This is a genomic window from Lentzea sp. NPDC036949 (assembly GCF_055608075.1).
Genome location: NZ_JBVJRA010000023.1, coordinates 1 through 56162 on the forward strand (window position 1 = coordinate 1; position 56162 = coordinate 56162).

The following is a 56162-nucleotide window of genomic DNA, read 5'->3' on the forward strand; positions in this document are numbered from 1 at the left end:
GTCGTCGCCTTGGTAGGCCATTACCCCACCAACAAGCTGATAGGCCGCGGGTCCATCCCATACCGCCGGAACTTTCCACCAAGAATCATGCGATTTTTGGTCGTATCCGGTATTAGACCTCGTTTCCAAGGCTTATCCCAGAGTACAGGGCAGGTTACCCACGTGTTACTCACCCGTTCGCCGCTCGTGTACCCCGAAGGGCCTTACCGCTCGACTTGCATGTGTTAAGCACGCCGCCAGCGTTCGTCCTGAGCCAGGATCAAACTCTCCAATAAGGATTGTGTTGATCGCTCCAGACGGAATATGTCTGGCAATCTGGTCTAGCTACTCAAAGGAATACTCCTGACGAGGAGTATTCATATTACTGGCTGTGTTATCGGCACGCTGTTGAGTTCTCAAAGAACACGCGCTCACCGCAGCTCATCTCCGAGGAGAGTCACTTCCGGGGCTGTGTCAGGCTTAGAAGTCTTTCGCCACGCTCCGTTCCGGTGTTTCCCGGCCCGTTCCGCGCTGGCAGAGAGAAATTTACACGGCGGCCTCCCAACATCCAAATCGGGGGTCCACCACTACGTCTGCGCAGGTCAGGCCCCGCACGGACGGCCTAAACACCCCAAGATCGACGCACAGTGTGACCGGGGCCACGTCGAAGATCTTGCATCCAGCCTCACTGAGGTGCGCTGGGCAGGTGCACGGTCACCGACAGACCACCCGCCGGCACGGCCACTGCCTGCACAAACCCGCCGTGCGCGGCCACGGCGGCGCGCACGATCGACAGTCCGAGGCCAGTGCCGGACTGGCTGGTCCGGTCCTTGACCCCGCGGCGGAACGGCTCGAACAGCTCCTCGACGCGGTCCGGGGCGATGAGCTGACCTGACGACGACACCCGCAGCACCGACCACTGCGGGCCGGTCTCGACTGTTGTCTCGATCCAGCCGTTGACGTGGTTGTGCCGGACGGCGTTCTCCAGCAGGTTGCCCGCGATGCGCTCCAGCAGTGCCGGGTCGCCGACGGCGAGTGCGGGCGCACAGCGGAAGACGGTGCGCAGATGGCGTGCCTCGGCCTCCGCGCGCACGGCCCTCCACGCCGACTCGACCAACGCCGACAGGTCGACGGGTTCGCGGACCGCGAGTCCGATGCCGTCCGTGCGCGCGAGCAACAGCAGCGCGGACACCAGTTGTTCGGCCCGCTCCCCCGCCGCGCGCACGACGCCGGCCATGCGCCGCAGCTCTTCGACGTCGGCGTCCGGGTCGGACAGGGTCACGTCCAGCTCGGTGCGCACCACGGACAGGGGGGTGCGCAGTTCGTGCGACGCGTTCGCGACGAACCGGCGCTGGGAGTCGAAGGCGGCTTCGAGGCGGTCGAGCATCGCGTCGAAGGTGTCCGCGAGCTCCGCGACCTCGTCGCGCGGCCCCTCCAGACGCAACCGCGAGCCGAGCGACTCGGCGGACAGGCGTTGTGCGGCTCCGGTGACGTCGTGCAGGGGCTTGAGCACCCGGCCGGTGAACGTCCACGCCAGCACGGCCGCGGCCAGCACCATGCACGCGAACGCCACCAGCCCCGCCCGCACGAGGTCCTGGCGAGCTGCGGTGGTCAACGCCTCCGTCAACACCGTCACGTCGACGTTGACGCCGTCAACGTTGACTTGACTGCCTGCGGGGAACGACGGTGACGAGTCGAAGACGCGGCCGACCAGCACCCACCCGAGCGCGAGCAGCACAGCACTCACCACCGCGACCAGCGCGGTGGTGAGGAGCGTGATCCGGAGCCTCAGCCCCGGCCCGCGCCGTCGCACGTGTCAGACCTCTGCAGACCCGATCGAGGCACTGGGCACCCGGTAACCGGAACCCACCACGGTGTCGATGATGCCCGGCTCGCCCAGCTTCTTGCGCAACGTCATCACGGTGACGCGCACGGTCGTGGTGAACGGGTCGGCGTTCTCGTCCCAGACGCGTTCGAGCAGCTCCTCGCTGCTGACGACGGAGCCCTTGGCGGCGAGGAGGACCTCGAGCACGCCGAACTCCTTGCGGGTCAGCTCGATCGGCGTCCCGCCGCGGGACACGGTCCGCCGTGCGGGGTCGAGCTCGACGTCCTGCGCCGAGAGCACGGGCGGCGTCGCCGGCGTCGCGCGGCGGGCCAGTGCGCGCACGCGTGCGACGAGCTCGGGGAACGCGAAGGGCTTGGCGAGGTAGTCGTCGGCGCCCAGCGAGAGCCCGGACACGCGGTCCTCGATCGACCCGCTGGCGGTCAGCATCATGACCCTGGTCAGCGCGCCAGAGCTGAGGATCTCCTTGCACAGCTCGTCACCGGACATGCCGGGCAGGTCCCGGTCGAGGACGACGACGTCGTACCTGGTGACCGTCGACTTCTCGTGCCCGGTCTCGCCGTCGTAGGCGACGTCCACGGCCATGCCCTCGCGCCTCAGGCCGCGAGCGATCGCGTCGGCCAGCGGCACCTCGTCCTCGACTACCAATATCCGCACGCCACAAAGGTGCCACAAACACCTGAGAAGGCGCTTAACGGCACCTTCACAGGCCCTGTCGGATCTGCTCCTCCGTGCGGGCGGCCGCGGTCCGCAGGAACCGCAGCACCGCGGCCAGCTCGGTCTCGTCGAACGAGCCGAGGTCGGCCAGGTGCCGTTCGTTCAGCGAGTCGTAGAGCCCGCCGACCCGGCGCACCGCGTCGTCGTCGGGTTCGATGACGACCTTGCGCCGGTCGTGCGGGTCCGGCACTCGGCGCACGTACCCGGCCCGGACGAGCCGCTCGATCATCCGCGAGGCGGAGCCGCTGGTCAGGTTGACCCGCTTGGCGAGCTCGCCCGGAGTGGCCGGGCCGTCGTTGGCCAGCACGAACAGCGCCTGGAGGTCTGTCCAGTTCATGCCGAGGCGCTCGGCGAGCATCCCGTTGAACTGGATCACCGGGATCTGCCACCTGGCCACGGCACGCAGGACCTCGTCCAGCAGCTGCGTCATGGTCGCGAGCATACGAGCGCCGCACAATCACTGCGCAACGCAGCTACTGTGCGATACAGTCACTGCGTGATGCAGCAAATCTGGTACGACCACCCCGTCTGGATCGTCACCGAACCCGGCCTGGCGAAGGAGGTGCTCAACGACAGCCGGTTCGCCAAGGACACCGCGCTCGCGCCGAAGCACTGGGACGCCGCGACAGCGGGCCTCGAACCGACAGCCGGACAACAGCTCGCGATCACCACGCTCGACGGTGAGCCGCACGCGGAGCTGCGCAAGGCCTTCGCGCCGCTGTTCAACGCCGCGAAGCTGCGCGCGTTCTACCCCCGTGTGCGATATATCGCGGAGCAGCTGCTCGGTGAGCTGCCCGACGAGGTCGACCTCGTCGAGGACTTCACGCCGCGGTACCCGCTGGCGGTGCTGTGCGAGCTGCTCGGCATCCCCGCGCACCACGTCGAGACGGCGATGACGTCGTGCCGCCTGATGCTGGTCGACTACCCGGCGCACGTCCCCGCCGTCATGGCCGGTTTCGCACGGCTGTCGGCGGAGGCGACCGCGGAGCTCCGCATGCCGCCCGGCACGACCGAGCAGGACCTGCACTACCAGGTGTTCACGATCCTGTTCGCCGGGCAGATCACCACCGACCTCGCGGCCGGCTCGCTCGTCGCCCGCCTGCTCACTACCGACGAGCCGCCGGACGTGCTGGTGCGGGAGTCGTTGCGGGAGCACCCACCGGCGCCGTACACGCTGTGGCGCTTCACCACGGCCGAGGTGGACCTCGGCGGCACGAGGGTGCCCGCGGGCTCGCCCGTGCTGGTCGACCTGACCCGCGTCCCGGACCTGGTGTTCGGGCACGGCCCGCACTACTGCATCGGCGCGCAGCTGGCCCAGCTGGAGCTGCGCGCCCTCGCGGAGACGTTCCGGACCGCCTACCCGAACGCGCGGCTGACCGCCGTCCCCACCCGCACCGAACCGGTCGGGATCATGGGCGGCCGGCTGCGCTCGTTGCCGGTCAGGCTCGCCTAGGCCGGTCCACGACGACGGTCGACGCCGCCTGCAACGCCCGCAGCTCCAGCAGCGCCGGGTGCTCCTCGGCCAGCCGGGCGGCGTTCAGCAACGACCGCAGCGCCGCGGTCTCCCCGCGCGCCCGTTCCAGCGCGGCCCGTCCCTCCGCGGCCGCGACCAGCTCGGCCAGCGCCGCACGGCGCAGCTCACCGGGCATCACGACGTCGCGCACGGCCACCTCGGCAACGGAGATGCCCAGCTCTTCGGCACGTGCGGCGACACCGGCGGCGACCTCGGCCGCGATGGCCTCGCGCTCGGGGTCCACCGCCGAATGTGCGCGCGTGAGCACCGAACCGCGCAACGCCAGCTGCACGGCCGTGTACAGCTCAGCTTCGGGAGACGCTGACTCGACGATGAACCTCGTCGGCGACGACACCGCCCACCGCACCACGACGGTCACGCGCACCAGCACACCGTCGGAGGTGGGCACGTCCTGCGCCGCCGGGGTCATCGTGCACGGGCGGACGTCGACGCGGTGCAGCGCGGCCCGCCACGGCAGGCGGTGCCGGCCGGGACCGACCTCGCCCACCAGCACACCGCGATCGAACCGGACACCCCGCTCCCACGGGTACAGCGTGTGCTTCACCATCTCTCCCCCCTCGGTCCGGGTACACCACGACCCCGGCCGGCGGGACGGCGGGCGGGCGTCCACAAGGGACGCGCAGGGCCCGACGTCCCCGTGTGCGACCGGGGTCGTGGTTCCAGGATTCGAACCTGGTGCTTTTAAGGCACCCAGTGCCCGCTTCGATCGTGGAACCCGGGCGAGGAAGACCTGCCGGGCCACCGGGGAGCGGGCGCGAGGAGGAGGCTAGCCGACCTGCTTGTCCGCCCGCGCGTCGATTTCCACCGGCAGGCACTCCAGGCGGGCCGCCCACTCGGTGACGCGGCGCGCCACGTCCTGCGCGGTGATGCCGCACAGCGACAGCACCTCGCCGCGCGAGCCGTGGTCGTGGAACTGCTGCGGCAGGGCGATGTCGCGCAACGGCACCTCGACGTCGGCGTCGCGCAGCGCGGCTGCGAACGCCGAACCGAAGCCGCCGTGGCGGCCGCCGTCCTCGACTGTCACGACGAGCTTGTGCGCCGCGGCCAGCTCCACGAGGTCACCCGACATCGGGTAGATCCACCTCGGGTCGACGACCGTCACGCCGATGCCCTGGTCCTCAAGCCGTTGCGCGGCTTCCAGCCCCAGCTCGCCCAGCGCGCCGACCGTGACCAGCAGCACGTCGTTGCCGGAGCGGCGGAGCACGTCGACCGAGCCCACGCGTTCCACCGCGGGCAGGTCCTTGCCCACGGACGCCTTCGGGTAGCGGATGACGGTGGGCGCGTCGGAGATGTCCACGGCCTCGCGCAGCTCCTCGACCAGCGAGGCGGCGTCGCGCGGCGCCGCCACGTGGACGCCGGGGATCACGCCGAGGATCGACATGTCCCACATGCCGTGGTGCGACGCGCCGTCCGGGCCGGTGACGCCCGCGCGGTCGAGCACGACCGTGACGCCCTGCCGGTGCAGCGCGACGTCCATGAGCAGCTGGTCGAACGCCCGGTTGAGGAACGTGGCGTAGACGGCGACGACCGGGTGCAGGCCGCCGATGGCGAGGCCGGCGGCGGAGGTCAGCGCGTGCTGCTCGGCGATGCCGACGTCGAAGAAGCGCTCCGGGAACGCCTTGGCGAACGGGTCGAGGCCGGTGGGCCCCTGCATCGCGGCGGTGATCGCCACGACGTCGGAGCGCTCGCGGCCGACGTCGACGAGCGCGTCGGAGAACACGTGCGTCCAGGTCCGGCCGGCCGGCTTCACGTCCTCGCCGGTGATCGGGTCGATGATCCCGGTGGCGTGCATCTGGTCGGCCTCGTGGTTCTCGGCCGGCGCGAAGCCCATGCCCTTGCGGGTGACCGCGTGCACGATCACCGGGCCGCCGAACGACTTCGCGCGCTGCAACGCGGACTCGAGCGTCGCCTGGTCGTGGCCGTCGACCGGGCCGATGTACTTGAGGCCGAGGTCCTCGAACATCGCCTGCGGCGCCAGCGCGTCCTTGATGCCGCGCTTGGCGGCGTGCAGGGCGGCGTAGAGCGGCTTGCCGAAGAACGGCGTCTGCTGCAGGGCGCTCTTGCCCTTCTCCAGCACGCGCTCGTAGCCGGGGCGCAGCCGCAGCGACGACAGGTGGTCGGCGAGACCACCGATCGTCGGCGAGTACGAGCGGCCGTTGTCGTTGACCACGATCACGACCGGGCGCGTCTTGTCCGCCGCGATGTTGTTCAGCGCCTCCCAGCACATGCCGCCGGTCAGCGCGCCGTCGCCGACGACGGCGACCACGTGACCGCCGCTGCCGTTGATCTGCTTCGCCTTGGCCAGGCCGTCCGCGTAGGACAGCGCCGTCGAGGCGTGCGAGCTCTCCTGCACGTCGTGCTCGGACTCCGACCGCGACGGGTAGCCCGACATGCCGCCCTGCTGGCGCAGCCGGTCGAAACCGTCGCGCCGGCCGGTGACGATCTTGTGGACGTACGACTGGTGCCCGGTGTCGAACACGATCGGGTCCTGCGGCGAGTCGAACACCCGGTGCAGTGCCACGGTCAGCTCGACGACACCCAGGTTCGGGCCGAGGTGCCCGCCCGTCTTGGACACCTTGTCGACCAGGAAACGCCGGATCTCCTCGCACAGCTGCGTCAGCTGCGCCTCGTCCATCCGTTTCAGATCAGCCGGTCCGTGCACGGACTCCAGCAGGGTCACCACGCCACCTCACTCCTGAAGACTTCGGCTCAGTCTACGGAGACGCGACTGAGACGCATGGTCAGCGCGTCTCAGGTACGAGCAGGGCGATGCACTCCACGTGGTGGGTCATCGGGAACGCGTCGAAGGCCCGCAGCTGGTCGAGCCGGTACCCCTGAACTGTGAATTCGGCCAGGTCACGTGCCAGTGCGGCGGGGTCGCAGGCCACGTAGACCACCCGCTGCGGACGGCGCCGTGCGACTTCAGCCACAACGACCTTGCCCGCCCCCTTGCGCGGTGGGTCGAGGACCACGACCTGCGGGTCCTCCACCGGCAGCGGACGGGTCACCAGGCGTTCGACCTTGCCCACGACCCACTCGACCTGGGGCATGCGCCGCAGGTTGCGCCTGCCGTCCTCGACCGCGCCCGGGAAGGACTCCACGACCAGCACGGACCCGGTGTCGCCGACCTGGCGGCCGAGCACCGACGCGAACAGCCCGGCGCCGCCGTAGAGGTCCCACGCGCGCTGGCCGGGCTCGGCCGCGGCCCACTGCCCCACGACGGTCGCGAACGTGTCCGCCGCCGCCGGGTGGACCTGCCAGAAGCCGTCGGCGGAAATTCGCCACTTTCGGCTGGCGGCCGTCTCGACGGCCGTACCGGTTCCGGCGCGTCGCACGGTGTGTCGGCCACGCACCTCACCCACATGGCGGTTGCCGTCACCGTCTTGGACGATCGTCAGCTCCTGCGCCCGCCACCTGCGGTCGGTCACGGCCTCGACCATGCCCGGCCGGCTGATCACACAGTGGTCGACCGGGATCACATCGTGGGAACGGGTGCCGCGGAAACCGGGTCGCCCGTCACCGTCGACGGCCATCCGGATGCGGGTCCGCCACTCCAGCGGCCCGCCCGGCAGCGCCTCCACGACCACGTCCCGCTCGATCTTGCCGAGACGGCTCAGCTGCTCGCGGACGACCTGCGCCTTCAGCTCCCGTTGCGCGTCCCACGCCACGTGCTGGAAGTCGCAGCCGCCGCACAGCCCCGGCCCGCTGAACGGACACGGGGCCTCGACGCGGTCCGGTGACGCCTGGAGGACCTCCACGGCGTCCGCACGGCAGAACGACCCGCCGTTGTCCTCGTACACGGAGGCGACAACGCGCTCACCGGGCAATGCGTGGCGCACGAACAGAACACGGCCCTCGTGCCGTGCGACGAAGTGCCCGCCGTGCGCGACGGGCCCCACCTCTACCTCGAAACGTCGTCCTACCCAGCTCACCGGTCGTCAAGTCCCCTCCGGACAGCGCCGGGCGCGATGACGTCCTTGTCGCGGACCTTGGCCGCCGACGTGAGCTGCCAGGGCACGCTCGTCACCATCACTCCCGGCTGGAAAAGCAGCCTTCCCTTGAGCCGCAACGCGCTCTGGTTGTGCAGCAGCTGCTCCCACCAGTGGCCGACCACGTACTCGGGGATGAACACCGTAACGACATCGCGCGGGTTGTCCGACCTGACCCGCTTCACGTAGTCGAGGACGGGCTTGGTGATCTCGCGGTACGGCGACTCGATGACCTTCAGCGGGACCTTGAAGTTCTCCCGCTCCCAGTCCGCGACGAGCTTGCGGGTGTCGCCGTCGTCGACGTTGACCGTGACGGCCTCCAGCACGTCCGGGCGGGTGGCCTTCGCGTAGGACAGCGCGCGCAGCGTCGGCATGTGCAGTTTGGACACCAGGACCATCGCGTGGTTGCGGGCCGGCAGCGTGCGGACCCGCTCCTGCTGGCGCAGCTCCTCGGCGACGGTGTCGTAGTGCTTGCGGATCGCGGTCATCAACGCGTAGATGGCCGCCATCGCCGCGATGGCGATCCACGCGCCCTTCGTGAACTTCGTGATGAGCACGATGATCAGCACGGTCGCGGTCAGCGCCAGGCCGAAGGTGTTGATCATCTGGGAGCGGCGCATCCTGGTGCGTGCCTGGGCGTCGGTCTCGGTCCTGAGCAGCCGCTGCCAGTGCTTGATCATGCCGAGCTGGCTGAGCGTGAACGACACGAACACGCCCACGATGTAGAGCTGGATCAGCCGGGTGACCTCGGCGTCGAACGCGATCACCAGCACGACCGCGAAGCCGGCGAGGAACAGGATGCCGTTGGAGAACGCCAGCCGGTCGCCGCGGGTGTGCAGCTGGCGGGGCAGGTAGCGGTCCTGGGCGAGGATCGAGCCGAGCACCGGGAAGCCGTTGAACGCGGTGTTCGCGGCGAGCACCAGGATGAGCGCGGTGACGCCGGCGATGAAGTAGAAGCCGGGCGGGAAGCTGTCGAACACGGCGTGCGCGATCTGCGCCACCATCGTCTTCTGCTCGTAGCCCTCAGGGGCGTTGGTGATCTGCTGCGCGGGCGACTCGGCCATCCGCACGTCGGTGAGCTGGGCGAGGATGATCAGGCCCATCAGCATGACGACCGAGATGCCGCCCATCAGCAACAACGTCGTCGCGGCGTTGCGCGACTTCGGCTTGCGGAACGCGGGCACGCCGTTGCTGATCGCCTCGACACCGGTCAAAGCGGCGCAACCGGACGAAAAAGCCCGCAGCACCAGGAACACGAACGCCAGTCCCATCAGGTGGTCCGACTCGGCGTGGATCTCCAGGCCCGAGCTCTCCGCACGCATCTCGTCGCCCAGGACGAAGCCGCGGAACAGCCCGTAGCCGATCAGGCCGAACACGCCGATCATGAACGCGTAGACGGGGACGGCGAACGCGCTGCCGGACTCGCGGATGCCGCGCAGGTTCACCGCCGTCAGCAGCACGATGGCCGCGACCGCGAACTCGGCCTTGTGCGTGGCGACGAACGGGATCGCCGAGCCGATGTTCGCCATCGCCGCCGAGATCGACACCGCGACGGTGAGGATGTAGTCGACGAGCAGGGCGCTCGCCACCGTCAGCCCCGCCCTGCGGCCCAGGTTGACCGTCGCGACCTCGTAGTCACCGCCACCCGACGGGTAGGCGTGCACGTTCTGCCGGTAGCTGGCGACCACGGTCAGCATCACGACCACGACCGCCACCCCCACCCACGGTGCCATCGCATAGGCGCTCAAGCCCGCCACCGACAGCATCAGGAAGATCTCCTCCGGCGCGTACGCGACCGACGACATGGCGTCGGAGGCGAAGACCGGCAAGGCGATGCGCTTGGGCAGCAGGGTGTGAGCGAGGCGATCGCTGCGGAACGGCCGTCCGACCAGGAGGCGTTTGGCAGCGGTGGCGAGCTTGGACACGGCCAGAGCGTAAGGGGTCCGCTCACCGGGACGGGCTAATGCTCGGTAGGTTCTGCGCAGAGTTCGCCTGAGGAGGCATTCGGTGCACGTGGTGATCATGGGTTGCGGGCGGGTGGGGGCGTCCCTGGCCAAGGCCCTGGAACGGCTGGACCACCAGGTCGCCGTGATCGACAAGGACGCGCAGTCGTTCCGCAGGCTGGGCGGGGACTTCCACGGCCAGCAGGTCGTCGGGAACGGGTTCGACCGCAACGTGCTGATCGAGGCGGGTGTCGAGCGCGCCGGCGCGTTCGCGGCGGTCTCCAGCGGCGACAACTCGAACATCATCTCGGCGCGGGTGGCGCGGGAGACGTTCGGCGTGGAGCACGTCGTCGCGCGCATCTACGACCACAAGCGGGCCGCGGTGTACGAGCGGCTGGGCATCCCGACGGTGGCGACGGTGCCGTGGAGCACCGACCGGTTCCTGCGCATGCTGCTGCCCGAGGGCGCAGCGACGGCGTGGCGCGACCCGTCCGGCACGGTGGCGGTGCTGCCGGTCGAGGTCGACGAGCGGTGGGTCGGCCGGCCGGTGTTCGAACTGGAGGCCGCGGTGGGGGCGCGGGTGGCGTTCCTCATGCGGTTCGGCACGGGCGTGCTGCCCGACGCGAAGACCACGGTGCAGGCGGACGACACCATCTACGTGGCGGCGCTGTCCGGCACGGTCACCGACGTCGCGGCCGCGGCGCTGCAGGCACCGGAGGAGAGCTGATGCGGATCGCGATCGCTGGTGCGGGTGCGGTGGGGCGGTCCATCGCGCAGGAGCTCGTCCAGGACGGGCACCAGGTCATGCTGATCGAACGGGACCGGGCGCACTTCGACCCGAACTCGGTGGAGCAGGCCGAGTGGGTGCAGGCCGACGCGTGCGAGCTGTCGTCCCTGGAGGACGCCGGCATGCAGCTGTGCGACGTGGTGATCGCCGCGACCGGTGACGACAAGGTCAACCTGGTGGTGTCGCTGCTCGCGAAGACCGAGTTCGCGGTGCGGCGCGTGGTGGCGCGGGTAAACGACCCGACGAACGAATGGCTCTTCACCGAGTCGTGGGGGGTCGACGTCGCCGTGTCGACGCCGCGGTTGCTCGCCGCGATGGTCGAGGAGTCGGTGACGATCGGCGACGTGGTGCGGCTGCTGACGCTGCGCCAGGGCCAGGCGAACCTGGTGGAGATCACGCTCGACGAGTCGACGCCGTTCGCCGGGCGCGCGGTGTCGGAGCTGACCCTGCCGCGTGACGCCGCGCTGGTGACGATCCTGCGGGGCGGGCGGGTCATCGTGCCGCAGCCGGACGACACCCTCGAAGGCGGCGACGAGCTGCTGTTCGTCACGACCGCCGCGGTCGAGCAGGACATCAAGTCCGCGCTCGGCTACTGATATACCGCATATCGGATACTGCATATCGGATATGGGCTCGGAGCTAGAGCTCATATCCGATATATAGCGTGCTGATGTACTGGATATCGGACATCAGGGTGCGTTCCAGTGCTGGTCGTCGCCGCCATGGCAGTCCCATAGCTGCACCGCGATGCCGTTAAACCGGTTGGGACCGGCGATCTCGACCGCTGCGCTGTGGCTGGTCGTTCCCGGCTTCAGGAGTGTCATGCGGCCCCGACGTCGGCATCGGACCGCATGACGCACCGATCGAGCGGTATCTGCGGAGCGCATCCGCGCACTTACCAGCTGTGAGCGATCAGTTGCCCCTGGTCGGGCGCGACGAAGCGCGGCGGGTCGAGGTCGCCCGCACGCGGGCGTCCGAGCTGTTCTTCGGTCTGGGAGACGAGGAAGCCGCTGTCGCCGTGCTGGACGAGCTGACAGCGGCGGCACTGCCCGCGGAGCTGGAACGCGCGGTCCTGCACACCGCGGCGGAGTTCGCGGTGGAGGCCGCACCAGTACCGGTGCTCCGGCTGGTCGGCGCGCTGCTGCTCGCCGAGGACGAACGGGCCGGCCGGCGGGTGCTCGCGGTCGCCGACCGGCTCAGCGGCCACCACGCCGACGCCATCGCGCGGGTCGAAGCCGATGACGAGGTCTGCACGGCGAGCCTTCTGCTCTCCGGTGACCTGGCGCCGGCCGAGGAACGTGCCACGCGGACGTTGGCTGAAGAAGGGCACCGCCCGGCATCCCAGGTGTCGTCGCGGGTGTTGTTGAGCCAGAGCGCGCGCATGCGCGGACAAGCGGCGGCGGCTGTGCGGATCAGCGCCGAAGGCCTTCCCGAGCCGAACGCACCGCTGACGCTGTGGGACGTCGTGCTGCTGGCCGAGTTCGCCACCGGAGCCGCACTGCGGGGGCAGACCGATCGCGCGCAACGCGCGCTGGCCGGTGCCGAGGCCGGGTTGCGACCGGCCTGGCGCGTGGCACGGTTCGCCGTCGGTGGCGCACGGTCGTGGGTGCTCGCGAGTGCGGGACGGGTCGATGAGGCCGTGCAGGCAGCATTGGACAACGCCGCCGCCGCATGGGCCCACGGCGCACATTCCGAGGAGATCGTGTCGCTGCACGACGCAGCACGGTTCGGTGCCGACACCTCACCGCGTCTGCTGGAACTGGCGAAGTCGCGCAAAGACCCGCTCACAACCGCATACGCCACCCACGCGCAGGCGCGCGCGTTGCGTGACCCGGCGGGGCTGGAGGAGGTGGCGGCGGCGTTCCTGGCGTGCGGTGCCACGTTGTTCGCCGCCGAGTCGATCGCCGAGGCCGGCCGCCTGTCCCGCCTGCACGACCGGCCCCGCGACGCGGACCGGTTGGAACGGCAGGCCGCCGCGCTCGCCGAGTCGTTCGACGGCGCGACCACACCGGGCCTGGCGGTCACGAGCACGCTCGTCGCCCTCACCCACCGCCAGCGGGAGATCGCGCGCCTGGCCGTGGCGGGGCTGACGAACACCGAGATCGCCGACCGCCTGGCCATCGCCAAGCGCACCGTCGACAACCACCTGCACACCACGTACGCGGCAGTCGGCGTCACCGGGCGGTGCGGGCTGCGCGCGCTCTTCGGCCAGTGCTAGCGAGCGGCCGGTACCGCGACGAGCCCCGTGTGGAACGGGACAGGGCCGGGCTTCCTCGCGGAGGCCCGGCCCTGTCCGTGTCGAAAGTGCGTCAGTCGCGGGACTTCTCGCGCGACTCCTGCTCGACGGTGCGCTTCAGCTCGTCCATGTCCGGGGTGAGCAGGTCGTCGGCCGTGCGGGCGAGGACCTCGTCGGTCTCCGCGGCGAGCTCGGCCTCCGCCTCCCGCTCGGCTGCTTCCTCCGCGGCCTTGAGGCGCTTGTCGGCGCGGCGGACGGCCCACACGGTGGCGACGAGGGCGATGGCCATCAGCGGGTAGCCCATGCCGAGGCGGGCGACGGCCAGCCAGCCGACCTGGTCCTCCTCGTAGAGCCAGCGCTGCACGACGAAGCGGGCGAAGAAGACGAGCGCCCACACGAAGGTGGCGATGTCGTAGTCGCGCAGCGAGGCCTTGTCGGAGCGCCAGGAGCGGTCCCTGCCGTTGAGGAAAGCCCAGATCACGCCGGCCAGCGGCCAGCGCACGAGGATCGACAGCAGGAACGCGCCGCCGTAGACGACGCTCTGCCAGATGCCGAACAGGAAGAAGCCCTTGGCCTCACCTGTCTTGTAGGCGATGAACGCGGCGATGCCGACGCCGAAGACGGCGGAGATGGCGGGCTGGATCGTGCCCTTGCGGACGGCGAGGACCACGCCGATCACGACGGCCGCCGCCAGGGCGCTGATGATCGCGGCCATGAGGTTCTTGGCGGCGAAGTTGACGATCACGAAGACGACGACGGGCAGCGAGGAGTAGAGCATTCCGCTCACTCCGCCCATCTGCTCGAGGACGGTGGGCTGCTTTTCTTCGGTCTTGGCTGAGGTCATGAAGCGATCTGCAACTCGTAATAGGGGTTGTAGAGCACCTTGCGCCCGTCGCGCACGGCGATGCGGCCACGGGCCTTGATCGTCCGACCAGGCTCGATGCCCGCGATGCGACGGCGGCCGAGCCAGACGAGGGTGACGCCCTCGGTGCCGTCGTAGAGCTCGGCTTCCAGGGTGGCGGCCGCGTCGCGGGGGCAGAGTTCCACGCTGCGGAGCCGGCCCAGGACGGTGACCTCCTCACCGGACTTGCAGTCGCAGGCCTTCACCGCGCCGACGGCCTCCGCTTTCCGCGACAGGTCGTCCGCGTCGAGCTCGGCGACGTCGCTGGTCAAGCGACGCACCAAGCGGTGCCAATAGCCGCCCATCCCCGACTCCTGCAGTGCCTTGGTGGCCCAGTGGTGTGGACCGTCTGACAGTGAGGGTACGCACGAGGGCGGACAATCTCGGCCGTGCCTGTCGAGACTGTCCTCCTGCTGCCCGGTACCGCCTCCGACGCCGTGTTTGTCCGTTCCGTCTTCACGGACCCGTTGTCGCAGGTCGGAGCAGTGATTGACGCTCCGCACGTCCGCACACTCAGTGAACGGTTGACGGCACTGGAACACGCCGCCGCAGAGCACCCGATCGTGGTGGGGGGCGTCTCGCTCGGCGCCCACGTCGCCGCGTCGTGGGCGGTCCGCAACCCGGACCGGTGCGCGGGGCTCGTGCTCGCGCTGCCCGCGTGGAACGGCAGCCCGGACGGCGCACCGGCCGCACTCGCGGCGAGGGCGAGCGCGCAAGTCGTTGCGGCACATGGGATCGACGCGGCGCTCGCCGGCACGTCCGGCTGGCTGCACGACGAGCTGCGGCGCGCCTGGCACGGCTACGGCGAGCTGCTCGTGCCGCACCTCGCCGAGGCGGCCGAGTCGGTCGCGCCGACCCTGGCGGAGCTGAGGTCCCTCGACGTGCCCGCGGGGATCGTCGGCTGCGTCGACGACCCGGTGCACCCGGTCGAGGTCGCACGGGCGTGGGCGGACGCACTGCCGCGCGCCGAGCTGGTGGAGACGACGCTGGACGCCTACCCGCACGCGCTGGGGCGTGCGGTGCAGGCGTGGCGTCGGGCGCAGGGGCGTTAGCCCTGCTGCTGCTGGATCTGCCGGGCGATCGCCTCCGGCAGCTCGACGGGCAGCGGGGTGCGGGGCGGCATCGGCTGCTCACCGCGCACGACCACGGTGCCGCGGATCATCTCGCGCAACGCCGCGGCGTTGTGCTCGAAGTGCTCCTCGGGACCGGCGGCGACACCGCGCAGCATCCAGCGCGGGCCGTCGATGCCGACGAAGAGGATCTGCACGCCCTGGTTGCGCGCGGTGATCTCCTCGCCCCACTCGCCGTTCTCCCGGTTGATGCGAGCGCCGTCCTCCTTGAGGCCCGCGATCAGCTCGGCGCCGACCTCCTTCCAGAGGCCACCGGACTTCGGCGCGGCGAACGCGCTCACCGTCAGCTGACCGACGGGCGTGAGGATGTGCACCGCGCGCACGGATGCGCTCTGCTGGTCCATCTCGACCTGCAGCTGGGCCTCGTCCGGCATGGGCAGCAGCACCGAACCCAGGTCGAGCCGCTGCACGTCGTCCTTCGGTGCGACGGTCGAGTCCCACGGGCCTTCCACGTCGTCGAAGACCTCGTCGTTCTCCAGGCCGGTGTCAACGCCCCCCGCGGAGTGACGACCGCGCTTGCGGCGCCTTCCGAACATCCCTTACCCCTCGGTCTCTGTGGTTGCCGTGCCGGCGAGCACCACGTGCCCGCCGGTCGAGCCGTAGCCCCCCGCACCGCGCTCCGTCTCCGGCAGCGCCGTGACCTCCCGGAACACCGCGTGCTCGACGCGTTGCACGACGAGCTGGGCGATCCGGTCGCCGCGCGAGAGGGCGATCGGCTCACGCAGATCATGGTTCACGAGGCAAACGCGGATCTCACCGCGGTAGCCCGAGTCGATCGTCCCCGGCGTGTTCACCACGCTCAACCCGACCCGCGCGGCCAGGCCGGAGCGGGGGTGCACGAAGCCCGCGAACCCGTCGGGGAGCGCGATCGCGACACCGGTGCCGACCACCGCGCGCTCGCCTGGTGGAATGACCACGTCCGACGTGGTGACCAGGTCGGCGCCCGCGTCGCCGGGACGGGCGTAGGCGGGCACGGGAACCCCCGGATCGAGCCGGGTCAGCAACACCTCGACGCTGGACACGGCGGCCGAGATTACCCTGACGACGTGAGTGAGACTGCCGTGACCGCCACTACGACCTTCCGCGAGCGCCTGTACGTGACGTGGTGGATCTGGCCGCTGCCGCTGCTGGCCGCCGCGCTGCTGGCCGCCGAGGTGCACATGGGGTTCCCCGGGGTGCGCTCCTGGCTGCCGTACGCGGTCCTGCTGCCGCTGACCGTCCTGCTGATCGTCCGGATGGGGTCGACGAAGGTCGAGGTGTCCGGCGGTGAGCTGCGCGTGGGCGAGGCGCACATCCCGCTGGAGCTGCTGGGCGAGGTGGAGGTCATCGCGCCGGAGGCCCGGCGCGCCGCCATGGGTCGTGAGCTCGACCCGGCGGCGTTCGTGCTGCACCGCGGCTGGGTCAAGCCGATGGTGCGCGTGCGGGTGACCGACCTGGAGGACCCGACGCCCTACTGGCTGGTCAGCACCCGCCACCCCGAGCGGCTCGCCGCCGCGCTGAAGGCCTGAGGTTTCCCCGAAAGGCTGAAGTTCGACGGTGCCGTCGAGGTCGGTCAAACACAACTGGGCGCCACCCGTGCGGGTGAGCGCCCAGTGCTGTTGAGGCCTGCGGATCAGGCGCAGTCGCGGCAGATGTACACGCCGCCGTTGTCCTCGGCGAGCCTGCTGCGGTGGTGCACCAGGAAGCACTTGGAGCACGTGAACTCGTCGGCCTGCTTGGGCAGGACCTTGAACGTGAGCTCCTCGCCGGACAGGTCGGCTCCGGGGAGCTCGAAGTTCTCCGCGCTCGCGTCCTCGTCGACGTCGACGACGCCGGACTGCGTCTCGTTCCGCCGGGCCTTCAACTCCTCGAGGGAGTCCTCAGCGAGTTCGTCCGCCTCGCTGCGACGCGGCGCGTCGTAGTCGGTCGCCATCTTCTTCACCCCTGCGGTCTACGGAGACTGTTCGTGTCGCTGGTTAACGCTCCAGCGCCCTCTTTTGTGCCCCACGTCAAGGTGACGTAGGTCTCTCGCACTCCGTGGCAAGCCAACCCCCTTGACGTGACCGTCGGCTTGATCGACATGTGTGCGGAGCGCGCAGAGGGTAGCTCACTGCCCGAATGACCCGACATCGGGTTACCCCTTACCGACCGGACGGGTGACACAACCTTTCTACGCTGGACCGATACCCTGTGCGGGAGCACCTTCGGCTCGGCGTGCAACCTCGCTCCGGGCAGGTACCGTCCTGACTGAGAGCGACCGGGCCGGTGCGGTGGGTCACGTGCGCCGCGGCGCACGCCGGCCGGGCAGGGCCTAGGCTGATCAGAGGGTTGGAACACGGGGAGGGCTTCGGACGTGGGACCCGCATCGGGAAGCTTGACGCCGTACAAGCGGCGCCGGCCGGTACCCGCGCTCATCCTGTTCACGGTACTGCTGGTCAGCTCCGTCTTCGTGTGGGTGGAGGTGCTCGGCAGCGCCAGTGACGTGGACGCGGCCATCAGGTGCAACCCGCCCGGCGGCACGACCACGAACGTGACGAGCGTGGTCGACCCGGCGGCGGCACCGGTCGCGCCGCCGCCCGCCCTGGGCACGGTGCTGGAGCACGACGCGCTGGACCGCACGAACCCGGTTCCGGTGGGTGACGTGAACTTCCGCGTGGTGAACGCCTCGACGCAGCGCAACCACGCGAAGGCCGTGGCGGTGATGCTCACCGAGCTCGGCATGAAGCAGGCGGCCGAACCCGGCAACGACCCGGTCTACCCCGCGGGGGACATGAACTGCCGCGGCCAGCTCCGCTTCGGTGCGCCCGGCGCCCAGGCGGCGCGGACGTTGTCGCTCGTCGAACCGTGCCTGGAGCTGGTGCGCGACGACCGCCAGGACGCGACCGTCGACGTGTCGGTGGGCAAGAAGTTCGACGAGGTCAAGCCGAACAGCGCCGCCCGCAAGGTCCTCGACCAGCTCAAGGAGTGGGCGGACCAGCAGCCGGAGCAGCAGGGCGGTCAGGTCGCCGAGCCGAACCCGCCGACGCTGAACGCCGACAACGTGGCCGCGGCCCGTGAAGTGACCTGCTGACCTCTCGTCCCGCTCCACCCGGCCGTGAGCCAGACGGCTCCAGCTGAGTCCAGGTTGACTGGACAGCGATCAGTCATCAGTTGACCGGATCAACCCACATGTTGATCCGGTCAACGTGCACGAGCCGCGTCAATCAGACCTTGCCGAAGCCCGACTCCACCAACGCCGTGTACATGGCGTCGGCGACACCGGGCGCGGCGGCGAACGTGGCGTCCTCCCCCAGCTCCGGCGACGTCCCCGGCAGCCGCACCACCGCACCCGCCTCGGCGGCGACCAGCGCGCCCGCCGCCCAGTCCCAGCGGCCCAGGCCGTGCTCGGCGTAGGCGTCGAGGCGACCGGCGGCCACCGAGCACAGGTCGAGCGAGGCGGCACCGGCACGGCGCATGTCCCGCACGCGGGTCGACATCGCTGCCCAGGTGTCGGCCTGGCGCTGACGGCGTTCGGCGCGGTATTCGAAGCCGTAGCCCAGCAGCGACAGCGACAGGTCCGTGGCCGCCGATACGCGCACCGGTTCGCCGTCGAGGAACGCGCCGTGCCCGCGCGCCGCCGTCCACATCCGGCCGGTCGCCGGCTCGAAGACCGCGCCGGCGACCGACTCGCCGTCGAGCTGCGCCGCGATCGACACCGAGTACCAGGGGATGCCGTAGAGGTAGTTGACGGTGCCGTCGATCGGGTCGACGACCCAGGTCAGGCCGGAGCCGACGGACCCGCCCTCCTCCTCGCCCAGCACCGGCTCACCGGGCCGGGCCTCGGACAGACGCGTCCGAACGAGTTGTTCCGAGGCGCGGTCGGCTTCCGTCACCACGTCGGTGGAGGTGCTCTTCGTGTCGAACGACACCACCGCGGACGCGCGCATGCGCTGGACGAGAGCACCTGCTTCCCGTCCGATGGCTGCGGCGATGTCGACGAGTGGCCGGGGATCAAGCACGACCGGTTCCCTCCTGCGTCACTAGCACGGGACTATCGGACAACGTCAGGCTAATGTCTGCGCACCACGGTTACTGAATCGAGTAGGAAGGACCACGGGGATGGGCATCACCCGCGGGTTCGGTGTGGACATCGGCGGCTCCGGCATCAAGGGCGGGCTGGTCGATCTCGAAACCGGCTCACTGGACGGCGAACGGATGCGGATCCCCACGCCCCAGCCCTCGACTCCCGACGCGGTGGCGGACGTCGTCGCCGAGATCGTCGAGAAGTTCCAGTGGGACGGACCGGTCGGCGTGACGCTGCCGTGCGTCGTCAAGCACGGCGTCGCGCACAGCGCCGCGAACGTGGACAAGGGCTGGATCGGCTGCGACGCGGCGTCGTTGTTCGCCGAACGCCTGGGCCGCAAGCCCGAGGACATCGTCGTGATGAACGACGCGGACGCCGCCGGCATCGCGGAGATGTCGTACGGCGCGGGTGTGGACAGGCTCGGGACCGTGGTGCTGCTGACGTTCGGCACGGGCATCGGCAGCGCGGTGTTCCTGGACGGCAAGCTCGTCCCGAACACCGAGTTCGGCCACCTCCAGGTCGACGGGCACGACGCGGAGAAGCGCGCGGCGGCGTCGGTCAAGGAGGAGAAGGAGCTGTCCTGGGAGGAGTGGACGCCCAGGGTCAGCCGGTACGTCAACGTGCTGGAGGACCTCATCTGGCCGGACCTCGTCATCGCGGGCGGCGGCGTGAGCAAGAAGGCGCACAAGTGGCTGCCGTTGCTCAAGGTGCGCACGGAGGTCGTCGCGGCCGCGCTGAAGAACGACGCGGGCATCGTCGGTGTCGCGTGGGCCGCGGCGCACGGCGCCCGGCCGTAGCGGGTAACCGACACCGAAACGTGTCCGTTCCTCTCGACTGGATCTAGCTGCGAGAACGCAGGTGGGAGCGCCTCGAACAGCCTCGGGGCGCAACACCGCGTCACGGACGTCGTTACAATGGAACGCACACCCGCCAGTCAAGATCGGCGGGGAGATCCCCTGAACTCTGGCGACCGAGGTTTCGCGCCCTCTGGTCAGCCTTGAACGACCGTCGCGAAAGGGCGTACGTGGCAGCCGCAGAAACCGCAACCCGACGCTCCAGCTCCGCCGCGAGCGCCGCCAAGACCACCAAGTCGACCGCGGCCGGCGAGGCCGAGGAGACGACGAAGCGCAAGACGACCGCTGCGGCAGCCAAGAAGCCCGCAGCCAAGGCCGCCGGCGCCAAGACCACCCGCGCTCCGCGCAAGGCAGGGGCCAAGGACGCCGCCGCCAAGGGCGGGCCGAAGAAGGCCGGCGAGGGCGACGAGCCGGAGGACGTGGAAGGCGCTCCCGGCGAAGGCGACCTGGAGGACGTCGAGCTGGTCGACGAGCCGATCGCCGACGAGCCGGAAGAGGCCGAGGACCCCAAGAGCGAGGGCGACTTCGTCTGGGACGAGGAGGAGTCCGAGGCCCTGCGCCAGGCGCGCAAGGACGCGGAGCTCACCGCCTCGGCCGACTCGGTCCGCGCCTACCTCAAGCAGATCGGCAAGGTCGCCCTCCTCAACGCCGAGGAGGAGGTCGAGCTGGCCAAGCGCATCGAGGCCGGTCTCTACGCCGCCGAACGCGTGCGCCGCTCCGAGGAGGAGGCCGAGAAGCTCACGCCGCAGCTGCGCCGCGACCTGCGCTGGATCGTCCGCGACGGCGAGCGCGCCAAGAACCACCTGCTCGAGGCGAACCTCCGCCTCGTCGTGTCGCTGGCCAAGCGCTACACCGGCCGCGGCATGGCGTTCCTGGACCTGATCCAGGAGGGCAACCTGGGCCTGATCCGCGCGGTCGAGAAGTTCGACTACACCAAGGGCTACAAGTTCTCCACGTACGCCACGTGGTGGATCCGCCAGGCGATCACCCGCGCGATGGCCGACCAGGCCCGCACCATCCGCATCCCGGTGCACATGGTCGAGGTCATCAACAAGCTGGGTCGCATCCAGCGCGAGCTGCTGCAGGACCTGGGCCGCGAGCCCACTCCCGAAGAGCTCGCCAAGGAAATGGACATCACGCCGGAGAAGGTGCTGGAGATCCAGCAGTACGCGCGTGAGCCCATCTCGCTGGACCAGACGATCGGTGACGAGGGCGACAGCCAGCTCGGTGACTTCATCGAGGACTCGGAAGCCGTCGTCGCCGTGGACGCCGTCTCGTTCACGTTGCTGCAGGACCAGCTGCAGTCCGTGCTCGCGACGCTGTCCGAGCGCGAGGCGGGCGTCGTCCGGCTGCGCTTCGGCCTCACCGACGGCCAGCCGCGCACGCTCGACGAGATCGGCCAGGTTTACGGCGTCACGCGGGAACGCATCCGGCAGATCGAGTCGAAGACGATGTCGAAGCTGCGGCACCCGTCGCGGTCGCAGGTCCTGCGCGACTACCTCGACTAGGACAGCGTCTTACAAAGACATACGCACGACGGCCCCGCACCGGTTCGGTGCGGGGCCGTCGTGCTTTCAAGTCAGGTGCTTGCGAGGGCGTTTTGATCACGGTTCCGCGTCCGAATCGTGGGACGTTCGTGACCTGTTCGCTGCGGGCGGACAAGAGCAACCAATATCACACTCCCGGTTGCACGCAACCGACCGAACGGCCCTGAAGGGCTGCTCCACCAGCACGTTTTCGGTTGCTGTGGGTACCTGTCAAGCCGGTGAACCGGTGGCAAACCCAGGTGTGAGCCTGCGTCAAGCGGGTAAATCCCGGAGTGACGCGAGTCGCCACGCACACGGGAACACTGACTATCGCCAAAACGTCTGTCAGAGTGGAGCCAGCGAGCACGCGCACCAAGCCAGGGGCGCTGTGGTCGCAGCTTGGTAAGAGGGCACCGGAACACAACGTTTCGTTGCTGGGACGGAGGGAGATTCATCATGACTGCAGCACTCACCCGCCCCGAGTTGACCGCTGCCGACCGCTGCGACCGCTGCGGGGCTGCTGCCCAGGTTCGCGCCTTGCTCCCGTCCGGGGGCGAGCTGCTGTTCTGCGGGCACCACGCTCGCGCGCACAGTGAGAAGTTGCGCGAACTCGCTGCTGAGATTCAGCAGGGCTGACTTCCACCCCACCTAGCCGCTCGGGCCGGAGATCCACTGGATCTCCGGCCCCTTCGCTTCCGCGGGTGGTCTCCCCCAGCGGTCAGATGGTGTCGAGCACCGGTTCGAAGGCCAGCTCCGCTGCGCCGACGAGCTTCGCGTCCCTGCCCAGCGGGGACGTGACGACCTGGGTGCCGCCGACGGCCCTGGAGACGAGGCTGCGCCGCTGCACGGCCGCGCTGACCCCGTCGACCACCGACGCCGGCAGCGCCGTGTAGAGGTCGCCCAGCACGACCATCTCCGGGCCGAGGACGTTGACGATGTTCGCGAGCCCCAGTGCGAGCCAGTCGGCGAACTCGTCGAGCACGGACGGGTCGTCGAGTGCCCGCAGCGCCGCGACGACAGCGCCGCGCGGGGCGTCGTCGGGCAGGCCGAGTGCCCGGCACAGCGCCGGTTCCCCGACCTCGGTCTCCCAGCAGCCGGTGCAGCCGCAGTAGCACTGCCGCCCGCGCGGGTTGACCACCATGTGCCCCAGCTCGCCGACGTAGCCGCCGGTGCCGCGCAACGGCTGCCCCGACAGGATCACGCCGCCGCCGACGCCCACGTCGGCGGAGATGTAGACCATGTCCGAGGACTGCTGCGCCGCGCCGCGCACGTGCTCCGCGAGCGCGCCGAGCTCCGCGTCGTTGCCGACCTGGACGGGCACCTTCAGCACCGCCTCCAGGCGTGTGCCGAGGGCCACGTCCGTCCAGTGCAGGTTCGGTGCCTCGTGCACGTGCCCGTCGGCACGCCGCACGACTCCGGGCACCGAGACGCCCACTCCGACGGCGGTGGCGTCGAGGTCGTCGGCCATGAGGCGCGCCGAGTCGACGATGTGCGTGATGACCTCACCCGGATCACGCGTCCGGTGCAGGTTCCAGCTGTCCCGCCCGAGGATCTCCCCACCGAGGCCGACGAACCCCATCGCCACGTGCTCCACGCGCACGTCGATCGCGATCACGACCGCCGCGTGCGGCTGGGGCAGGACGAGCAGGGACGGGCGGCCCGCTCCGCTGCGCAGAGCGGGCACGCGTTCGGCGACCACGCCGGCTTCGGCGAGACCGTCCACCAGTGCCTTGATCGTGCTGCGGTTGAGCCCGAGCTCGGCCGCGAGCGACGCCCTGGTGGACGGTCCGTCGACGTGCAGGCGGCGCAGCAGCGCCGTCCTGTTGTGCCTGCGGATCTCGTCGGGACGGGTGCCGGACGTGGGTCCAGTCACCGCGTCAGCGAGCCGAGTTCGCCGCTCGGCGTCGGGACAGGGCGTCGACGCTCGCGGCGAGCAGCAGGACCAGACCGGTCACGATGAACACGACCGCGGCGGGCTGCTTGAGCAGGCCCATGCCGTTCTGGATGATCGCGAGCACGGCGCCACCGATGACGGCGTCGCGCAGACGGCCCTTGCCACCGAACAGCGACGTGCCACCGATGACGGCCGCACCGACCGACAGCAGCAGCGTGTTGCCGCCACCGGCGTTCGGGTCGACCGAGCCGACCTTCGACGAGTACACGATCGCGCCGATCGCGGCGGCGGAGGAGGCGATCACGAAGACGCTCATCCGGATCCGCTCGACGTTGATGCCGGCACGGCGCGCGGCTTCCTTGTTGCCACCCACGGCGTAGACGTGGCGGCCGTAGGAGGTGCGGTCGAGCACGAAGGTGCCGATCACCAGCAGCACGAGCACCAGCGGCACCACGTACGGCACACCCTCGATGACGACGAGGTTGCTCGGCGCGCGGTTGAGCGAGAGCGCGTAGGTGATGACGGCGGCCAGCACCGCGAGGGCACCGATCTTGGCCAGCACCAGCGTGGTCGGCTGGGCCACGAGGCCCCGGCGCAGGCGGGAGAAGTGCCGGGTGAGCACGACCGCCGCGTAGCCGCCGACGGCGACGACGAACAGCACCCACGAGCCGACGAAGTTGAGGTTGCCGTTGGCGACGTTGAAGATCGTGTCGTCCCGCAGGCCGAGCGTGCCGCCCTGGCCGATGAGCTGCAGCACGACACCGCCCCACACGAGGAACAGCGCCAGGGTCACGACGAACGACGGGATGCCGACCTTCGCGACCAGGAAGCCGGTGATGCAGCCGATGGCCGCGCCGACGCAGACGGCGAGCAGCATCTCCAGCCAGGCGTTCGCGGGAACGCCGACGGCGGCGATCACCAGTGCGATGGCCGACAGCGCGGCGCCCGCCCAGATCTTCATCACCACGGCGAGCACGATCGCCAGCACCAGCAGGCCGCAGAACACGTAGAACACCGTGTCGCCCATGCCGCCGAGCAGGTTGCCGTTGTGGATCAGGTGCAGCGCCATCACCGCAGCGGTCACACCGGACGCGGTACCGGCCGACAGGTCGATCTCGCCGAGCAGCAGCACGAACACCAGGCCCATCGCGATGATGGTGATGCTGGCGCCCTGCTGGAGCAGGTTGGCGAGGTTGCCCAGGGTGAAGAACGTGTCGGACAGCGAGCTGAACACGATGAGCAGCACCACGAGCCCGAGGAGCGCGGGAAGCGAGCCGAGCTCGCCGCCGCGGACCCTGGCCCAGTAGTCGCGCACCGCTTCGCCGGTGGACATGGAGGTCGTGTCGATGCCGAAGTCGGAGATCGCGCCCTGCTGGGCGGTCTCCGCCTCGTGCGTTTCGGTGGTGTCGGTCATGCTGGCCTCTTCGGAACTCATCAGATCGTCGCCGCCTCGGGGCGGGCGATGCCCAGGTCACCGGAACGTCCGGCGGTGATCAGCTCGACCACCTGGCCGTGCGTGACGTCCTTGGACCCCACGACGGCGGCCATGCGGCCCAGGTACAGGCACGCGATGCGGTCGGCGACCTCGAAGACGTCGTTCATGTTGTGGCTGATCAGGACGACGCCCAGGCCCTGCTCGGCGAGCCGGCGGACCAGGTCGAGCACCTGGCGCGTCTGCGCGACGCCGAGTGCGGCGGTGGGCTCGTCGAGCAGCACGACCTTGCTGTTCCACAGCACGGCCTTGGCGATCGCCACGGTCTGGCGCTGACCACCGGACAGCGACGAGACCTGCGTGCGCACCGACTTCACCGTGCGCACCGACAGCGACGCCAGCGTCTTGCGCGCCGCCTGCTCCATGTCGGTCTCGTCGAGCAGACCGCCCTTGGTGCGCTCGCGGCCGAGGAACATGTTCTGGACGATGTCGAGGTTGTCGGCCAGCGCGAGGTCCTGGTAGACGACCTCGATTCCGAGCTCTGCGGCGTCGCGCGGGCCCTTGATGTGCACCGGTTCGCCGTTGAAAAGGACCTCACCCGAGTCCGTCGGGTGGATGCCCGCAATGCACTTGACCAGCGTCGACTTGCCCGCGCCGTTGTCGCCGACGAGGGCGGTGACCTCGCCGGGGTTCACGACGAGGTCGATGTCGTGCAGGACGTGCACGGGACCGAAGCTCTTGTTGATGCCGCGCAGCTCGAGAATCGGCTCGCTCACTGGGGGTTCCTCCGGAGTTACCACGCGCCGAGGCGGGGTGCGCAGTCCGCACCCCGCCTGGACGCAAGCGGTCCTACTACTTGATGCCGAGCTCGGTGCAGGCGGCCTGGGTGTCGGCCACGCAGATCTCCGAGGCCTTGACGAAGCCCGCGTCGACCACGGACTTGACCTTGTCCTTGGTGATCAGCTGAGCGGTGAGCAGCACGGACTTGACGTCGCGGTTGGCCTTGCCGTCCTTCGTCGTGCCGGTCGCGAGGGCGTCGGCGGCGGCCGTGTCGCCCTTGGCGAGGGCGGCGGCCAGCTTGGCGGCGGCCTCGGCCTCGTCCTTGATCGGCTTGAAGACGGTCATGTACTGGTCACCGCGGAGCACGGCCTGCAGACCGTCCGGGGTGGCGTCCTGACCGGTGACCGGGACCTTGCCGTTCAGGCCGACCTTCTTGAGGACCGTGATCACCGCGCCGGCGAGGCCGTCGTTCGCGGCGACGACGCCGTCCACCTTGCCGCCGTTGGAGGTCAGGATCTGCTCGAAGACCTGGCCACCCTTCTGGTTGTCCCAGTTGTCGATCGGCTGGGACTGCACGAGCTTGAGCTTGCCGGACTCGTAGAGCGGCTTGAGGACCTTCTGCTGCCCCTCGTGGAACAGGGTCGCGTTGTTGTCCGTCGGCGCGCCCTCGACCTCGATGACGTTCGCGCCCTGCGGCGCGGCCTTCAGCGCGTCCGCGAGGCCCTGGCCCTGCAGCTCGCCGACCTTCACGTTGTCGAACGACACGTAGTAGGACGAGGAGCCACCGGTGTTCAGGCGGTCGTAGTCGATGACCTGGATGCCCTGGGCCTGCGCCTTCTTGGCGACGGAGGCGCCGACCTCGCTGTTGGGCGTGGCGATGATCAGGACCTTGACGCCGGCGTTGATCATGCCGTCGGCGAGGGTGCTGAACTTCTGGACGTCGCCCTGGGCGTTCTGGATGTCGGGGACGAGCCCCTCCTTCTCCAGAGCGGCCTTGAGGAGCGGCTTGTCGAAGCCCTCCCAGCGTGCGGAGGAGGCGGTCTCAGGAAGGATCACGCCGACCTTCGCGCCACTGCCGCTGCCAGAGTTCGTTTCGGTGCTTCCCCCGGTGCCGGAGGACGTGTTGGCGCCGCACGCCGAAACCGCCAGGGCGAGGCCCGCGGTAACGGCGATGGAAGCGAGAGTCTTGCTGCGCATCCGCCATCCCTTTCACTGCGCTGTGTCACAGAGAATGTTGTGGCGCACAACGTATGCCCGACATACGCGTGACCGGAACCACACTGCATCGATTAAGTCGTCACGATGCGGTAACTCTGCCGCAATTTAGCTACCGAGCGTTGTGAGAGCGTTACCAAGGCACTACTGCAACCAGTACTGATATATCGGATATCAGTTGTCGGCAGGTGAATCGATGGCCGGTCGAACGACCCGTCGAACCAGCTGTCGAACGCTCTCCGCGTCCGGCCGCGCCTGCCGGTCGGCGAACAACAGGTGGGCGCTGCCGATGAGCATCGGCGCCAGGCCGTCGACCTCGACGTCGGCCTCGACCCGGCCGAGCCGCTGTTCCGCGGCGAGGTAGGCCGCGATCAACTCGACCGCCTCGGTCAGCACCGGCACCCCGGCGGGCCAGGTGTCGCGCAGCCGGGCGCGCAACTCGTCGCGGAAGGTGATCAGCGCGACCACCGACACGGCGACGGACGTGAAGACCGCCTCGACGGCCTCGGCCAGGTTGCCGACGACCGTCCCCTCACCCGCGGTCAGCTCCGCGAGCCGTCGTTCCGTCCTGGTCGCGCGGTCCACGACGAACGCGGCGAGGAACGCGTCGAAGTCCGCGAAGTGCCGGTGCAACACACCTTTGGCGACGCCTGCGGTCTCCGTGACCGCGCGGCTGGTCAACGCACTGGGACCGCCCTCGCGCAGCACTTGCTCGGCCGCGCCGAACAGCTGTTCCCGCACGTCACGCAGATGCACCCCGGTCGGCACGGCTCGCGCCTCCACCCTCGCTCGGTTCACAAGTGGGCGCATGCCCACTAGAGTGGGCACATGCCCACTCTAGCCGGGTGGTCGCAGAGCTTCGGCTCGGACGCCGACCGCTACGACCGCGCTCGCCCGCCCTACCCCGCCGAGATGGTCGACCGGATCGCCCGCATCGGACGCGGTCCTGACACGGGCTCCGGCCGGGGTCCTGCCATGAGCTTCGGCCGGAGTCCCAGCGCGGGCTCCGACACGGGCTCGGGCCGGGGTCTCGATACGGACTCGGGTCGGGGTTCCGCCGCGGGCTCCGGCCGGAGTTCCGGTGCGAGCTCCGACACGGGCTCGGGCCGGGTTCCCGACACGAGTTCCAGCCGCAGTTCCGCCATAGGCTCCAGCCGAGTTCCCGACACGGGCTCTGGCCGGAGCTCCGGTGCGAGCTCCGGCTGGGGTTCCGACACGGACTCCGGCGCAACCTCCGAACGCGGGCCCAACACAGACTCCGGCCTGGGCTACGCCACTGGCTCCGGCGCGAATCCCGACATGGGCTTTGGCCATGGCCCCGACACCGGCTCCGCCCCGGGCCTCGGCACCGGTCCGCGCGTGCTCGACGTCGGCTGCGGCACGGGCATCGCCGCCCGGCAACTGCGGGACGCGGGCTGCACCGTGCTCGGTGTCGAGCCCGACGAGCGGATGGCCGAGTTCGCCCGCGGCACCGGTGTGATCGTCGAGACGGCGGCGTTCGAGAGCTGGGACCCGGCCGGCCGCACGGTCGACGCCGTCGTCGCGGCCCAGTCGTGGCACTGGGTCGATCCCGCTGTCGGCCCCGCTCAGGTCGCGCGGGTGCTGCGGTCCGGTGGGTTGTTCGTCGCGCTGTGGCACGTGTTCACGCCGCCGGACCCGGTTGCTCAGGCCTTCGCCGATGCGTACCGGCGCGTCGTGCCCGACGCACCGTTCCAGCTCAGCACGACGGCCGAGCAGGCGCTGCAGAGCTACGCGACTGGCTGTGCCCGGACCGCCGACGCGTTCCTGGCCACCGGCGAGTTCAGCGGTGCCGAGCAGTGGCGTGCCGACTGGGAGCACAGCTACACGACCGGCAGCTACCTCGACCTCATGCTCACCACGGGCTCGCTCACGCCGCTCGCCCGCGACAAGGTCGATGTCGTCGTCGACGCCGTCAGCAACGCGATCGACGCCATGGGTGGTGGCTTCACCGCGAGCTACAGCACGCTCGCGGTCGCCGTCGTCCGAGCTTGAGCGATATATCGCATACGGGATATCGCATACTGGATACCGGATATGGCATATCGCCTGATCAGCGATGTGCCATATCCGATATATCGGCGCTCACCAGGAGCGGAGCGTCGCGATCCGCTCTTCGAGCTGCTCGATGCTCGCCATCGCCGTCACCGGGCCACCGCAGTACTCGCGCAGCTGGTTGTGGATCTTGCCGTGCGGCTTCTTCGTGCGGTGGTGGTGCATGGCGACGAGGGTGTTGAGCTCCTTGCGCAGTGAGGCGAGCCGTTCCTGGACGCTGGCCGTCCGCACCTCCCGCACCTGGGCTTCCGCCTTGGGGCGCTTGGCCGCTGACGCGAGCTGCTCCTCCTGGCGTTGCAACAGGAGCGTGCGCACCTGGTCGGGCTCCAGCAGCCCCGGCAGGCCGAGGTACTCCTGCTCCTCCTGCGAGCCCGCGAACGCCGCCGTGCCGAACGACGAACCGTCGTAGATGACCTGGTCGAGCTCGGCGGTGGTGCCCAGCGCGGTGAAGGCGCGTTCCTCCTCGCCGGGTTCGTCCTTGGTCTGGTTCGCGTCGGCGAGCAGCTCGTCGTCCCAGCCGTCCTTCTCCCGGTGCGGCTTGCCCAGGACGTGGTCGCGCTGGGCCTCCAGCTCGGCCGCGAGCTGCAGCAGGACCGGCACCGAGGGCAGGAACACCGACGCGGTCTCGCCGGGCTTGCGGGCGCGCACGAAGCGTCCGACGGCCTGCGCGAAGAACAGCGGGGTCGACGACGACGTGGCGTACACGCCGACCGCGAGCCGCGGGACGTCGACGCCTTCGGACACCATGCGGACGGCGATCATCCAGCGTTCGTTCGTCGCGGCGAACTCGGCGATCTTGCCCGAGGCCTTCGGGTCGTCGGAGAGGACGACGGTCGCGGTGTGGCCGGTCACGCGCAGGAGCACCTGCGCGTAGGCCTTCGCGGTCTCCTGGTCGGTCGCGATCACCAGGCCGGCGGCGTCGGGAATGCCGTTCTCGCGCTTCTGCGTGAGCCGCTGGTCGGCGGCGCGCAGCACGGAGGCCATCCAGTCGCCGGCCGGGTCCAGCGCGGTGCGCCAGGCCCGCGCGGTCTGCTCCTGGGTGAGCGGTTCGCCCAGCCGTGCCGTGAACTCCTCGCCCGCGCTGGTCCGCCACGACGCCTCACCCGAGTACGCCATGAAGAGCACGGGCCGGACGACGCCGTCGCGCAGCGCGTCGGAGTAGCCGTAGGTGTGGTCGGCCTTCGAGGTCTTGAACCCGCCCGCGCCCTCCTCGTACTGCACGAACGGGATCGGCGAGTCGTCGGAGCGGAACGGCGTGCCGGTCAGGCACAGCCGGCGCACGGCGGGCGTGAACGCCTCGCGGATCGCGTCACCCCACGACTTCGCGTCACCGCCGTGGTGGATCTCGTCGAGCAGCACGAGCGTCTTGCGGTTCTCCGTGCGCACCCGGTGCAGCGACGGGTGCGCGGCGACCTGGGCGTACGTGACCGCGACACCGTGGTAGTCGCGGGAGGTGATCGCGTTGGTGTTGCGGAAGTTCGAGTCGATCGCGATGCCCTGCTCGGCCGCGGACTTCGCCCACTGGTGCTTGAGGTGCTCGGTGGGCGTGACGATCGTGACGGCCTCGATCGTGCGGTCGGCGAGCAGCTCGGCCGCCACCCGGAGGCCGAAGGTCGTCTTCCCCGCACCGGGCGTGGCGACGGCGAGGAAGTCCTGGGGCTTCGCCGCCAGGTACTTGGTCAGCGCGCGGCGTTGCCATGCCCGCAGCGGTCGCATTGCTGCTGTCGCTGTCGCTGTCGCTGTCACAGACGTGTTTCTCCTCGTTTGCGCAGGTCGAACGTGGTTTCGACACAAAACTGCCCTCAGGCAGGCCGTCGCCGAGGGCACCCCGACCCTACCTGTTCCGGACGCCGATGCCGCGAAACGTGGCCACATGCACCATGCTTGACCTTGCGATGGGCTCGCCTACCGACAACGACGCACGCAGGTCCGGCCGCAAGACGCCGCTGCGTCTACTGGCGCGCACGCTGTCGAAGGCGTGGCAGGGAAACATCTTCTCAGAAGCCGCCGAGGCCGCGTTCTGGCAGACGCTCTCGTTCCCCCCGCTGCTGCTCGGAGTGCTGGGCGCCATGGGTTACCTCGGCGACTGGTTCGGCTCCGCGGTCGTGAGCGCCGTCCAGGACAGGATCATCGGGTTCACCCGGACGATCTTCAGCGGGGACGTGGTGAACGGGGTGATCCAGCCGACGGTCACCGAGATCCTGAGCACCGGCAAGGGCGAGATCGTCTCCATCGGCTTCCTGATCTCGCTGTGGGCGGGGTCTTCGGCGATGTCGTCGTTCGTGGACGCGATCACGGTCGCGCACGGCCAGTACGGCGTGCGCAACGAACTGTGGCAGCGCCTGTTCGCCCTGCTGCTGTACATGGTGTCGCTGGTCGCGCTGGTGGTCGGCCTGCCGGTGCTGGCGCTGGGCCCGGAAATCCTGCCGCAGCTGTTCCCGGCGTCGTGGCAGCCCTACGTCGAGACGTGGGTGAGCCGCTTCTACTACCCCGGTGTGGGGCTGCTGCTCGTGCTGTCGCTGTCGATGCTCTACAAACTCGCCCTGCCGCGGAAGCTGCCGTGGCACCGGGTGCTGCCCGGCGCGGTCCTCGCGATGGCGGTGTTCATCCTGTCGTCGATCGGCCTGCGCCTGTACATCCAGTGGATCACCACCACCGGCTACACCTACGGCGCGCTGGCGACGCCGATCGCGTTCCTGCTGTTCGTGTTCTTCATCGGCCTGGCGATCACGATCGGCGCGTACTTCAACAGCGCCATCCAGGACATGTGGCCCGCGAAGATGACCCGCCGCCAGCGCCGCCGGTGGCGCCGCCTGGAGCTGGAACGCGCCGCGTCGCGCATCCGCGAGGAGGCCGCGCGGCCCCGGCCGGCCAGGCCGGAGCAGACCGCCCACACCGCGCCCTCTCCCGCCGACACGCAGCTCACGACACCGTTACCGGTCCAGGCCGTCAAGCAGGAACGCGAACGCACCAGCGGCCCCTGACAGGTCCGCGACGCACGCGAGCCCCGGCGCCTGAGCAGCAGGCGCCGGGGCTCGCGTCGCAGGACAGGAGGGCTACTCCTCGCCGCCGCCCTCGGGCAGGTTCTCGTAGATCTTCTTGCAGTCCGGGCACACCGGCGAACCGGGCTTCGGCGACCGCGTGACCGGGAAGACCTCGCCGCACAGTGCGACCACGTGGGTGCCCATCACGGCGCTCTCGGCGATCTTCGCCTTGCGCACGTAGTGGAACATCTTCGGGGCGTCGTCCGAGGACTGGTCGGTCTCATCCGGCCGTACGTCGACCTCGGGGAGAGTCTGGGTGCTCACCCGCCCAGAGTACCTGGGAAGATGCCCTCTCGTGACTACGCTGCACATCGCTGAGGAAGTTGCCGCCGCACTGGCCGAGAACCGGCCGGTCGTCGCACTTGAGAGCACGATCCTGTCCCACGGGCTGCCCGCCCCGCGCAACCTGACCGTCGCCGCACGCCTGGAGCGCGTGGTGCGGGAGGCCGGTGCCGTCCCGGCCACGATCGCCGTGCTCGACGGCGTGCCGCACATCGGCCTCACCACCGCCGAGCTGGAGCGGGTCTGCTCCGAGGAGCTGCTGAAGCTGTCCCTGCGCGACCTGGGCGCCGCCTGCGCGCTCGGCCGCAGCGGTGCCACGACCGTGGCGTCCACGACCGCGCTCGCCCACCGGGCCGGCATCCGCGTGTTCGGCACCGGCGGCCTCGGCGGTGTGCACCGCGGCGCGCACGAGACGTGGGACGTCTCGGCCGACCTCGACGTGGTCGCGACGACGCCGGTGCTCGTGGTGTCCTCCGGGGTGAAGTCGATCCTCGACATGGGCGCGACGCTGGAGGTGCTGGAGACCCGGTCCGTGCCGGTCGTCGGCTACCGGACCGACCGCTTCCCCGCGTTCTACCGGCGCGAGTCGGAGTTCGGCGTGCCGTGGCGGGTCGAGGACGCGAAGCAGGCGGCCGCGGTGTTCGCGGCGGGCGAGCGCGGCATGCTGCTGGTCAACCCGATCCCGGAGGCGTTCGAGATGGACGCCGGGCTGCACGACCGGCTGCTCGCCGAGGGCCTGCGGAAGCTCGTCGACGGCGACGTGCGCGGCAAGGACGTCACGCCGGTGCTGCTGGAGCACTTCCACACCGCGAGCGGGGGCGTGAGCCTCGACGCGAACGAGGAGCTCGTCGTCAGCAACGTCCAGGTCGCGGCCGAGGTCGCGGTGGAGCTGTGCCGGTGAGGCCGGTCGTCGTGGTCGGCGATGCCGGCCTGGACGTCGTCGCCCGCCACTCCGGCCCCATCGCGCACGGCGGTGACGTGCGCGCGAAGGTGACGATCGAACCCGGCGGCGCGGGCGCGAACACGGCCGTGTGGCTGGCCGCGTGCGGTGCGTCGCCGGTGCTGGTCGCGCGCGTGGGCGCCGACTCGGCGGGACGGCAGGTGCACGCCGAGCTGACCGCCGCGGGTGTGCGGTGCGCGTTCGCGGTCGACCCGGACCTCGCGACGTGCTGCGTGGTCGTGCTGGTCGACGAGAACGGCCAGCGCTCGATGCTGCCCGACCGCGGAGCGAACGCCCGGTTCTCCCCCGCCGACCTCGACCCCGGCCTGCTCGCGGGCGCGGACGGCCACCTGCACCTGTCCGGTTACGTGCTGCTCGACGCCACCTCGCGGCCCGCCGGGCTGGCGGCGCTGGCGGCTGCGCGGGCGGCCGGCTGGACCACGTCGGTGGACCCGCAGGCCGCGGTGCTGATCGAGGCCACGCCGTGGTTCCTGGAGGACGTGCGGGGCGTCGACGTGCTGATGCCCAACGCCGACGAGCTGGCGGCGCTGGCGGGCTCACCCGACCCGGCCGCGGCCAAGCAGCTGCTCTCGCACGTCGGGACCGTCGTGGTCACCTCCGGCCCGGACGGTGCCTCGTGGGTCGACGCCGACGAGATCGTGTCGGTTCCGGCCGAGCGCGCCGAGTGCGTCGACTCGACCGGTGCCGGTGACGCGTTCGACGCGGGGTTCCTCGCGGCGTGGCTCTCGGGTGCGTCCAAGCGCGACGCGCTGCTCGGTGGCGTGCGCGCGGGTTCGCGGGCGGTCGCCGTCGTCGGCGCCCAGCCGCCCCGTTAACCGTCGATGACGGTCGTGCTCTTCGGTGCGATCGCGCGGCGTTCGACCTGGTGCCGGTTCACCTTCTCGGACTTGCGCGGCGGCCGGTCGTTCGCGATCAGCACGGCCATCCACGGCAACGGCACGGACAGCACGATGAAGAACAGCGCGAGCCACCACGTGTGCGCGAACAGCGCCGCGAGGATGAGACACGGGAAGCGCAGGCTCATCATGATCGCGTACTTGCGGCGCCGGGCGGCGTGCTGTTCCTCGTAGGACGGGGCCGCCTCGGTGATCAACACCGGGGTGTCGTTCCGGTCTGGACTGCTCACGACACCACCTCCGGCATCCATGGTCGCACGTCCGGGTGACGACCGGGACGGCCGGTCGGCGGTTAACATCCGCGGGTGGTCGCCCTTGATCGCCTCGTGGACGTGCTCGGCAGCCTGGGCACGCACCTGGCGTGCGCGCCGAGGGGCCGTGCCGCCGAGCTGCGCGGGGTCGCCCTGCACGACCCGGCCGAGAACACGCCCGCCGCCGCGGGGGACGTGCTGCTGGGCCTGGGCACGCCGTCGGTCGCCGCGGCGGCCCGGCTGGTGTCGTCGACCGCAGCCTCCGCGGTGGTGCTGCACGGCAGGCCGCCACTGGACGAACGGGTCGTGGTCGCCGCGAAGAAGTCCGGCGCGGCCGTGCTGCTCGTGGACCCCTCGGTGCCGTGGAGCCAGCTCGCGAACGTGACGCAGACACTGGTCAACGGCGGCACGCGCACCGGTGACCTGTTCGGGCTGGCCGACGTCATCGCGGGCGTGGTCGGCGGACCGGTGACGATCGAGGACCAGCAGTCCCGCGTGCTCGCCTACTCCTACCGCCAGCAGGACGTCGACCCGGTGCGGGTGCAGACCATCCTGGGCCGCCGGGTGCCGGAGGAGGCCCGGCGCGCGCTCGACGAGTACGGCGTCTTCACGCACCTCGCCTCGTCCGACGAACCGATCTTCGTGCCCAAGCTGACCCCGCAGCTGGGCAACCGCCTGGTGGCCGCCGTGCGCGCCGGACGCGAGCTGCTCGGTTCGGTGTGGGTGGAGGTGACCGGCCCGGTCGACGCGGCCCGCACGGCGGCGTTGGTGGACGGCGCGCGCACAGCCGCGTTGCACCTGCTGCGCTCGCGTGCCTCGACCGACCTCGAACGCCAGGCGGAGGCCGACCTGGTCATCCGGCTGCTCGAACACCCGGAGTCCGCGGACGTCGCCCGGCTCGGCCTGCCGTCGGCGGACCTGCGGGTGATCGCGGTGCAGGCGCACGCGGGCGAGGGCGAGCACGGGGCGGCGGTGCTGGCGTTCCAGCGGGCGACCGCGGGCTTCGGCTGGTCGCGGCCGGGGCGCAGCGCGTTGTTCGGCAACGTCCTCTACACGGTGATCCCCGCCGCCGACGACGCCGTCGACTGGGTGCGCTCGCTGGTGCGGGAGCTGCCGGCGGAGGCGACGGTGCTGGCCGGTGTCGGCGGGCCGGCCGAGGCGACGCAGCTGCCGACCTCGCGCCAGGAGGCCGACGAGTGCCTGGCGCTGTCGACGGGTGAGCCGGTCGTGTACGACGACGCGTGGGCACGGGTGCTGCTGCACCGGCTCGCGGCCGTCGCCGACGCCGGACGGCTGCCGACCCGTGGACCGATATCCAATATATTGCAACACGACGAGGAGTTCGGGACGAACTACGCATCGACGCTGAAGGCGTGGCTCGCAGCCCAGGGTGACGTGCGGGCCGCCGCGCGGGAGCTCAACGTGCACCCGAACACGCTGCGGTACCGCATGCAGAAGATGGCGGAGGTGACACCGCTTCCGCTCGACGACCCGGACCAGCGGCTGGCGATGGCGATCGCGCTGTCGGTGATGAGGCTGTCGGCCACGCGCTGATCCCGGTGCCGTGAAAACATGTGCAGCCGTGCACCCTGATCTTTCCGCCGACCTGTGCGCCCGCCTGCGCGAGGCCTTCGAGAACGCCGGCTACACCGCGGACGGCGTGGTCGACGCGCTCGGCCCGCAGGCCCACGCCGCCCTCGGCAGGGGCGAGCCGGAACCCGCCCGCCGCGCCAGCAGGGACGCCGGGACCCTCGGCACGCTGATCCGCCTGTTCCTGCTCGGCGACACCGAACCCGAGCAGGACGTCCGCAGGGCGCTGGCCGGGACCGACATCGACGACCTCGTCGCGAACGAGGTGCTGACGAGCGAGCTGACCGCCGGGCTGGACGTGCGGCCCTACGAGGACAACTGGTGGGTCATCGCCGACCTCGACTCCGACCTGCGCGGCGGTTCCGTGCCCGAGGACCACGTCCTGGGCGTCGGCCACGCCTCGATCAGCCTCGCCCGCGCCACCCGGCGCACCCCGGTCGGCTCGCTGCTCGACCTCGGCACCGGCTGCGGTGTCCAGGCGTTGCACGCCAGCAAGCACGCCGAACGCATCACGGCCACCGATCTGTCCGAGCGCGCGCTACGGCTCGCACAGGGCACGTTCCGCATCAACGGGCTGGACGTGGAGACGTTGCAGGGCGAGTGGTTCGGCCCGGTGCGCCACCGGCGGTTCGACCAGGTCGTGTGCAACCCGCCGTTCGTCGTCGGGCCGCCGCGGGTCGACTACGTCTACCGCGACTCCGGTCTCGGCGGTGACGACGCGTCGGCGCTGGTGATCCGGCAGCTGCCCGCGTTCCTCAACGAGGGTGGTGTGGGGCAGCTGCTCGCGTCCTGGGTGCACCGCAAGGGCGAGGACTGGGAGGAGCGCGTCTCCGGCTGGCTCCCCCGCGGCGGTGTGGACGCGTGGTTCGTGCAGCGCGACATCGCGGAGCCGGCGCTGTACGTCGGCACGTGGCTCAAGGACGCGGGCGTCGACCCGCGCAGTCCGGAGGGGCGGGCGAAGGCCGCCGCGTGGCTCGACTGGTTCGAGGAGAACGACGTCCAGGGCGTCGGGTTCGGGTACGTGACGCTGCGGCGCACCGACGAGCTGCACTCCGAGGTCGTGTGCGAGGACCTGCGGCACGCGTTCGACGACCCGCTGGGCCCGGAGGCGGCGCGGTGGCTCGACAACGTGGCGTGGCTGCGCGCGAACCCCGACCTGCTCGACCGGACGTTCCGGGTCGCGGACACCGTGCTGCTGGAGGAGGTGTCCGAGGCGGGCGAGGAGGGCTGGCGCAAGGTCGTGGCCCGGCTGCACCGCACCGACGGGCCCGGCTGGCAGCACGAGGTGGACGAGGCGACGGCCAAGCTCGTCGCCGGGTGCACGGGTGCGCTGCCGTTGGCGGACCTGCTCGCGTTGCTGGAGTTATGGAGAAATCGATTCGGAAGCCGCGTTGCCGATCGTTCGTGATCTCATCCGGCACGGAATGTTGATTCCCGCGTGAAAGCCGTTGTGGCGCGCGTCACAGAGGCGAGTGTGGAAGTCGAAGGGGAGGTCGTCGGGGCGATCACCGAGCCCGGATTGCTGGTCCTGCTCGGCGTCCACCACGACGACACGGCGGCCCACGCCGCCAAAATGGCGCGCAAGTTGCACGGGCTGCGGATCCTCGATGACGAGCAGTCGTGCGAGTCGACCGGCGCTCCCCTGCTGGTCGTCAGCCAGTTCACCCTCTACGGGGACACGCGCAAGGGCCGCCGCCCGTCCTGGACGGCGGCCGCGCGGCCCGAGCACGCGGAACCGTTGGTGAACGCCGTCGTGGCGGAGCTGCGCCAAATGGGCGCACGGGTCGAAACGGGACGTTTCCGGGCGGAGATGAAGGTGCGGAGCGTGAACGACGGTCCGTTCACGGTGCTCGTGGAGGTCTGAGGAAAGGCTTCTCAGCCAATCCTCAGATTACTCGCGCAACCGTTGTGACAGCGGCGACGTCTTCAGGTCAGGAAGTCGGGAACGAATTCGGAATCCGGTTCGTTACCCCGGATGAGAGCCAGCAAGCGATGGGATCCACAGAGCGGGCCCGCCGCGAACCGGCACCAGGGCGCAGCGCCGCGCCGCCTTGACCACCGTGCCCGCGACCGCGTCGCCCGCAGCAGGGGGAGGGAGATCCATGACCGTCACCAGGATCTTCGACCGTGAAGTCGGAGACAACACCGCCGTCGAAGCAGCCGACCTCGACGCTCAGGGGCCAGCGGCCGACCTCGTTCGAGTCTACCTGAACGGAATCGGCAAGACAGCGCTGCTCACCGCCGAGGAGGAAGTCGACCTCGCGAAGCGCATCGAGGCGGGCGTGTTCGCCCACCACGTCCTGGAGACGGCCAAGCGCCTGACTCCCACCCGTCGCGAAGAGCTGGGGGAGCTCGTCCGCGACGGCCGCCGTGCCAAGGACCACCTGCTCAAGGCCAACCTGCGCCTCGTCGTGTCGCTCGCGAAGCGCTACACGGGCCGCGGCATGCCGCTGCTGGACCTGATCCAGGAGGGCAACCTGGGCCTGATCCGCGCGGTGGAGAAGTTCGACTACACCAAGGGCTTCAAGTTCTCGACGTACGCGACGTGGTGGATCCGCCAGGCCATCACCCGCGGCATGGCCGACCAGGGCCGCACCATCCGCCTCCCCGTCCACCTGGTCGAGCAGGTGAACAAGCTCGCGCGGATCAAGCGCGACCTGCACCAGTCGCTGGGCCGCGAGGCCACGCACGAGGAGCTCGCCAAGGAGTCGGGCATCTCCGTGGACAAGGTCTCCGACCTGCTCGACCACGCCCGTGACCCGGTATCGCTGGACATGCCGGTCGGCACGGAGGAGGACGCTCCCCTCGGTGACTTCATCGAGGACTCGGACGCGACCGACGCCGAGAGCGCCGTCATCTCCGGCCTGCTGCAGGACGACCTGCGCCGCGTGCTCGCCACGCTGGAGCCGCGCGAGCAGGCCGTGATCCGGCTGCGCTACGGCCTCGAAGACGGTCAGCCGCGCACCCTCGACCAGATCGGCAAGCGGTTCGGCCTGTCCCGCGAGCGGGTGCGCCAGATCGAGCGCGAGGTCATGTCGAAGCTGCGCCAGGGCGAGAGGGCCGCGAAGCTGCGGGCATACGCCTCCTGAGACCCGTTGGGCCAGGTGGTGTCACGGTCGGATCTCAGGCGACCGCGAGCATTGACTTGTGACTCAACGCACGGCACGGTCGGGCGTTACCAAGCCACGCGACGCCCGCCGAGAGCCGGGCGTCGCACACGGAGGAAGGTCGGGGCAGCCGGGGGCTGCCCCGGCCTTCCGCGTTTCGGGCGGCCGTAGCGAAGAACACGGTGGACGGGGCGTGGTACGTCCCTTTGGTGGCGGTACGGTTTTCTGATCCGAACTGCACACCGTTGGAGTTGTGTACGCCGTGCCCACCACTTTCGAGTACACCGACGTCCTCCCGCTCGCGAAGGACACCGAGACCGAGTACCGCCTCGTCACCTCCGACGGGGTGAAGCTGATCGAGGCCGGCGACCGCAGGTTCCTGGAGATCGCGCCGGAGACCCTGACGCTGCTCGCGAAGGAAGCCGTCCGCGACATCCAGCACCTGCTGCGCCCGTCGCACCTCGCCCAGCTGCGCAAGATCATCGACGACCCCGAGGCGTCCGGCAACGACCGCTTCGTCGCGATGGACCTGCTGCGCAACGCGGCCATCTCCTCCGGCGGCGTGCTGCCGATGTGCCAGGACACCGGCACGGCGATCATCATGGGCAAGCGCACGGAGACGGTCCTGACCGGCGGCGACGACGAGCAGGCACTGGCCCGCGGCGTCTACGAGGCCTACCAGGAGCTCAACCTGCGCTACTCGCAGATGGCGCCGCTGACGTTCTGGGACGAGAAGAACACCGGCACCAACCTGCCCGCGCAGATCGAGGTGTTCCACAAGCCCGGCCAGGACCCGGTGTACGAGTTCCTGTTCATGGCCAAGGGCGGCGGCAGCGCGAACAAGACGTTCCTGTACCAGGAGACGAAGGCGGTGCTGAACCCGAAGCGCCTCGCGTCGTTCCTCGACGAGAAGCTGCGCTCGCTCGGCACCGCCGCCTGCCCGCCGTACCACCTCGCGGTGGTGGTCGGTGGCCTGTCCGCGGAGCAGAACCTGAAGGTCGCGAAGCTGGCGTCGGCCCGCTACCTCGACAACCTGCCGTCGGAGGGTTCGGCGTCGGGCCACGCGTTCCGCGACCGCGACCTGGAGCAGCAGGTCCTGGAGCTGACCCGCAACTTCGGCATCGGCGCCCAGTTCGGCGGCAAGTACTTCTGCCACGACGTGCGCGTCATCCGCCTGCCCCGCCACGGCGCGTCCCTGCCGGTCGGCATCGCGGTGTCGTGCTCGGCGGACCGCCAGGCCAAGGCCCGCATCACCGCCGAGGGCGTGTTCCTGGAACAGCTCGAACGCGACCCGGCCCAGTTCCTGCCCGAGGTCGAGGGCGAGGACCTGTCCGACGAGGTCGTCCGCATCGACCTCACCCGCCCGATGGCCGAGATCCGCGAGGTCCTCGCCCAGCTGCCGGTGAAGACCCGCGTGTCGCTGACCGGTCCGCTGGTCGTGGCTCGCGACATCGCGCACGCCAAGATCAAGGAACGCCTCGACGCCGGCGAGGAGATGCCGCAGTACCTGAAGGACCACCCGGTCTACTACGCGGGCCCGGCCAAGACGCCGGAGGGGTACGCCTCCGGGTCGTTCGGCCCGACGACCGCCGGCCGCATGGACTCCTACGTCGAGCAGTTCCAGGCCGCGGGCGGCTCGCTGGTGATGCTCGCGAAGGGCAACCGCTCCAAGCAGGTGACGTCCGCGTGCGCCACGCACGGTGGCTTCTACCTCGGTTCGATCGGCGGCCCGGCGGCACGCCTGGCGCAGGACTGCATCCGCAAGGTCGAGGTGCTGGAGTACCCCGAGCTCGGCATGGAGGCGGTCTGGAAGATCGAGGTCGAGGACTTCCCGGCGTTCGTCGTCGTCGATGACAAGGGCAACGACTTCTTCGCCGAGACCTCCGCCCCGACCCTGCAGATCAGCTTCCGCCGCTAGCTCGCACAGCCGGCTTCCAGCCGAGCTGCCGCAACACCTCAACGGCCGGGCCAACTGATATATCGGTTGGTCCGGCCGTTGCTTGGCCCACTCCTTTGCAACGACTCTTTTGCGGTCGTCGTCCAAAGAGTCGTTGCAAAGGGGCAGGTAGGAGCTGGTCGAGGACGGCGGGCACGTGGGTGAGCGCGGAGATGCGGCCGTCGTCGGCGAACAGGCGGAGCTCGGCGCCGGGGATGCGGCCGGCCAGCCAGCGGGCGTGTGCGACGGGGGCGATGCCGTCGCGTTCGCCGTGCAGCAGCACGGTCGGTGCGGTGATGGCCGACGGGTCGAAGCCCCACGGGTCACGTGGGCGAGGTCGTCGTCGATGAGCGGACCAGGGCCGTTGGCGAGGGCGGGACCGACGACCTGCTCGAACCACGACCAGTCACCGCGCAGCACGGCGAGGTCGGCCTCGGTGAACTCCGGGTCGTACTCGGCGCCGGAGGACTCGTGCTGCTCCTTCGCCGCACGGCCCGCAGCCGCAGCACGCAGCGAGGCCGAGCCGGAGGGGATCATGCCGGCGAAGTGGTCGAGGCCGGCGGCGTCGAACGGCGCCAGGCACGCGGCGGTGACGCGGTCACCGAGCAGAGCGGCACGGCCAAGGCGTGCGGGCCTCCACCGGAATAGCTGACGACCGCGAACGCCGACAGGCCGAGCTCGTCGGCGATGTGCGATATGTCAGTCGCGGCCGACGCCACCGTCCGACCGGGCAGCGGGGTCGACCTGCCGTAGCCGGGCCGGTCGTACGAGAGCCAGCGGACACTCGGCCGGAACAACGGCTCGGGCGGGAGGCCGAGGTTGGGCGTGCCGTGGTGCCAGAAGACCGGCGCCCTCCCCGACGTCGTGCACGTGCAGCTCGCGGTTCCCCAGGCGAAGATCCACACATCGGTGTCCCAGCCGTCAGCCGGACTCCTCGCGGGACTCCAGCACGAGCCGGCGGTCGCCCAGCGGCGCGTCGAGGCGGACGGTCAGCGGGACCTCGCGGACCTCCTGCGTGCAGACCGTGCCCGGCGGCTGCTTGGTGATCGTCACCAGCGTCACCTGCACGACCTCGGCGGACTGCGCGGTCACCTCGGCGCGGGCCTCCTTGCAGCCACCGCCGACGCCGAAGACCTCGACGTCGCGACCGTCGCCGAACACGTAGGCCTCGGTGCGGAAGGTCTCTGACAACGATGTCGAGTCGACCTTCTCCTGAGGCACCGGCGTGACGTCCGGCGGCACGACCGGCTTCTCCTGCGAGATCGACACCGGCGGCTGCACGGGGGCGGAGGGCGAGCTCGACCCCGGCGTCGACGTGCCGGGCGCGGAGGTCCCGGTCGGCGCGGCACCGGAGGAGGAGCTCGAACCCGGCGCGCTCGACGTGCCACCGGACGAGCACCCGGCGACCACGACAGCGAGAGCAACGGCAGCGACGACGTTTCTCATGCGCACCATCCTTGCAAACGGAGCTGAGCGCGGGTGGTGCCCGGCCGACGGGGCAGGTGCCGGCCGGGCACCGGGGGAGGGAGGTCTACTTCTGTTCCTGCCGCGACGTCAGCACGACCGTGCGCTCACCCAGGGGCTCGTCCAGCTGCACCTTCAGCGGGGGGAAGCGGATGTCCATCGTGCACATCTGCTTGGTGAGCGGCAGCGTCTCCAGCAGCTCGATCTTCACGACCGACGCCGACTGCTCCAGCACCGACGCGCTGGCCTTGCCGCACCCGGCCTCCTGGGCCACGACGGTGACGGTCTTGCCGTCGCCCTGGGTCCACGCGGTGCGCGGGTAGTCCGACGCCAGGGCGTTGGTGTCCAGCTTCGTCACCGGTGTGCCGTCGGGCGGCACCTCACCGGGCGCGATGCCCGGCGGCACCTCCGAGGAGGACGAGGTGGCGGTCGGCAAGGTTGGACCGCCACCTGCTCCAGTGCCGGTGTTCTGCGCACTGCCACAGGCGGTCATCACCAGCAGCAGGGCGCCAGTGCCAACTACGGTTCCGATGTGCCTCATGCACCAAGGACGGAACCGCGCTCACAACGGGTTGCAGCGAGTTCGCTTCACAGTTACCGGGAAACGGCCGCGACCGCCTCGCGCAGCGCCTCCAGCCGGGCCGCCGACGCCAGGCCGCCGTGGTAGAGGTGGAACTCCTCAACCCCCGCGTCCGCGTACGCCAGCCACTCCTTCGACAGCGCCGCTCCGTCGGCCGGTTTCGGCGGCAGTCCCAGCACGTACGCGGCGATCCGCGTGTCCGGGGCGGCCGCGCGCAACGCCTCGATGCCCGGCACCGCGACCTCCGGGCCCGGCCAGCACATGGTGGTGAGCACGTCGACGTCCGCGTCCAGCCCGCCGGCGACGGTCGCGAACGGCCCGGTGCCCCACGGGTCCGCCGTCACGTGCATGCCGATCCGGACGGAAGGCTCGGCGGCACGGATCTCACCGACGACGCGTTGCCGCAACGACCGCACCACACCCGTGCGCACCGCGCGGACGTCGTCCGCGAGCGCACCCAGCGCTTCCTCGACGCCGGGTGCGCCGCGGTCGACCCCGGCCCGCACCGCTGCGCGCACGGCGTCCGGGTCGGCGTACAGGGCGGTGCAGGCCGAGCAGAAGCAGAGCGACAACAGCTTCTGCTGCACCGCGTTCCAGTCGGTGCCGTCGGTCTTCTCGTGGTGCCCGCCGTGGACGAACCCCAGCGGCCCGCAGGCCTCCAGGACGACCCCGTCCGGCGCACCGAGCTCCAGCACCTCCGACACCAGCGCCGACGTGTACTCCACGACGTCGGGCTGCGCCGTGCACAGCGCGTACGGGTACCGGTCGCCGAACGCGTTCACCACGGTGACGTCCGGGTGCAGGTCGCCCAGCCGCGAGCTGTGCGTCAGCACGGTCCACGCGTACACCGGCAGCCCGGCCGCACGGACCAGGGCGGCCGCCTCGCCGAACGAGTCGGGACCGTCCACCCAGGACGGTTCCGCCGGCACGAGCCGCCCGTACTTCTCCGGGCGCACGGGCAGGTAGAGCGCCGCGTGCCGCGCGTCGACCAGACGGTGCTCCGGGTGCAAGGGGGTCGCCGCCCGCACCGTGTGGTACGAGGCGGCCAGGGCGACCGCGTCGACACCGAGGTCCCGGTACCGCGCAACGGCGTCAGGATCACCGATCAGGTCCCACGGGTAGGCGTGGACAACCGACTTCACCACCGGGGGCGCTTCCTCTCGTAGCTCGGGTCGAACTTCTGCATGTACCCCGTGTCGTCACGGGCCGTGATGCCGCACCGCTCGTAGTTCTCCGCCAGCCGGGCCAGCGCGTCCCGGTCGAGCGACACGCCCAGGCCCGGACCGGTGGGCACCGGCACCGCACCGTCCACGAAGGACAGCACGCCGGGTTCGACGACCTCGTCGGCCGCGTTCCACGGGTAGTGCGTGTCGCAGGCGTAGTTCAGGTTCGGCGTCGCGGCGGCCAGGTGCGTCATGGCGGCCAGCGAGATGCCCAGGTGCGAGTTCGAGTGCATCGACAGGCCGATGCCGAACGTCTGGCAGATCATGCCCAGCTGCCGCGACCGCTGCAGCCCGCCCCAGTAGTGGTGGTCGGACAGGATCACCTGCACGGCACCCTGCTCGACCGACGGCCGCAGGTGCTCGAACGCGACCACGCACATGTTGGTGGCCAACGGCATCGGCGCCTGCGCGGCCACCTCGGCCATGCCGGCGATCTGCGCGGTCGGGTCCTCCAGGTACTCCAGGACGCCGTCCAGCTCGGCCGCGACCCGCAGCGACGTCGCCGGGGACCAGGCCGCGTTCGGGTCGAGCCGCAGCGGGTGGCCGGGGAACGCCTCGCGCAGCGCGCGGATCGCCTCGACCTCCTGCTCCGGCGGGAAGACGCCGCCCTTGAGCTTGATCGACCCGAAGCCGTACTGCCCGATCATCTTCTGCGCCTGCGCCACGATGCCCGCGGGGTCGACCGCCGCGCCCCACTCGTCGGGTTCGGCACCGGGGTGCCCGTCCCACTTGTAGAACAGGTAGGCGGAGTACGGCACCGCCGGGCGGACGGCGCCGCCCAGCAGGTCGTGCACCGGGCGACCGAGCGCCTTGCCCTGGATGTCCAGGCACGCGACCTCGAACGGCGAGAACACCCGGTCGACGGTGCTCTCCGCGGTGATCTGGCCGGTCAGGCCGTGCTTGTCGAGCCCGACGGTGCCGCCGAGCACAGAGGAGACGCGCGTGTGCATCTCGTTGAGCGCGAACACGTCCAAGCCGATGAGCGAGCCGACGACGGACCGCGAGCGCTCCAGGTGCCCGAGGTCGCCGTAGGTCTCCCCCAGCCCGGAGATGCCCTCGTCGGTGTGCACCTCGACGATCGTGCGCAGCGCCCACGGCTCGTGCACGCCGGCCGAGTTCAGCAGCGGCGGGTCGCGGAACGCGATCGGTGTCAGAACAATCTCGGTGATCTTCACGGCGACCGTCCCCTCAGGCCAGCAGGGCCTTGCCCGCGGCGATGATCTTGTCCAGCGCGGCGAGGTGCTCGTCGGACGGGTCGACCAGCGGCGCGCGCACGCCGCCGACGTCGAGGCCGTTCGCGCGCACGGCCGCCTTCACCAGGGCGACGGCGTAGCCGGGGACCTGGTCGCGCAGCTCGACCAGCGGCTTGTAGAACTCGTGCAGGAACCGGTTGACCAGCTCGGTGTTCCCCGACTGCACGGCCTGGTAGAAGCCGAGGGAGATCTCCGGCGCGAAGCAGAACACCGCCGACGAGTACAGCTCGACGCCGATGGCCCGGTAGGCGAGCTGGGTCATCTCCGCGGTCGGCAGGCCGTTGAAGAACTGGAACGGCTTGTCGACGCCGGCGCGCACCGAGAGCACGATGCGCTGCATCTGGTCGAGGTCGCCCAGGCCGTCCTTGAGGCCGATGACGTTCGGGATCGACGCGACCTCGACGGCGGTGTCCGGCGTGAACCGCGCGTTGTTGCGCTGGTACACGATGATCGGCAGCTCCGTGGCGCCCGCGACCTCGGCCACGTACCGCACGAGGCCGGCGGCCGGGTTCGTCACGAGGTACGGCGGCAGCAGCAGGATGCCGTCGGCACCGGCGCGTTCGGCGGCCTGCACGAACTGCTTGGTGAACGCCACCGAGCCACCGGCACCGGCGAACACCGGTACCCGCCCGCCGGTCGCCTCGACCGCGACCGCCACCGCGCGTTCGAACTCCGCCAGCTCCAACGCGTGGAACTCGCCGGTGCCGCAGGCGACGAACACCGCGCCCGGACCGGCCGACACACCGTGCTTGACGTGCTCGGCGAGCACGTCGCAGGCGATGTTTCCCTCGGTGTCGAACGGGGTCACCGGAAAGAACAGCACACCATCGAGTTGCATACCAGCACTCATCCCTTGATCGCTCCCGTGGTGATCCCACGCAGGAAGGACTTCTGCAGCGACAGGTACACGACCAGGCTCGGTACCAGCGCCAGCAACGCACCGGCCAGCACGATCCCCGTCCCGACCATGTCGTCGGAGCGGAGCGCGAGCAGTGCGACCGTGAGCGTGTAGTCGGAGGGGTCGGCGGCGACGATCAGGGGGAGCAGGTACTGCTCCCAGATCATGTTGAAGCCGAACACGGCGATGACGCCCAGCGCCGGCCTGCACAGCGGGAGGATGATCTGCGCGAAGAGCCGCAGCTCCCCCGCACCGTCCACTTTGGCCGCCTCCTCCAGCTCCGCGGGGATCTCCCTCATGAACTCCGTCATGACGAAGATGGAGAAACCCCACGCCCCCAACGGGAGGATGACGCCGAGCAGGGTGCCCCTGAGGCTCACGTGCAGCAGCGGGAGGTCGCCGATCACCAGGGACAGCGGGATCGCGATGACCTCCTCCGGCAGCATCATCGTGGCGAGGATGACCAGCAGCGCGATGGCCTGTCCGCGGAACTTCTTGCGCGCCAGCGCGTAGGCGGCGAACACGCTGACCGCGAGCTGCAGCAGCAAGGCGCCGCCGGCGATGATCAGCGAGTTGGCCAGGTAGTGCCAGATCCTGTTCTCCGCCGCGACCCGGAAGTTGATCAGCGACGGGTCGTCCGGTACCACCGACAGCTTCGTCGGGTCCGGGTTGTGGTCGAAGGCGCCCGAGAAGATGACCAGCAGCGGCCCGCAGAAGAGGACCACCGCGAGGGCGCCCAGGACGAAGCGGAGGCCCCGGCTGAACCACGCGCCGGTGTGGGTGGACCAGCCGAGGGCGCTGTCGAAACGGCTTGAGTTGACGCTGCTCATCGCGCCTCCCTCCGGCGGCGGTACCACTGCACGCTGACCGTCAAAACCAAGGTGACCAGGAACAACAGCACGGAGCCAGCGGAGGCGAGCCCGGCTTCGGACTGCTCGAACGCGGTGGTGTAGACGCGGGTCATCCAGACGTCGGTCGACCCGGCCGGTCCGCCGCCGGTCAGCACGTACACCTCGGTGAACACGCGCAGGCCGCGGATCGCCGCCAGCGTCAGCAGGATCGTGATGACGGGCCGCAACGCGGGCAGTGTCACGTTCCAGATCCGCTGGGGCGTCGAGGCACCGTCGATCGCGGCCGCTTCGTACTGCCGGCGGTCGATGCCGGCCAGACCGGCGAGGATCAGCACCATGTCGTACGGCGCGTGCTTCCAGATGCCGACGAACATCACCGACACCAGCGACGTGCCGGGGTCGTGGATGTACTCCCACGGGCCGAGCCCGACCCACGAGATGAGCTCGTTGAGGAAGCCTTCCGGTGCCGGGTAGAAGAAGAGCCGCCAGATCTCACCGATGACCGCGGTGGCCGCCACGACGGGCAGGAACACCGCGGACCGCACGAACCACAGCGTCTTGGTGTGGCCTTCCAGCAACAACGCGAGGAAGAAGCCGATCACCATCGCACCGGCCGTCTGACCGCCGGCCAGCACGAGGGTGTGCCAGCCGGCGGTCAGGAACTTCTCGTCCCGCAGGATCGTGGCGTAGTTCTCGAACCCGACGAAGATGTCACCGAGGAACGGCCGCACCTGGTACAGCGAGAGCCGGATGCCCTCTGCCATCGGGATGAACTTGAAGACCAGGAAGATCAGCGCGGCGGGGAGCAGGAACAGCCAGGGGACGAAGGTGGCTCCCGTGAGGCGGCGCCGGCGGCGCCGCCTCACGGGGTGGGTCTCGACGGCACCGCCGCCACTAGCCGTCAAGCCCACGTCTCGGGTGTCGCCGGGTGACCGCACTGCCGTCACTTCGACGCCTTCTGGTTGTCGAGCTCCTTCTTGAGCGCCTCCGCGAGCGACCTCAGCTCGGACGAGGAGTCGGCGGGGCACTTCGCGAGGATGGAGTTCAGGGTCTCCGAGGTCTTCTGCCGGAACGGCGCGAAGTTCGGGACGCTCGGGAACGGCCGCGCCTCGCTGGAGTACACGCCCGCCACGGTTGCCCAGCGCGGGTCGTCGTAGGTCGCGTCGACGTCGACGTTCTTGTTGACGGGCAGGCGGACCACGGGCTGCGGGTCGCCCTTCATGCCGGCCTGCTGCGCCTCGGGCGTGATGAGGTACTCGGCGAGCTTCTCCTGGTCGGCGGTCTTCGCGGAGCCGGCCATCCGGTAGATGTTCTCGCCCTCACCGAGCACGGTGGCACCGGCCGGGCCGCGCGGGGACGCGATGACCTCGTACCTGTCCTTGCCGACCGACTTGTCGAAGCGGCCGATCATGTAGGGGCCGGTGAGGTAGATGCCGCTCTTGCCGGCCTCGAACAGCGGGTGCGCGTCGTTGGTGCCCAGCGTCAGCGAGCCGGGCTGCACGACCTTGTCCTCGCAGAAGAGCTTGCGCAGCCGTTCGACGGCCTTGACCGACTCCGGGGAGTCGATGCCGACGCGGAACTTGCCGTCGCCCTGCTCCTCCAGGATGTCGCCGCCGCCCTGCCAGATGTAGCTCGACGCCCACCAGGCGAGGTAGCCGCGGTCGGTGGTGCCGGGGACGAGCATGCCGTAGGTGTCGTTCTGCCCGTTGCCGTCGGGGTCGTCGCGGGTGAAGGCCCTCGCGAGGTCGTCGAGCTCCTCCCACGTCGTGGGGATCGGCTTGCCGAGCTTCTCGCGCCAGTCCTTGCGGATCAGCGTGACCATCGCCTGGGTGGAGTAGGGGATGGCGTAGAACTTGCCGTCCGCGCCCTTGGCGTTGTTCCACGCGCGGTCGACGACGTCGGAGCCACCCTCGACGTCTCCGCGGTTCACCTCGGTCGTCCAGCCCTGCTTGACGAAGTTGCCGAGCGAGCCGGTGTCGGTGATGACGACGTCGGGGAGGTCCTTCGACGCGGCGCGCTGCTGCACCTGCTTGTCGAAGTCGTTGAAGATCGGCTTGTAGTCGACCCGCACACCGGTCTTCTCGGTGAAGGACTTGAAGATCTTCTCGTAGACCTTCGCCGTCGCCTCGGTCGAGCGGGTCCACACCTCGAGGGGCTTGTCCGGGTCCTTGGCCGACGAGGCCGTGCTGCCGCTGCCACACCCCGCGAGCAGGGCGGCCACGCTGAGCGTGGCGACGGTGGTGGCTGATCTACGGCGCATCGTCAGGCCCTTCGAGTTCAGGTATGTGAACCTGGGTCGTACTTGTGAACCTGGTGCAGGACTGTAAGAATCAGGACAGCAACGTGTCAAGGGCAAGTTGCTTTCCTGTTTCGAGGAGGCCAGGTGGCGTCGCCGATCGACAAGGGCACGGCTCGTCCGGGTGCGGTGAAGTCCGCCGACCGCACGGTGGAGCTGCTCGAGGTGCTGTCCGCGTCAGACCGCAGGCTGACGCTCACGGAGCTGCACCGCGAGCTCAGCTACCCCAAGTCCAGCCTCTACATGCTGCTGCAGACGCTCGTCGCGCGCGGCTGGGTGGAGGTCGACTCGGACAGGGGCACCTACGGCATCGGCGTTCGCGCGCTGCTCGTCGGTACGTCCTACCTGGACCACGACCCCGTCGTGCGGGCGGCCATCCGGGTGATGGAGCAGGTGCGCCAGGAGATCAACGAGACCGTGCACCTCGCCCGTTTGGACGGTGCCGACGTCGTCTACCTGGCGAGCCGCGAGTCCGAGCACCACCTGCGCGTCGTCTCGCGCGTCGGCCGCCGGCTGCCCGCGCACTCCACGTCGCTGGGCAAGGCCGTGCTGTCCACGCGGACTCCGGAGGAGGTCGACCTGATCCTCCCCGACGGGCTGGCGCCGCTGACGCCGAACACGGTGACCGACCGGGCGGCCCTGCACGAGCAGCTCGCCGGGTTCCGCAACGCCGGGTACGCCCACGAGCGCGAGGAGAACACGCCGGGGCTCGGCTGCTTCGCCGTCGCCCTGCCCTATCGCAACCCCGTGCTGGACGCGATGAGCTGCTCTGTCCCGCTGGGCCGGCTGACCCCGGAACACGAGCGGCAGGTCATCGCCGCCCTGCTGGACGCCGCCAGGACGATCACCGAGCTCCTCCGCCAGTTCGGCCGCTGAACCCGAGCTCCACCAGACACACGCACACGACGGAGGGGTCGAACCCGTGACCGCACGCATCCTGATCACCGGCGCGGCCGGCGTGGTGGGAACGCTCATGCGTCCCCGGCTCGCCGCACAGGGCCGTGTCCTGCGGCTGCTGGACATCGCCGAGCTGCCCGCCGCGGCGGACGGCGAGGACGTCGAGCTCGTCCAGGCGTCGGTGACCGACATGGCCGCGATGGAGGCGGCGATGCGGGACGTGGACGCCGTGATCCACCTCGGCGGGCACAGCCTGGAGGAGTCGTGGGAGAAGATCCTTCGGGTCAACATCGACGGCACGCACACGGTCCTGGAGGCCGCACGCCGCTGCGGTGTGCGCCGGGTGGTGCTGGCGAGCTCCAACCACGCCGTCGGGTACGTCGAACGCGCCGACGGCGAGGCCGGTGACTACCTCTTCCCGCGCCCGGACACCTACTACGGTGTGTCGAAGGTGGCGCTGGAGGCGCTGGGGTCGTTGTACGCCGACCGCTACGGGATGGACGTGATCGCACTGCGCATCGGCTCGTGCTTCCCGAAGCCGCGCGACGTGCGGATGCTGTCGACGTGGATGTCACCCGACGACGGCGCCCGGCTGTTCGAGGCGGCGCTGTCGGTCGCCTCACCGGGGTTCCGGATCGTGTGGGGCGTCTCGGCCAACACGCGCGGCTGGTTCTCGCTCGACGAGGCCCGCGCGCTGGGCTACGAACCGCAGGACGACTCCGAGGTGTTCGCGGAAGAGGTGCTGGCCGCGCACGGCGGTGAGCTCGACCCGTCGTCGTATGCGGGCAAGTACGTGGGCGGGGCCTGGTGCGGCCCCGATTTCGACACGGCAGTCAAGGAGGCAGGGCGTTGAGCCACGTCGTTCAGGGATACAACCCGCGCACCGGTGAGCCGTTCGGCGAACCGGTCGCCAAGACCCCGGACAGCGAGGTGGACCGGATCGCCTCGGCTGCCGCCGTCGCGTTCCCGGCGTGGTCGCTCGCGCCGGCCGCCGACCGCGCGGTGGTGCTGGAGGCGGTCGCCGACGCGCTCGACGCGGAGTCGGAGCTGCTGGTCTCCACGGCGGACAGCGAGACGGCGCTGGGCGTGCCGCGGCTGACCACCGAGCTCAAGCGCACGACGAACCAGCTGCGGCTGTTCGCGGAGGTGCTGCGCGAGGGCAGCTACGTCGAGGCCACGCTGGACTCGGCGAACCCGGACATCATCCCGCCGCGCCCGGTGCTGCGCCGCGTGCTGCGTCCACTGGGGACGGTCGCGGTGTTCTCCGCGTCGAACTTCCCGTTCGCGTTCTCGGTGGCCGGTGGTGACACGGCGTCCGCGCTCGCGTCCGGCTGTTCCGTCGTGGTGAAGGCACACTCGGCGCACCCGTCGACCTCGCGGGAGACCGCCCGCGTGGTCGTGGACGCGCTGCGCGCGGCCGGTGCGCCCGAGGGCGTGTTCGGGATCGTCTACGGCACCCAGGCCGGTGTGGCCCTGGTGCAGCACCCGGTCGTGCGGGCCGTCGGCTTCACCGGGTCGACCGGTGGCGGGCGGGCGTTGTTCGACCTGGCGCAGGGCCGGCCGGACCCGATCCCGTTCTACGGCGAGCTGGGCAGCGTGAACCCGACGGTGATCCTGCCGGGTGCGGCGACCCCGGACGTCGCCGCCGGTTTCGCGCAGTCGCTGACGATGGGCGTCGGCCAGTTCTGCACGAACCCCGGCCTGGTGTTCGCGCCCGCGGAGCTGGTGCCCGCGCTGGGCGAGGCGGTGGCGGCGACGGCCGGTGGCGCGATGCTCAACGAGCGGATGTGCGACTCCTACACCGCCTCGACGGACGCGCTGGCCGCGTCGGACCTGGTGACCGTCGTGTCGACCGGCAGCCGGCCGGACGAGGCGTGGGCGGTGTCGCCGCGGCTGTTCAGCGTGCCGATCTCGGTGTTCGAGCAGAACCTGGAGAAGCTGACCGAGGAGCACTTCGGCCCGGCGGCGCTGGTCGTGACGTACTCGTCGCCCGCGGAGCTGCACCCCGTGCTCGCGAAGCTGCCGGGAACGCTGACCGGCACCGTGCACGCGGCCGAGTCGGACCACGCCGAGGCCGGTGCGGTCGCCGAGGTCCTGCGGCACGTCGCGGGCCGCATCATCTTCAACGCCTGGCCGACCGGTGTCGCCGTGGCGTGGGGCCAGCACCACGGTGGCCCGTGGCCGTCGACGACGAACCCGCTGCACACCTCGGTGGGCGCGACGTCGATCCGCCGCTGGATCGCACCGGTGACCTACCAGTCGTGGCCGGACGCCCTGCTGCCGGCCGAGCTGCAGGACGCGAACCCGCTGGGCATCCCGCGCCGCGTCGACGGCGTGCTCGGCGTGCACTGACCCGTTCGCCCGAAGGGGGCGGCCGGCATCACGCCGGCCGCCCCCTTCGTCGTGCTTGACCCTGGAGTGCACTCCCAGGTTTAGCGTGGGCGGCATGAGAGTTGCGGAGCTCGCACGGGAGGTGGGGGTCGCGCCGGACACGGTGCGGTACTACGAGCGGGCGGGGTTGCTCGCTCCCCCGCCGCGCACGTCGTCGGGCTACCGGCAGTACCCGGAGGCGGCCGCCGAGCGGATCCGGTTCATCCGCGACTGCCAGCGGTTCGGGCTCACATTGCGCGAGATCGCCTCGCTGCTGGCCGTCCGCGACACCGGCGAGTGCCCGTGCGAACCCGCCTCGGAGCTGCTGCGGCGGCACATCGCGGACATCGACGCCGAGATGACGCGGCTGGCCCGGCTCCGCACCGAGCTGGCGGAGATGGTCGAGAGCACCGACTGTCCCCCGTGGTGCCCACCGGAGGGGAGGTGATCCCGATGACGGACGAGTGCTGCACGTGCTGCGAGTGCTGCTGACCTGAGTCCCGTTCACCGGTTCGGTGTGGCGCCCACCGAACCCCCTGGCTCAGCCGTTCTTGCTGCTCAGGAAACCCGCAATCGCTTTCGCGCAGTCCAGTGACTCGGTGTGCGTGGTGTCGACCTCGACGTCGTAGGTCATGTCCCGGTGCACCAGGTCCGCCTGCGCTTCCGCCATGCCGCTCACCCGGTCCCCGCGGGCGAGCTCACGCCCGGTGGCGACCGTCGCGTCGCACCGCACCCCGACCCACACCACGTCGAGCCCGTGCAGCGCCTTCTCCCACCGCGCCCGCGACTCCGTGCCGCCGAGGAACACCTCGTCCACGATCACGCGCGCCCCGGCCCGTGCCATCGCGGCGACACCGCCGATCCACGCGTCCTCCAGCTCGCGGAACTCCCCGCCGACGGTCACCTCACCGTCGTCGGCGAACCCGATGCCCTCCTCGCCGAGCCGCAACCGCGCCGGCATCGCGTCGATCAGCGTGTCCACCCCGAACGCCAGCCACGGCTCCGGGAACACCGCCTGCAGGCACCGCGCGATCCCGGACTTGCCCGCGCTGGACCCGCCGTTGAGCACGATCACCTGAGCCACACCTGGACCGTACCCAGCCCGCTCCCCCGTCACGCCTGCCCCGGCCTTCCCGTAGCTCACCACCCGTCAGCTCACCACCGTCAGCTCACCTCCAGCCGGCTGCTGCCCTGCTCCTTTGCAACGATTCTTTTGCGGTCGTCGTCCAAAGACTCATTGCTAAGGTGCAGGTCAGCAGGGTATCGCGAGCTACGAATCAGCCGATATATCAGTGAGCCGGCGTGCGGCGCCGTTCCGCCAGCAGCTCCCGCTGGTACCCGAGGAAGTCGACCTCCAGGGTGTGCCGCTTCGACGCGACGTACCGGCTGCGCAGCCCTTGCCGGTACGCGAGGACCTCCGCTTTCATGTCCGGCACTGGCGGCAGCACCGCCCGTCCGGTGAGCAGGTCGGCGACCCACTCGGCCTGCGCCTCCGCGAGCGGCATGACCGCCCCGAGCGGCTGGATCAGCCCGAGGAAGTAGAGCCCGGGGTGCTCGGGGTCGACGACCCGCTTGTAGAGCGACACCTCGTTGTCGGCCGACGACACCGAGGGGAACGCGGACGCCTCCAGGAACGGGAACTCGACCTTGTACCCGGTGCAGTAGACGATGACGTCGACGTCCTCGCGGCTGCCGTCGGTGAAGACGACACCGGTCCCGTCGAGCCGGGCGACGTTCGGCTTCACCGTGATGTCGCCGTGCCCGAGCCGGGTGAGCAGGTCGTCGGACACCGTCGGGTGCGCGGCGAGGATGCCGTGCGCGGGCTGCGGCAGACCGTAGTCGGTGAGCTTGCCGCGCGAGATCCGCAACATGAGCCGCAGTGACAGCGCCTGCAGCCACGACGGCGCGAACCGGGCCAGCGGCGAGGTCGTCAGGTGGTCGGTCGGCATGCCGAACAGGAACTTCGGCATGATGTGCGCGCCGCGGCGCATCGCCAGGAACGTCCGCGCGGACACCCGCGACGACTCGACGGCGATGTCGCAGGCCGAGTTGCCGATGCCGAGCACCAGGACCTTCTTGCCGGCGAACCGCTCCGGCGTCTTGTAGAAGTGCGCGTGCATCTGCTCGCCGTCGAACGTGCCCTCGAACGCCGGCTCCGGCCAGCGCGGCGACCAGTGGTGCCCGTTCGCGACGACGACCGAGCCGTACGACGTCGTGACCGGCTCCCCCGTGTCCCGGTCGCGCGAGGTGACCGCGTAGCCACCGGCGGTGGGCACCACGGACGTGACCTCGGTGCGGAACCGGATGCGGTCGCGGAAGCCGTGGTGCTTCACGAAGTCGTCGAAGTACTCGGCGACCTGGAAGTGCGACGGGTACGCCGGCAGGTGTGCCGGCATCGGGAAGGACCTGAACTCCATCATCTGCCGCGAGGTGTTGATGTGGAGCGAGCGGTAGGCGGACGACATGCCGTTGTCGTTGAGGTAGCGCCAGTTCCCGCCGATGTCGGAGCCGGCCTCGTAGCAGTCGTAGTCGACGCCGCGGGCGCTCAGCACCTGACAAGCGGCGATGCCGGACGAACCCGCCCCGATGACGCACACGCGATCCATGGCTGAAGGATTCTCACGTTCTGTGCGGCTGTCAATGATCGGGCCAGCCCGCCTGCTGGGATTCCGCACGCCGACCGGCTCGGGCCAATACCTTGACGCGCATGCGAAAACTACTCGTTGCAGTCACGTCGGTGCTGGCGTTCTCGGTCACCACCGGAACGGCGGCGGGCACCCCGTTGCCGTTGCCGGAGATCTTCGCGACGAACAACACCGCGATCATCACCGACCCCGCCGACTCCCGCCTGCGGGACCGGCTGACCGGCTTCGACCGCGAGGTCCGCGGCATCGTCTTCGCCCACGGCGGCGTCACCACCCGCTCCACGCTGCTCGACGGCGTGTTCTGGTCGAGCGAGCAGCAGCGGACGACGTTCGAGCGCTCCCGCAAGTTCGACGTCACCCTCGGCGAGGAGGGCCTGCGGCACGCCGCCGCCACGATCGGCAAGCGGTTCCGGCAGGAGTCGGTGCTGACGTTCCGCTTCCTGCCCGCGAACTCGCCGCAGGTCGACGCCGTGCAGGTCGAGGTCGACGGCATCACCGCGCAGCAGCTGCGGGAAGGGCTGCTCAACGACGCCGTGGCGCGCGAGACGCTCGGTGGCGGCAGCGTCACGCTCCAGAACCGGGCGATCCTCATCGCGGGCGTCGGCGACCTGCCGGTCGTGCGCGCGTTCGTCACGTCCCTGGGCGGCGACATGAGCAGGGCGAAGGTGCGCAAGGGCGCCTGGGAGTTCGTGTCGGCCGCGGAAACTCCTTTGTGGATCAACGAGAACGCGGCCTAACCTCGT

At 70.3% G+C, this 56162-nt stretch carries 56 protein-coding genes, 1 rRNA gene and 1 pseudogene; 24 read left to right on the forward strand and 34 right to left on the reverse strand.

Features of this window, described 5'->3' with window-relative positions; all coding sequences use genetic code 11:
- The 4 genes from ACZ7CD_RS37240 to ACZ7CD_RS37255 form a co-directional block, all read right to left on the reverse strand.
- Positions 1–275, reverse strand: a 16S ribosomal RNA gene (locus tag ACZ7CD_RS37240); the annotation flags it as partial.
- A 389-nt stretch (positions 276–664) separates the two neighbouring features.
- Positions 665–1792, reverse strand: coding sequence for a sensor histidine kinase (locus ACZ7CD_RS37245; protein WP_470380724.1), 1128 nt, complete (start codon positions 1790–1792; stop codon positions 665–667).
- Positions 1793–1795: 3 nt separating this feature from the next.
- Complete coding sequence (locus ACZ7CD_RS37250) at positions 1796–2479, reverse strand: response regulator transcription factor (RefSeq protein ID WP_065913330.1); 684 nt, start codon at positions 2477–2479, stop codon at positions 1796–1798.
- 46 nt (positions 2480–2525) lie between these two features.
- Entirely contained in the window at positions 2526–2969 is a 444-nt protein-coding gene (locus ACZ7CD_RS37255; RefSeq protein WP_360398280.1) for a MarR family winged helix-turn-helix transcriptional regulator, read from the reverse strand.
- A 69-nt stretch (positions 2970–3038) separates the two neighbouring features.
- Here ACZ7CD_RS37255 and ACZ7CD_RS37260 point away from each other — a divergent pair, with 69 nt between their 5' ends.
- Positions 3039–3992: a cytochrome P450 family protein gene (locus tag ACZ7CD_RS37260; protein ID WP_470380757.1), complete on the forward strand. Its 954-nt coding sequence runs from the start codon at positions 3039–3041 to the stop codon at positions 3990–3992.
- On the opposite strand, the gene ACZ7CD_RS37265 is transcribed toward ACZ7CD_RS37260, so the two are convergent.
- From ACZ7CD_RS37265 to ACZ7CD_RS37280, 4 genes are all read right to left on the reverse strand, one after another.
- Entirely contained in the window at positions 3979–4620 is a 642-nt protein-coding gene (locus ACZ7CD_RS37265; protein WP_470380725.1) for an SPFH domain-containing protein, read from the reverse strand. The two genes, ACZ7CD_RS37260 and ACZ7CD_RS37265, sit on opposite strands and share 14 nt — an antisense overlap.
- 219 nt (positions 4621–4839) lie before the next feature.
- On the reverse strand, positions 4840–6753 hold the full coding sequence (dxs, locus tag ACZ7CD_RS37270; protein ID WP_470380726.1) for a 1-deoxy-D-xylulose-5-phosphate synthase: 1914 nt from the start codon (positions 6751–6753) through the stop codon (positions 4840–4842).
- A gap of 61 nt (positions 6754–6814) precedes the next feature.
- Complete coding sequence (locus tag ACZ7CD_RS37275; RefSeq protein ID WP_458433671.1) at positions 6815–7972, reverse strand: class I SAM-dependent RNA methyltransferase; 1158 nt, start codon at positions 7970–7972, stop codon at positions 6815–6817.
- A 29-nt stretch (positions 7973–8001) separates the two neighbouring features.
- Positions 8002–9987 (reverse strand): APC family permease, encoded by a 1986-nt coding sequence (locus tag ACZ7CD_RS37280; RefSeq protein ID WP_360398290.1) that lies wholly within the window; start codon positions 9985–9987, stop codon positions 8002–8004.
- An 82-nt stretch (positions 9988–10069) separates the two neighbouring features.
- Between ACZ7CD_RS37280 and ACZ7CD_RS37285 the strand changes: the two genes are divergently transcribed.
- Together ACZ7CD_RS37285 and ACZ7CD_RS37290 are read left to right on the forward strand one after the other, a co-directional pair.
- Complete coding sequence (locus ACZ7CD_RS37285) at positions 10070–10732, forward strand: potassium channel family protein (RefSeq protein WP_360398292.1); 663 nt, start codon at positions 10070–10072, stop codon at positions 10730–10732.
- Positions 10732–11388: a potassium channel family protein gene (locus ACZ7CD_RS37290; protein WP_053738527.1), complete on the forward strand. Its 657-nt coding sequence runs from the start codon at positions 10732–10734 to the stop codon at positions 11386–11388. The genes ACZ7CD_RS37285 and ACZ7CD_RS37290 overlap by 1 nt, the downstream gene beginning before the upstream one ends.
- 93 nt (positions 11389–11481) lie before the next feature.
- Here the strand turns inward: ACZ7CD_RS37290 and ACZ7CD_RS37295 are convergent, their stop codons facing one another.
- Positions 11482–11616, reverse strand: a complete 135-nt coding sequence (locus ACZ7CD_RS37295; RefSeq protein ID WP_360398294.1) for a hypothetical protein — start codon at positions 11614–11616, stop codon at positions 11482–11484.
- Positions 11617–11696: 80 nt separating this feature from the next.
- Between ACZ7CD_RS37295 and ACZ7CD_RS37300 the strand changes: the two genes are divergently transcribed.
- Positions 11697–13010, forward strand: coding sequence for a LuxR C-terminal-related transcriptional regulator (locus ACZ7CD_RS37300; protein WP_470380727.1), 1314 nt, complete (start codon positions 11697–11699; stop codon positions 13008–13010).
- A gap of 91 nt (positions 13011–13101) precedes the next feature.
- Here the strand turns inward: ACZ7CD_RS37300 and ACZ7CD_RS37305 are convergent, their stop codons facing one another.
- Complete coding sequence (locus tag ACZ7CD_RS37305) at positions 13102–13872, reverse strand: DUF3159 domain-containing protein (RefSeq protein WP_360398298.1); 771 nt, start codon at positions 13870–13872, stop codon at positions 13102–13104.
- On the reverse strand, positions 13869–14234 hold the full coding sequence (locus ACZ7CD_RS37310) for an OB-fold nucleic acid binding domain-containing protein (protein ID WP_065913341.1): 366 nt from the start codon (positions 14232–14234) through the stop codon (positions 13869–13871). The genes ACZ7CD_RS37305 and ACZ7CD_RS37310 overlap by 4 nt, the downstream gene beginning before the upstream one ends.
- 219 nt (positions 14235–14453) lie before the next feature.
- Here ACZ7CD_RS37310 and ACZ7CD_RS37315 point away from each other — a divergent pair, with 219 nt between their 5' ends.
- Complete coding sequence (locus ACZ7CD_RS37315; RefSeq protein WP_470380728.1) at positions 14454–14981, forward strand: alpha/beta fold hydrolase; 528 nt, start codon at positions 14454–14456, stop codon at positions 14979–14981.
- Here ACZ7CD_RS37315 and ACZ7CD_RS37320 read toward each other — a convergent pair.
- Complete coding sequence (locus ACZ7CD_RS37320) at positions 14978–15595, reverse strand: DUF3710 domain-containing protein (RefSeq protein ID WP_360398302.1); 618 nt, start codon at positions 15593–15595, stop codon at positions 14978–14980. The genes ACZ7CD_RS37315 and ACZ7CD_RS37320 overlap by 4 nt on opposite strands.
- A 3-nt stretch (positions 15596–15598) precedes the next feature.
- Positions 15599–16081, reverse strand: a complete 483-nt coding sequence (dut, locus tag ACZ7CD_RS37325) for a dUTP diphosphatase (RefSeq protein WP_360398304.1) — start codon at positions 16079–16081, stop codon at positions 15599–15601.
- Between the two features lie 24 nt (positions 16082–16105).
- On the opposite strand from dut, the gene ACZ7CD_RS37330 reads away from it, so the two are divergent.
- Complete coding sequence (locus tag ACZ7CD_RS37330; protein ID WP_470380729.1) at positions 16106–16567, forward strand: DUF3093 domain-containing protein; 462 nt, start codon at positions 16106–16108, stop codon at positions 16565–16567.
- Between the two features lie 104 nt (positions 16568–16671).
- On the opposite strand, the gene ACZ7CD_RS37335 is transcribed toward ACZ7CD_RS37330, so the two are convergent.
- Positions 16672–16971, reverse strand: a complete 300-nt coding sequence (locus ACZ7CD_RS37335; RefSeq protein WP_086667480.1) for a DUF4193 domain-containing protein — start codon at positions 16969–16971, stop codon at positions 16672–16674.
- 441 nt (positions 16972–17412) lie between these two features.
- Here ACZ7CD_RS37335 and cei point away from each other — a divergent pair, with 441 nt between their 5' ends.
- A complete protein-coding gene (gene cei / locus ACZ7CD_RS37340; RefSeq protein ID WP_360398308.1) occupies positions 17413–18108 on the forward strand; it encodes an envelope integrity protein Cei in 696 nt (231 codons plus the stop codon).
- Positions 18109–18241: 133 nt separating this feature from the next.
- Here cei and ACZ7CD_RS37345 read toward each other — a convergent pair whose 3' ends face one another.
- Complete coding sequence (locus ACZ7CD_RS37345) at positions 18242–19036, reverse strand: inositol monophosphatase family protein (protein ID WP_360398310.1); 795 nt, start codon at positions 19034–19036, stop codon at positions 18242–18244.
- A 100-nt stretch (positions 19037–19136) separates the two neighbouring features.
- Here ACZ7CD_RS37345 and ppgK point away from each other — a divergent pair, with 100 nt between their 5' ends.
- The 3 genes from ppgK to ACZ7CD_RS37360 all read left to right on the forward strand — a co-directional run bounded on the left by ppgK (position 19137) and on the right by ACZ7CD_RS37360 (position 22117).
- Complete coding sequence (gene ppgK / locus ACZ7CD_RS37350) at positions 19137–19898, forward strand: polyphosphate--glucose phosphotransferase (protein ID WP_360398312.1); 762 nt, start codon at positions 19137–19139, stop codon at positions 19896–19898.
- Positions 19899–20125: 227 nt separating this feature from the next.
- Positions 20126–21463, forward strand: a complete 1338-nt coding sequence (locus tag ACZ7CD_RS37355; protein WP_360398314.1) for an RNA polymerase sigma factor — start codon at positions 20126–20128, stop codon at positions 21461–21463.
- A 474-nt stretch (positions 21464–21937) separates the two neighbouring features.
- Positions 21938–22117, forward strand: coding sequence for a DUF7455 domain-containing protein (locus ACZ7CD_RS37360; RefSeq protein WP_231642793.1), 180 nt, complete (start codon positions 21938–21940; stop codon positions 22115–22117).
- 82 nt (positions 22118–22199) lie between these two features.
- Here ACZ7CD_RS37360 and ACZ7CD_RS37365 read toward each other — a convergent pair whose 3' ends face one another.
- The 5 genes from ACZ7CD_RS37365 to ACZ7CD_RS37385 all read right to left on the reverse strand — a co-directional run bounded on the left by ACZ7CD_RS37365 (position 22200) and on the right by ACZ7CD_RS37385 (position 27570).
- Positions 22200–23354, reverse strand: a complete 1155-nt coding sequence (locus tag ACZ7CD_RS37365) for an ROK family protein (RefSeq protein ID WP_360398316.1) — start codon at positions 23352–23354, stop codon at positions 22200–22202.
- 4 nt (positions 23355–23358) lie between these two features.
- Positions 23359–24789 (reverse strand): sugar ABC transporter permease, encoded by a 1431-nt coding sequence (locus tag ACZ7CD_RS37370; RefSeq protein WP_360398318.1) that lies wholly within the window; start codon positions 24787–24789, stop codon positions 23359–23361.
- 20 nt (positions 24790–24809) lie between these two features.
- A complete protein-coding gene (locus ACZ7CD_RS37375; protein WP_053738513.1) occupies positions 24810–25583 on the reverse strand; it encodes an ATP-binding cassette domain-containing protein in 774 nt (257 codons plus the stop codon).
- A 76-nt stretch (positions 25584–25659) separates the two neighbouring features.
- Positions 25660–26784, reverse strand: coding sequence for a sugar ABC transporter substrate-binding protein (locus tag ACZ7CD_RS37380; RefSeq protein WP_360398319.1), 1125 nt, complete (start codon positions 26782–26784; stop codon positions 25660–25662).
- Between the two features lie 192 nt (positions 26785–26976).
- Positions 26977–27570 (reverse strand): TetR/AcrR family transcriptional regulator, encoded by a 594-nt coding sequence (locus ACZ7CD_RS37385; protein ID WP_470380758.1) that lies wholly within the window; start codon positions 27568–27570, stop codon positions 26977–26979.
- A gap of 531 nt (positions 27571–28101) precedes the next feature.
- Between ACZ7CD_RS37385 and ACZ7CD_RS37390 the strand changes: the two genes are divergently transcribed.
- Positions 28102–28815 (forward strand): class I SAM-dependent methyltransferase, encoded by a 714-nt coding sequence (locus ACZ7CD_RS37390; RefSeq protein ID WP_470380730.1) that lies wholly within the window; start codon positions 28102–28104, stop codon positions 28813–28815.
- A gap of 90 nt (positions 28816–28905) precedes the next feature.
- Here ACZ7CD_RS37390 and ACZ7CD_RS37395 read toward each other — a convergent pair whose 3' ends face one another.
- The gene (locus ACZ7CD_RS37395; protein WP_470380731.1) at positions 28906–30591 is read right to left on the reverse strand and encodes a DEAD/DEAH box helicase; all 1686 of its coding nucleotides are present in this window, start codon (positions 30589–30591) and stop codon (positions 28906–28908) included.
- Between the two features lie 179 nt (positions 30592–30770).
- Between ACZ7CD_RS37395 and ACZ7CD_RS37400 the strand changes: the two genes are divergently transcribed.
- Positions 30771–31859: a YihY/virulence factor BrkB family protein gene (locus tag ACZ7CD_RS37400; protein ID WP_458433676.1), complete on the forward strand. Its 1089-nt coding sequence runs from the start codon at positions 30771–30773 to the stop codon at positions 31857–31859.
- A 72-nt stretch (positions 31860–31931) separates the two neighbouring features.
- On the opposite strand, the gene ACZ7CD_RS37405 is transcribed toward ACZ7CD_RS37400, so the two are convergent.
- Complete coding sequence (locus ACZ7CD_RS37405) at positions 31932–32183, reverse strand: DUF3039 domain-containing protein (protein ID WP_360398327.1); 252 nt, start codon at positions 32181–32183, stop codon at positions 31932–31934.
- A gap of 31 nt (positions 32184–32214) precedes the next feature.
- Here ACZ7CD_RS37405 and ACZ7CD_RS37410 point away from each other — a divergent pair, with 31 nt between their 5' ends.
- The gene (locus tag ACZ7CD_RS37410; protein WP_360398329.1) at positions 32215–33102 is read left to right on the forward strand and encodes a pseudouridine-5'-phosphate glycosidase; all 888 of its coding nucleotides are present in this window, start codon (positions 32215–32217) and stop codon (positions 33100–33102) included.
- Entirely contained in the window at positions 33099–33977 is an 879-nt protein-coding gene (locus ACZ7CD_RS37415; protein WP_360398331.1) for a carbohydrate kinase family protein, read from the forward strand. Before ACZ7CD_RS37410 ends, ACZ7CD_RS37415 begins: the two co-directional genes overlap by 4 nt.
- Here the strand turns inward: ACZ7CD_RS37415 and ACZ7CD_RS37420 are convergent.
- Positions 33974–34309, reverse strand: coding sequence for a DUF3099 domain-containing protein (locus ACZ7CD_RS37420; RefSeq protein WP_360398333.1), 336 nt, complete (start codon positions 34307–34309; stop codon positions 33974–33976). The genes ACZ7CD_RS37415 and ACZ7CD_RS37420 overlap by 4 nt on opposite strands.
- Positions 34310–34363: 54 nt before the next feature.
- Here ACZ7CD_RS37420 and ACZ7CD_RS37425 point away from each other — a divergent pair, with 54 nt between their 5' ends.
- The 5 genes and pseudogenes from ACZ7CD_RS37425 (at position 34364) to ACZ7CD_RS37445 (ending at position 40924) form a co-directional block, all read left to right on the forward strand.
- The gene (locus tag ACZ7CD_RS37425; RefSeq protein ID WP_360398335.1) at positions 34364–35863 is read left to right on the forward strand and encodes a PucR family transcriptional regulator; all 1500 of its coding nucleotides are present in this window, start codon (positions 34364–34366) and stop codon (positions 35861–35863) included.
- A gap of 10 nt (positions 35864–35873) precedes the next feature.
- Positions 35874–37341: pseudogene (locus tag ACZ7CD_RS37430) on the forward strand (DUF7782 domain-containing protein).
- Entirely contained in the window at positions 37338–37763 is a 426-nt protein-coding gene (gene dtd, locus ACZ7CD_RS37435; RefSeq protein WP_360398339.1) for a D-aminoacyl-tRNA deacylase, read from the forward strand. The pseudogene ACZ7CD_RS37430 and the gene dtd overlap by 4 nt, the downstream one beginning before the upstream one ends.
- A 238-nt stretch (positions 37764–38001) precedes the next feature.
- A complete protein-coding gene (locus ACZ7CD_RS37440; RefSeq protein WP_360398341.1) occupies positions 38002–38988 on the forward strand; it encodes a sigma-70 family RNA polymerase sigma factor in 987 nt (328 codons plus the stop codon).
- Positions 38989–39259: 271 nt separating this feature from the next.
- The gene (locus ACZ7CD_RS37445; RefSeq protein WP_470380732.1) at positions 39260–40924 is read left to right on the forward strand and encodes a fumarate hydratase; all 1665 of its coding nucleotides are present in this window, start codon (positions 39260–39262) and stop codon (positions 40922–40924) included.
- A gap of 551 nt (positions 40925–41475) precedes the next feature.
- Here ACZ7CD_RS37445 and ACZ7CD_RS37450 read toward each other — a convergent pair.
- The 9 genes from ACZ7CD_RS37450 to ACZ7CD_RS37490 form a co-directional block, all read right to left on the reverse strand.
- The gene (locus tag ACZ7CD_RS37450; protein WP_470380733.1) at positions 41476–41847 is read right to left on the reverse strand and encodes an alpha/beta fold hydrolase; all 372 of its coding nucleotides are present in this window, start codon (positions 41845–41847) and stop codon (positions 41476–41478) included.
- Between the two features lie 16 nt (positions 41848–41863).
- Positions 41864–42388 (reverse strand): hypothetical protein, encoded by a 525-nt coding sequence (locus ACZ7CD_RS37455; RefSeq protein WP_360398347.1) that lies wholly within the window; start codon positions 42386–42388, stop codon positions 41864–41866.
- An 85-nt stretch (positions 42389–42473) separates the two neighbouring features.
- The gene (locus ACZ7CD_RS37460) at positions 42474–42842 is read right to left on the reverse strand and encodes a hypothetical protein (protein WP_360398349.1); all 369 of its coding nucleotides are present in this window, start codon (positions 42840–42842) and stop codon (positions 42474–42476) included.
- Positions 42843–43000: 158 nt separating this feature from the next.
- Entirely contained in the window at positions 43001–44131 is a 1131-nt protein-coding gene (locus ACZ7CD_RS37465; protein WP_470380734.1) for a hypothetical protein, read from the reverse strand.
- Positions 44125–45384: a glucarate dehydratase family protein gene (locus ACZ7CD_RS37470; RefSeq protein WP_470380735.1), complete on the reverse strand. Its 1260-nt coding sequence runs from the start codon at positions 45382–45384 to the stop codon at positions 44125–44127. The genes ACZ7CD_RS37465 and ACZ7CD_RS37470 overlap by 7 nt, the downstream gene beginning before the upstream one ends.
- A gap of 13 nt (positions 45385–45397) precedes the next feature.
- Positions 45398–46300 carry a 5-dehydro-4-deoxyglucarate dehydratase gene (locus ACZ7CD_RS37475; RefSeq protein WP_360398355.1) on the reverse strand — a complete coding sequence of 301 codons (903 nt, stop codon included), beginning with the start codon at positions 46298–46300 and terminating at the stop codon, positions 45398–45400.
- Between the two features lie 8 nt (positions 46301–46308).
- Positions 46309–47190 carry a carbohydrate ABC transporter permease gene (locus ACZ7CD_RS37480; protein ID WP_458433686.1) on the reverse strand — a complete coding sequence of 294 codons (882 nt, stop codon included), beginning with the start codon at positions 47188–47190 and terminating at the stop codon, positions 46309–46311.
- Positions 47187–48077 carry a carbohydrate ABC transporter permease gene (locus ACZ7CD_RS37485; RefSeq protein ID WP_458433687.1) on the reverse strand — a complete coding sequence of 297 codons (891 nt, stop codon included), beginning with the start codon at positions 48075–48077 and terminating at the stop codon, positions 47187–47189. The genes ACZ7CD_RS37480 and ACZ7CD_RS37485 overlap by 4 nt, the downstream gene beginning before the upstream one ends.
- A 77-nt stretch (positions 48078–48154) precedes the next feature.
- Positions 48155–49471, reverse strand: a complete 1317-nt coding sequence (locus ACZ7CD_RS37490) for an ABC transporter substrate-binding protein (protein WP_470380736.1) — start codon at positions 49469–49471, stop codon at positions 48155–48157.
- 123 nt (positions 49472–49594) lie between these two features.
- Here ACZ7CD_RS37490 and ACZ7CD_RS37495 point away from each other — a divergent pair, with 123 nt between their 5' ends.
- The 4 genes from ACZ7CD_RS37495 to ACZ7CD_RS37510 all read left to right on the forward strand — a co-directional run bounded on the left by ACZ7CD_RS37495 (position 49595) and on the right by ACZ7CD_RS37510 (position 53222).
- A complete protein-coding gene (locus ACZ7CD_RS37495; RefSeq protein WP_360398362.1) occupies positions 49595–50383 on the forward strand; it encodes an IclR family transcriptional regulator in 789 nt (262 codons plus the stop codon).
- 46 nt (positions 50384–50429) lie between these two features.
- Positions 50430–51257 (forward strand): NAD-dependent epimerase/dehydratase family protein, encoded by an 828-nt coding sequence (locus tag ACZ7CD_RS37500; protein WP_458433689.1) that lies wholly within the window; start codon positions 50430–50432, stop codon positions 51255–51257.
- The gene (locus tag ACZ7CD_RS37505) at positions 51254–52756 is read left to right on the forward strand and encodes an aldehyde dehydrogenase (NADP(+)) (protein WP_470372246.1); all 1503 of its coding nucleotides are present in this window, start codon (positions 51254–51256) and stop codon (positions 52754–52756) included. The genes ACZ7CD_RS37500 and ACZ7CD_RS37505 overlap by 4 nt, the downstream gene beginning before the upstream one ends.
- 94 nt (positions 52757–52850) lie before the next feature.
- Positions 52851–53222 carry a heavy metal-responsive transcriptional regulator gene (locus ACZ7CD_RS37510; protein WP_360398368.1) on the forward strand — a complete coding sequence of 124 codons (372 nt, stop codon included), beginning with the start codon at positions 52851–52853 and terminating at the stop codon, positions 53220–53222.
- Between the two features lie 93 nt (positions 53223–53315).
- Here ACZ7CD_RS37510 and cpt read toward each other — a convergent pair whose 3' ends face one another.
- Positions 53316–53858 carry a chloramphenicol phosphotransferase CPT gene (gene cpt, locus ACZ7CD_RS37515; protein ID WP_458433691.1) on the reverse strand — a complete coding sequence of 181 codons (543 nt, stop codon included), beginning with the start codon at positions 53856–53858 and terminating at the stop codon, positions 53316–53318.
- 205 nt (positions 53859–54063) lie between these two features.
- The gene (locus ACZ7CD_RS37520) at positions 54064–55380 is read right to left on the reverse strand and encodes an NAD(P)-binding domain-containing protein (RefSeq protein WP_470380737.1); all 1317 of its coding nucleotides are present in this window, start codon (positions 55378–55380) and stop codon (positions 54064–54066) included.
- Between the two features lie 101 nt (positions 55381–55481).
- On the opposite strand from ACZ7CD_RS37520, the gene ACZ7CD_RS37525 reads away from it, so the two are divergent.
- Positions 55482–56156, forward strand: a complete 675-nt coding sequence (locus ACZ7CD_RS37525; RefSeq protein ID WP_470380738.1) for a hypothetical protein — start codon at positions 55482–55484, stop codon at positions 56154–56156.
- Positions 56157–56162 lie beyond the last annotated feature (6 nt).

What these genes read in the sequence shown, in the direction of transcription:
- ACZ7CD_RS37335 (WP_086667480.1), bottom strand. Translation starts at nt 16,971, where the DNA reads ATGGCGACCGACTACGACGCGCCGCGTCGCAGCGAGGCGGACGAACTC.
- ACZ7CD_RS37305 (WP_360398298.1), bottom strand. Translation starts at nt 13,872, where the DNA reads ATGACCTCAGCCAAGACCGAAGAAAAGCAGCCCACCGTCCTCGAGCAG.
- ACZ7CD_RS37255 (WP_360398280.1), bottom strand. Translation starts at nt 2,969, where the DNA reads ATGACGCAGCTGCTGGACGAGGTCCTGCGTGCCGTGGCCAGGTGGCAG.
- ACZ7CD_RS37265 (WP_470380725.1), bottom strand. Translation starts at nt 4,620, where the DNA reads ATGGTGAAGCACACGCTGTACCCGTGGGAGCGGGGTGTCCGGTTCGAT.
- ACZ7CD_RS37525 (WP_470380738.1), top strand. Translation starts at nt 55,482, where the DNA reads ATGCGAAAACTACTCGTTGCAGTCACGTCGGTGCTGGCGTTCTCGGTC.
- ACZ7CD_RS37440 (WP_360398341.1), top strand. Translation starts at nt 38,002, where the DNA reads ATGACCGTCACCAGGATCTTCGACCGTGAAGTCGGAGACAACACCGCC.
- ACZ7CD_RS37290 (WP_053738527.1), top strand. Translation starts at nt 10,732, where the DNA reads ATGCGGATCGCGATCGCTGGTGCGGGTGCGGTGGGGCGGTCCATCGCG.
- ACZ7CD_RS37370 (WP_360398318.1), bottom strand. Translation starts at nt 24,789, where the DNA reads ATGACCGACACCACCGAAACGCACGAGGCGGAGACCGCCCAGCAGGGC.
- ACZ7CD_RS37510 (WP_360398368.1), top strand. Translation starts at nt 52,851, where the DNA reads ATGAGAGTTGCGGAGCTCGCACGGGAGGTGGGGGTCGCGCCGGACACG.
- ACZ7CD_RS37475 (WP_360398355.1), bottom strand. Translation starts at nt 46,300, where the DNA reads ATGCAACTCGATGGTGTGCTGTTCTTTCCGGTGACCCCGTTCGACACC.
- ACZ7CD_RS37295 (WP_360398294.1), bottom strand. Translation starts at nt 11,616, where the DNA reads ATGACACTCCTGAAGCCGGGAACGACCAGCCACAGCGCAGCGGTCGAG.
- ACZ7CD_RS37310 (WP_065913341.1), bottom strand. Translation starts at nt 14,234, where the DNA reads ATGGGCGGCTATTGGCACCGCTTGGTGCGTCGCTTGACCAGCGACGTC.
- ppgK (WP_360398312.1), top strand. Translation starts at nt 19,137, where the DNA reads ATGGGCATCACCCGCGGGTTCGGTGTGGACATCGGCGGCTCCGGCATC.
- ACZ7CD_RS37360 (WP_231642793.1), top strand. Translation starts at nt 21,938, where the DNA reads ATGACTGCAGCACTCACCCGCCCCGAGTTGACCGCTGCCGACCGCTGC.
- ACZ7CD_RS37455 (WP_360398347.1), bottom strand. Translation starts at nt 42,388, where the DNA reads ATGAGAAACGTCGTCGCTGCCGTTGCTCTCGCTGTCGTGGTCGCCGGG.
- ACZ7CD_RS37420 (WP_360398333.1), bottom strand. Translation starts at nt 34,309, where the DNA reads ATGGATGCCGGAGGTGGTGTCGTGAGCAGTCCAGACCGGAACGACACC.
- ACZ7CD_RS37380 (WP_360398319.1), bottom strand. Translation starts at nt 26,784, where the DNA reads ATGCGCAGCAAGACTCTCGCTTCCATCGCCGTTACCGCGGGCCTCGCC.
- ACZ7CD_RS37520 (WP_470380737.1), bottom strand. Translation starts at nt 55,380, where the DNA reads ATGGATCGCGTGTGCGTCATCGGGGCGGGTTCGTCCGGCATCGCCGCT.
- ACZ7CD_RS37395 (WP_470380731.1), bottom strand. Translation starts at nt 30,591, where the DNA reads ATGCGACCGCTGCGGGCATGGCAACGCCGCGCGCTGACCAAGTACCTG.
- ACZ7CD_RS37490 (WP_470380736.1), bottom strand. Translation starts at nt 49,471, where the DNA reads ATGCGCCGTAGATCAGCCACCACCGTCGCCACGCTCAGCGTGGCCGCC.
- ACZ7CD_RS37480 (WP_458433686.1), bottom strand. Translation starts at nt 47,190, where the DNA reads ATGAGCAGCGTCAACTCAAGCCGTTTCGACAGCGCCCTCGGCTGGTCC.
- ACZ7CD_RS37390 (WP_470380730.1), top strand. Translation starts at nt 28,102, where the DNA reads ATGGGCTTTGGCCATGGCCCCGACACCGGCTCCGCCCCGGGCCTCGGC.
- ACZ7CD_RS37320 (WP_360398302.1), bottom strand. Translation starts at nt 15,595, where the DNA reads ATGTTCGGAAGGCGCCGCAAGCGCGGTCGTCACTCCGCGGGGGGCGTT.
- ACZ7CD_RS37260 (WP_470380757.1), top strand. Translation starts at nt 3,039, where the DNA reads ATGCAGCAAATCTGGTACGACCACCCCGTCTGGATCGTCACCGAACCC.
- ACZ7CD_RS37400 (WP_458433676.1), top strand. Translation starts at nt 30,771, where the DNA reads ATGGGCTCGCCTACCGACAACGACGCACGCAGGTCCGGCCGCAAGACG.